General features: G+C 57.8%; 48 protein-coding genes and 6 pseudogenes (1 of these 54 running past the window's edge). 27 read left to right on the top strand and 27 right to left on the bottom strand.

Annotated features, from left to right (window positions below; genetic code table 11):
• The 9 genes from AC13DJ_RS11095 to AC13DJ_RS11055 all read left to right on the top strand — a co-directional run.
• Positions 1-570, top strand: the 3' portion of a protein-coding gene (locus tag AC13DJ_RS11095) for an NAD(P)-dependent alcohol dehydrogenase (protein WP_482933650.1). 486 nt of this gene lie to the left of the window's left edge; the window shows 570 of its 1,056 coding nt (coding positions 487-1,056); its start codon lies off the left edge, out of view; the stop codon is at positions 568-570.
• A gap of 131 nt (positions 571-701) precedes the next feature.
• A complete protein-coding gene (locus tag AC13DJ_RS11090) occupies positions 702-1,670 on the top strand; it encodes a beta-ketoacyl-ACP synthase III (RefSeq protein ID WP_058340948.1) in 969 nt (322 codons plus the stop codon).
• 109 nt (positions 1,671-1,779) lie between these two features.
• Entirely contained in the window at positions 1,780-2,781 is a 1,002-nt protein-coding gene (gene cysP, locus AC13DJ_RS11085) for a thiosulfate ABC transporter substrate-binding protein CysP (RefSeq protein ID WP_482933651.1), read from the top strand.
• 9 nt (positions 2,782-2,790) lie between these two features.
• On the top strand, positions 2,791-3,663 hold the full coding sequence (cysT, locus tag AC13DJ_RS11080; protein ID WP_474540746.1) for a sulfate ABC transporter permease subunit CysT: 873 nt from the start codon (positions 2,791-2,793) through the stop codon (positions 3,661-3,663).
• Positions 3,664-4,521, top strand: coding sequence for a sulfate ABC transporter permease subunit CysW (gene cysW, locus AC13DJ_RS11075; RefSeq protein ID WP_058340951.1), 858 nt, complete (start codon positions 3,664-3,666; stop codon positions 4,519-4,521).
• A gap of 1 nt (position 4,522) precedes the next feature.
• Complete coding sequence (locus AC13DJ_RS11070) at positions 4,523-5,644, top strand: sulfate/molybdate ABC transporter ATP-binding protein (protein ID WP_474540747.1); 1,122 nt, start codon at positions 4,523-4,525, stop codon at positions 5,642-5,644.
• A gap of 100 nt (positions 5,645-5,744) precedes the next feature.
• Entirely contained in the window at positions 5,745-7,241 is a 1,497-nt protein-coding gene (locus AC13DJ_RS11065; protein ID WP_474540748.1) for a flavin-containing monooxygenase, read from the top strand.
• Between the two features lie 87 nt (positions 7,242-7,328).
• Complete coding sequence (locus AC13DJ_RS11060; RefSeq protein ID WP_474540749.1) at positions 7,329-8,003, top strand: FadR/GntR family transcriptional regulator; 675 nt, start codon at positions 7,329-7,331, stop codon at positions 8,001-8,003.
• Between the two features lie 3 nt (positions 8,004-8,006).
• Complete coding sequence (locus tag AC13DJ_RS11055) at positions 8,007-9,008, top strand: bile acid:sodium symporter family protein (RefSeq protein ID WP_288373332.1); 1,002 nt, start codon at positions 8,007-8,009, stop codon at positions 9,006-9,008.
• Here the strand turns inward: AC13DJ_RS11055 and AC13DJ_RS11050 are convergent.
• Positions 8,982-9,647 (bottom strand): J domain-containing protein, encoded by a 666-nt coding sequence (locus AC13DJ_RS11050; protein ID WP_474540750.1) that lies wholly within the window; start codon positions 9,645-9,647, stop codon positions 8,982-8,984. The genes AC13DJ_RS11055 and AC13DJ_RS11050 overlap by 27 nt on opposite strands.
• A 123-nt stretch (positions 9,648-9,770) precedes the next feature.
• Here AC13DJ_RS11050 and AC13DJ_RS11045 point away from each other — a divergent pair, with 123 nt between their 5' ends.
• The 4 genes from AC13DJ_RS11045 to AC13DJ_RS11030 are packed head-to-tail and all read left to right on the top strand — an operon-like array spanning position 9,771 to position 14,502.
• Positions 9,771-10,910, top strand: a complete 1,140-nt coding sequence (locus AC13DJ_RS11045; RefSeq protein ID WP_482933652.1) for a TonB-dependent receptor — start codon at positions 9,771-9,773, stop codon at positions 10,908-10,910.
• A complete protein-coding gene (locus tag AC13DJ_RS11040) occupies positions 10,802-11,989 on the top strand; it encodes a TonB-dependent receptor plug domain-containing protein (RefSeq protein WP_482936978.1) in 1,188 nt (395 codons plus the stop codon). The genes AC13DJ_RS11045 and AC13DJ_RS11040 overlap by 109 nt, the downstream gene beginning before the upstream one ends.
• Positions 11,990-12,007: 18 nt before the next feature.
• The gene (locus AC13DJ_RS11035; protein WP_474539995.1) at positions 12,008-12,991 is read left to right on the top strand and encodes an ABC transporter substrate-binding protein; all 984 of its coding nucleotides are present in this window, start codon (positions 12,008-12,010) and stop codon (positions 12,989-12,991) included.
• On the top strand, positions 12,988-14,502 hold the full coding sequence (locus AC13DJ_RS11030; protein ID WP_474539994.1) for a sensor histidine kinase: 1,515 nt from the start codon (positions 12,988-12,990) through the stop codon (positions 14,500-14,502). The genes AC13DJ_RS11035 and AC13DJ_RS11030 overlap by 4 nt, the downstream gene beginning before the upstream one ends.
• Here the strand turns inward: AC13DJ_RS11030 and gorA are convergent.
• From gorA to gspE, 10 genes are read right to left on the bottom strand one after another with little or no spacing between them, the layout of a single operon-like run.
• On the bottom strand, positions 14,499-15,860 hold the full coding sequence (gene gorA, locus AC13DJ_RS11025) for a glutathione-disulfide reductase (protein ID WP_474539993.1): 1,362 nt from the start codon (positions 15,858-15,860) through the stop codon (positions 14,499-14,501). The genes AC13DJ_RS11030 and gorA overlap by 4 nt on opposite strands.
• 56 nt (positions 15,861-15,916) lie before the next feature.
• Positions 15,917-16,450: a type II secretion system protein GspM gene (gene gspM, locus AC13DJ_RS11020; RefSeq protein ID WP_474539992.1), complete on the bottom strand. Its 534-nt coding sequence runs from the start codon at positions 16,448-16,450 to the stop codon at positions 15,917-15,919.
• Between the two features lie 4 nt (positions 16,451-16,454).
• Positions 16,455-17,762, bottom strand: coding sequence for a type II secretion system protein GspL (gene gspL, locus AC13DJ_RS11015; protein WP_482933653.1), 1,308 nt, complete (start codon positions 17,760-17,762; stop codon positions 16,455-16,457).
• 2 nt (positions 17,763-17,764) lie between these two features.
• Positions 17,765-18,754 (bottom strand): type II secretion system minor pseudopilin GspK, encoded by a 990-nt coding sequence (gene gspK / locus AC13DJ_RS11010; protein ID WP_482933654.1) that lies wholly within the window; start codon positions 18,752-18,754, stop codon positions 17,765-17,767.
• Positions 18,754-19,509, bottom strand: coding sequence for a type II secretion system minor pseudopilin GspJ (gene gspJ / locus AC13DJ_RS11005; protein WP_474539990.1), 756 nt, complete (start codon positions 19,507-19,509; stop codon positions 18,754-18,756). The genes gspK and gspJ overlap by 1 nt, the downstream gene beginning before the upstream one ends.
• A complete protein-coding gene (gene gspI / locus AC13DJ_RS11000) occupies positions 19,506-19,883 on the bottom strand; it encodes a type II secretion system minor pseudopilin GspI (RefSeq protein WP_058340963.1) in 378 nt (125 codons plus the stop codon). Before gspI ends, gspJ begins: the two co-directional genes overlap by 4 nt.
• On the bottom strand, positions 19,877-20,407 hold the full coding sequence (gspH, locus tag AC13DJ_RS10995) for a type II secretion system minor pseudopilin GspH (protein ID WP_473801382.1): 531 nt from the start codon (positions 20,405-20,407) through the stop codon (positions 19,877-19,879). The genes gspI and gspH overlap by 7 nt, the downstream gene beginning before the upstream one ends.
• A 6-nt stretch (positions 20,408-20,413) precedes the next feature.
• A complete protein-coding gene (gene gspG, locus AC13DJ_RS10990; protein WP_058340998.1) occupies positions 20,414-20,866 on the bottom strand; it encodes a type II secretion system major pseudopilin GspG in 453 nt (150 codons plus the stop codon).
• A gap of 57 nt (positions 20,867-20,923) precedes the next feature.
• Positions 20,924-22,135, bottom strand: coding sequence for a type II secretion system inner membrane protein GspF (gene gspF / locus AC13DJ_RS10985; RefSeq protein WP_476130694.1), 1,212 nt, complete (start codon positions 22,133-22,135; stop codon positions 20,924-20,926).
• Between the two features lie 3 nt (positions 22,136-22,138).
• The gene (gene gspE, locus AC13DJ_RS10980) at positions 22,139-23,647 is read right to left on the bottom strand and encodes a type II secretion system ATPase GspE (RefSeq protein WP_482933655.1); all 1,509 of its coding nucleotides are present in this window, start codon (positions 23,645-23,647) and stop codon (positions 22,139-22,141) included.
• Between the two features lie 200 nt (positions 23,648-23,847).
• Between gspE and AC13DJ_RS10975 the strand changes: the two genes are divergently transcribed.
• On the top strand, positions 23,848-24,501 hold the full coding sequence (locus AC13DJ_RS10975; RefSeq protein WP_482933656.1) for a type II secretion system protein N: 654 nt from the start codon (positions 23,848-23,850) through the stop codon (positions 24,499-24,501).
• A gap of 8 nt (positions 24,502-24,509) precedes the next feature.
• Complete coding sequence (locus tag AC13DJ_RS10970) at positions 24,510-25,181, top strand: transglutaminase-like cysteine peptidase (protein WP_482933657.1); 672 nt, start codon at positions 24,510-24,512, stop codon at positions 25,179-25,181.
• Here AC13DJ_RS10970 and AC13DJ_RS10965 read toward each other — a convergent pair.
• Positions 25,171-26,253: a TolC family protein gene (locus AC13DJ_RS10965; RefSeq protein WP_482933658.1), complete on the bottom strand. Its 1,083-nt coding sequence runs from the start codon at positions 26,251-26,253 to the stop codon at positions 25,171-25,173. The genes AC13DJ_RS10970 and AC13DJ_RS10965 overlap by 11 nt on opposite strands.
• A gap of 44 nt (positions 26,254-26,297) precedes the next feature.
• A pseudogene (locus AC13DJ_RS10960) lies at positions 26,298-29,269 on the bottom strand (Tn3 family transposase).
• A gap of 232 nt (positions 29,270-29,501) precedes the next feature.
• Here AC13DJ_RS10960 and AC13DJ_RS10955 point away from each other — a divergent pair.
• Positions 29,502-29,801 (top strand): annotated as a pseudogene (locus tag AC13DJ_RS10955) (MFS transporter); the annotation flags it as partial.
• Here the strand turns inward: AC13DJ_RS10955 and merR are convergent.
• Entirely contained in the window at positions 29,785-30,249 is a 465-nt protein-coding gene (merR, locus tag AC13DJ_RS10950) for an Hg(II)-responsive transcriptional regulator (protein ID WP_063091985.1), read from the bottom strand. The pseudogene AC13DJ_RS10955 and the gene merR sit on opposite strands and share 17 nt — an antisense overlap.
• Before the next feature lie 73 nt (positions 30,250-30,322).
• On the opposite strand from merR, the pseudogene AC13DJ_RS10945 reads away from it, so the two are divergent.
• Both AC13DJ_RS10945 and AC13DJ_RS10940 read left to right on the top strand, forming a co-directional pair.
• Positions 30,323-30,486 (top strand): annotated as a pseudogene (locus AC13DJ_RS10945) (mercuric transporter MerT family protein); the annotation flags it as partial.
• Between the two features lie 7 nt (positions 30,487-30,493).
• A pseudogene (locus AC13DJ_RS10940) lies at positions 30,494-31,177 on the top strand (ISL3 family transposase); the annotation flags it as partial.
• A gap of 393 nt (positions 31,178-31,570) precedes the next feature.
• Here the strand turns inward: AC13DJ_RS10940 and AC13DJ_RS10935 are convergent.
• Genes AC13DJ_RS10935 through phnC form a run of 5 tightly spaced genes read right to left on the bottom strand, consistent with a single transcriptional unit; the run spans position 31,571 to position 35,991 of the window.
• Complete coding sequence (locus tag AC13DJ_RS10935; protein ID WP_011783503.1) at positions 31,571-32,431, bottom strand: LysR family transcriptional regulator; 861 nt, start codon at positions 32,429-32,431, stop codon at positions 31,571-31,573.
• Entirely contained in the window at positions 32,425-33,435 is a 1,011-nt protein-coding gene (locus AC13DJ_RS10930) for a phosphonate dehydrogenase (protein WP_062363463.1), read from the bottom strand. Before AC13DJ_RS10930 ends, AC13DJ_RS10935 begins: the two co-directional genes overlap by 7 nt.
• Positions 33,436-33,444: 9 nt before the next feature.
• Complete coding sequence (phnE, locus tag AC13DJ_RS10925) at positions 33,445-34,275, bottom strand: phosphonate ABC transporter, permease protein PhnE (RefSeq protein WP_011784781.1); 831 nt, start codon at positions 34,273-34,275, stop codon at positions 33,445-33,447.
• A 10-nt stretch (positions 34,276-34,285) separates the two neighbouring features.
• Positions 34,286-35,149, bottom strand: a complete 864-nt coding sequence (phnD, locus tag AC13DJ_RS10920) for a phosphate/phosphite/phosphonate ABC transporter substrate-binding protein (protein WP_062363459.1) — start codon at positions 35,147-35,149, stop codon at positions 34,286-34,288.
• Positions 35,146-35,991, bottom strand: coding sequence for a phosphonate ABC transporter ATP-binding protein (phnC, locus tag AC13DJ_RS10915; RefSeq protein WP_011784779.1), 846 nt, complete (start codon positions 35,989-35,991; stop codon positions 35,146-35,148). The genes phnD and phnC overlap by 4 nt, the downstream gene beginning before the upstream one ends.
• A gap of 433 nt (positions 35,992-36,424) precedes the next feature.
• On the opposite strand from phnC, the pseudogene AC13DJ_RS10910 reads away from it, so the two are divergent.
• Both AC13DJ_RS10910 and AC13DJ_RS10905 read left to right on the top strand, forming a co-directional pair.
• Positions 36,425-36,853: pseudogene (locus tag AC13DJ_RS10910) on the top strand (Tn3 family transposase); the annotation flags it as partial.
• 57 nt (positions 36,854-36,910) lie between these two features.
• On the top strand, positions 36,911-37,123 hold the full coding sequence (locus AC13DJ_RS10905; protein ID WP_223305241.1) for a hypothetical protein: 213 nt from the start codon (positions 36,911-36,913) through the stop codon (positions 37,121-37,123).
• A gap of 161 nt (positions 37,124-37,284) precedes the next feature.
• Here AC13DJ_RS10905 and AC13DJ_RS10900 read toward each other — a convergent pair whose 3' ends face one another.
• Entirely contained in the window at positions 37,285-38,274 is a 990-nt protein-coding gene (locus tag AC13DJ_RS10900) for a site-specific integrase (RefSeq protein ID WP_063091982.1), read from the bottom strand.
• A gap of 194 nt (positions 38,275-38,468) precedes the next feature.
• Between AC13DJ_RS10900 and AC13DJ_RS10895 the strand changes: the two genes are divergently transcribed.
• Complete coding sequence (locus tag AC13DJ_RS10895; protein ID WP_023007038.1) at positions 38,469-39,524, top strand: DNA-binding protein; 1,056 nt, start codon at positions 38,469-38,471, stop codon at positions 39,522-39,524.
• Positions 39,525-39,593: 69 nt separating this feature from the next.
• A complete protein-coding gene (locus AC13DJ_RS10890; RefSeq protein WP_023007037.1) occupies positions 39,594-39,977 on the top strand; it encodes a YkvA family protein in 384 nt (127 codons plus the stop codon).
• A gap of 53 nt (positions 39,978-40,030) precedes the next feature.
• On the opposite strand, the gene AC13DJ_RS10885 is transcribed toward AC13DJ_RS10890, so the two are convergent.
• From AC13DJ_RS10885 to AC13DJ_RS10870, 4 genes are all read right to left on the bottom strand, one after another.
• Positions 40,031-40,222 carry a TolC family protein gene (locus AC13DJ_RS10885; protein ID WP_482933659.1) on the bottom strand — a complete coding sequence of 64 codons (192 nt, stop codon included), beginning with the start codon at positions 40,220-40,222 and terminating at the stop codon, positions 40,031-40,033.
• Positions 40,223-40,299: 77 nt separating this feature from the next.
• A complete protein-coding gene (locus tag AC13DJ_RS10880; protein WP_482933660.1) occupies positions 40,300-42,246 on the bottom strand; it encodes a MacB family efflux pump subunit in 1,947 nt (648 codons plus the stop codon).
• On the bottom strand, positions 42,243-43,388 hold the full coding sequence (locus tag AC13DJ_RS10875) for an efflux RND transporter periplasmic adaptor subunit (protein WP_482933661.1): 1,146 nt from the start codon (positions 43,386-43,388) through the stop codon (positions 42,243-42,245). Before AC13DJ_RS10875 ends, AC13DJ_RS10880 begins: the two co-directional genes overlap by 4 nt.
• Positions 43,389-43,476: 88 nt before the next feature.
• A complete protein-coding gene (locus AC13DJ_RS10870) occupies positions 43,477-45,828 on the bottom strand; it encodes a sensor domain-containing phosphodiesterase (RefSeq protein ID WP_482933662.1) in 2,352 nt (783 codons plus the stop codon).
• Between the two features lie 324 nt (positions 45,829-46,152).
• Here AC13DJ_RS10870 and AC13DJ_RS10865 point away from each other — a divergent pair, with 324 nt between their 5' ends.
• From AC13DJ_RS10865 to AC13DJ_RS10855, 3 genes are all read left to right on the top strand, one after another.
• Positions 46,153-46,359, top strand: a complete 207-nt coding sequence (locus AC13DJ_RS10865; RefSeq protein ID WP_022988980.1) for a cold-shock protein — start codon at positions 46,153-46,155, stop codon at positions 46,357-46,359.
• 127 nt (positions 46,360-46,486) lie between these two features.
• Complete coding sequence (locus AC13DJ_RS10860) at positions 46,487-49,954, top strand: EAL domain-containing protein (protein WP_482933663.1); 3,468 nt, start codon at positions 46,487-46,489, stop codon at positions 49,952-49,954.
• 143 nt (positions 49,955-50,097) lie between these two features.
• Positions 50,098-50,844, top strand: coding sequence for a DUF3581 family protein (locus AC13DJ_RS10855; protein ID WP_482933664.1), 747 nt, complete (start codon positions 50,098-50,100; stop codon positions 50,842-50,844).
• On the opposite strand, the gene AC13DJ_RS10850 is transcribed toward AC13DJ_RS10855, so the two are convergent.
• On the bottom strand, positions 50,826-51,680 hold the full coding sequence (locus tag AC13DJ_RS10850) for a putative RNA methyltransferase (RefSeq protein ID WP_482933665.1): 855 nt from the start codon (positions 51,678-51,680) through the stop codon (positions 50,826-50,828). The two genes, AC13DJ_RS10855 and AC13DJ_RS10850, sit on opposite strands and share 19 nt — an antisense overlap.
• 202 nt (positions 51,681-51,882) lie before the next feature.
• Here AC13DJ_RS10850 and AC13DJ_RS10845 point away from each other — a divergent pair, with 202 nt between their 5' ends.
• Positions 51,883-54,153: a putative bifunctional diguanylate cyclase/phosphodiesterase gene (locus AC13DJ_RS10845; protein ID WP_482936976.1), complete on the top strand. Its 2,271-nt coding sequence runs from the start codon at positions 51,883-51,885 to the stop codon at positions 54,151-54,153.
• Positions 54,154-54,206: 53 nt separating this feature from the next.
• Positions 54,207-56,135 carry a sensor domain-containing diguanylate cyclase gene (locus AC13DJ_RS10840; RefSeq protein WP_482933667.1) on the top strand — a complete coding sequence of 643 codons (1,929 nt, stop codon included), beginning with the start codon at positions 54,207-54,209 and terminating at the stop codon, positions 56,133-56,135.
• On the opposite strand, the gene AC13DJ_RS10835 is transcribed toward AC13DJ_RS10840, so the two are convergent.
• Positions 56,077-56,394 carry a molybdopterin dinucleotide binding domain-containing protein gene (locus tag AC13DJ_RS10835; RefSeq protein ID WP_482936977.1) on the bottom strand — a complete coding sequence of 106 codons (318 nt, stop codon included), beginning with the start codon at positions 56,392-56,394 and terminating at the stop codon, positions 56,077-56,079. The two genes, AC13DJ_RS10840 and AC13DJ_RS10835, sit on opposite strands and share 59 nt — an antisense overlap.
• Before the next feature lie 315 nt (positions 56,395-56,709).
• Positions 56,710-57,513 (bottom strand): annotated as a pseudogene (locus AC13DJ_RS10830) (molybdopterin oxidoreductase family protein); the annotation flags it as partial.
• Positions 57,514-57,671: the final 158 nt, after the last annotated feature.

Raw genomic sequence — 57,671 nt, 5'->3', positions numbered from 1 at the left:
ACCACCTACTCGCCCCTGAAGTACTTCAACGTCGGCAAGGGCCACAAGGTCGGCGTTCTGGGCATGGGCGGCCTTGGCCACATGGGTGTGAAATTCGCCAAGGCGCTGGGCGCGGAAGTGACTATCTTCACCCGCTCCGAGGCCAAGGTAGCGGAAGCGAAGAAACAGGGCGCAGACCGTGTGATCATCTCTACCGATGAGGCGCAGATGAAGGCAGCGGCCAACTCCTTCGACTTCCTGCTCGACACCATTCCGGTGGCCCACGACCTGAACCCCTACCTGAAATGCCTGAAGCACGATGGCACCCATATTCTGGTGGGCCTGCTGACGCCGGTTGAGCCAGCGCTGCAAGCCGGGCTGCTGGTTACCAAGCGCCGGGTGATTGCCGGTTCCCTGATCGGTGGCATGCCGGAAACCCAGGAGGTGCTGGATTTCTGTGCCGAGCACGACATCACCTGTGATATCGAGATGCTGGACATCCGCAACATCAATGAAGCCTACGAGCGCATGAAAAAAGGCGACGTGAAGTACCGTTTCGTGATTGATATGAAGACGCTCAAACAGGGCTGATCAGCCCGCCGAAAGCGCCCGGGCGGGAAATATCCTGCCCGGGCGGTCTTTGACAATCCGCTAATAACCAATCCGGTTGCAAAGGGTTAGCATGGGTCTATTGTTATCGACTCTGACCCTGGACAAGCCGAATGACCTTTGCACGCATTGCCGGAACCGGCTCCTACCTGCCGGACAACATTGTGACCAACAAGGACCTGGAACAGCGGGTAGACACCTCTGACCAGTGGATCCGTGAACGCACCGGCATCGAACAACGCCATATCGCCCTGCCCGGCCAGACCACCGTAGACCTTGCCGAACAGGCTGCCCTGAGGGCCATTGAAGCCGCGGGCATCGATGCCAAAGACATCGACCTGATTGTGTTTGCCACTACCACGCCCGACAAGGTCTTCCCCAGCTGTGCCTGTATTCTGCAGGCCCGCCTTGGCATCGAGGGCTGCCCCGCGTTCGATATCCAGGCCGTGTGCAGCGGCTTTGTGTATGCCCTCGCCACTGCGGAAAAGTTCATCCGTACCGGCTCCAGCAAAAAGGCGCTGGTGATTGGAGCCGAGGTATTCTCCCGCATTCTCAACTGGGACGATCGGGGCACCTGCGTATTGTTCGGCGATGGTGCCGGCGCGGTAATTCTCGAGGCCAGCGAAGAAACCGGCATTTTGTCTACACACCTGCACGCCGATGGCCGCTATGAAGAGTTGCTGCACGTGCCCTGCGGTGTCGCCAACGACTTCGATGCGGTAAAGGCCGGCAAGGCGTTTGTAGAGATGAAGGGTAACGAAGTGTTCAAGGTGGCGGTAAACACCCTGGGCAGGATCGTCGATGAAACCCTCGAAGCCAATCAGATGGAGAAATCCGACATTGACTGGCTGGTGCCGCACCAGGCCAACCTGCGGATTATTTCCGCAACCGCCCGCAAGCTCGGTATGTCGATGGACCAGGTTGTGGTCACCGTTAACCGCCATGGCAACACCTCGGCCGCCTCTGTGCCCCTGGCGCTGGATGAAGCCGTTCGGGATGGTCGCATTCAGCGGGGCCAGGTGGTGTTGCTGGAAGCGTTTGGCGGTGGCTTTACCTGGGGTTCCGCCCTGTTGAAGTACTGACGCATATTCCCTTAAGTGCTTTTATTATTTATTTTTAGTATTTTTAGTTCTTAGAAACCTTTGCTAGATTGCTCCTCAGATTCACTGATTCCAATCTGAGGAGCTTTCCATGAAACACCTGCTAAAAGGATTTGCACTGGGCGCTGCCCTGCTCTCCGCCCAACCAGCCCTTGCCGCTGACCGGGAGCTACTCAATACCTCTTACGATATTGCCCGCGAGCTGTTCGCCGCCTACAACGTGGAATTCAAGAAGCACTGGCAGGAAAAGACCGGTGAAACCCTTGAAGTTAACCAGTCCCACGCCGGTTCGTCCAAGCAGGCCCAGGCCATCATTCAGGGCCTGAAAGCCGATGTAGCTACCTTCAATCAGGTAACAGACATCGACATCCTGCACGAACGCGGCAACCTGATCCCCGAAAACTGGGCCGAGCGCCTGCCCAACAACAGCTCCCCTTACTATTCCACCATGGCGTTCCTGGTTCGCAAGGACAACCCGAAGAACATCCAGAACTGGGATGACCTGGTTCGCGAAGACGTGGCCCTGGTAATGCCGAACCCGAAAACCTCCGGTAACGGCCGTTACACCTACCTGGCCGCGCTGGGTTATGCCCAGGACACATTCGGCGACGATCAGGACAAGGTTGACCAGTTCCTGGCGGATTTCCTGGGCCAGGTACGGGTATTCGACAGCGGCGGCCGTGGAGCCACCACCACCTTCGTTGAGCGTGGCATTGGCGATGCGCTGCTGACCTTTGAATCCGAAGTACTCAACCTGGCCGACCGTCTGGGCGATGAGTACGAAGTGGTCACCCCCAACGTGAGCTTCCTGGCCGAGTTCCCGGTCACCTGGGTTGATGACTACGTAAGGCAGAACGGCACCGAAGAACTGGCGAAGGAATACCTGACCCATCTGTATTCTGAAGAATCCCAGCGCCTGCTGGCCGGCTTTAACTACCGGGTTCACAATGAGGTTGTGAAAGCCGAGAACGCCGACCGCTTCAAGGAGCTCAAGCTCAAGTCCATCGATGAAATCGCCGGTGGCTGGGAAAACGCCATGAAGGTTCACTTCACCAGTGGCGGCAAACTCGACCAGCTGCAGCGTCGGCGGTAAGAGGCGAGCATGTCGGTATCCGCTCAAGCAGGCGCCGCCCCCGTGCGGCGCTTTGCCGGTCGAAGCAAACGGGTGTTACCGGGGTTTGGTCTGAGCCTCGGTATTTCCCTGTTCTTTGTCAGCCTCGTGTTGCTGCTGCCCCTGACCGGGCTGGTCGTGGAAACCTCCGGCATGACCTGGGATCAGTTCGTATTCACCATCACCGATCCCCGGGTGATCGAATCCTACAAGGTGACTCTCTGGACTGCGCTGGCAGCCTCGTTGTTCAACGGCCTGTTCGGGTTGCTCCTGGCCTGGGTGCTGGTGCGCTATGAATTCCCCGGCAAGCGGCTGATCGATGCGGTTGTCGACCTGCCCTTCGCCCTGCCCACGGCGGTTGCCGGCATCACCCTGGCTACCCTGTTCGCACAGAACGGCTGGTATGGCCAGGCGCTGGCAAAAGCCGGTATTGAGGTTGCCTTTACCCCGCTGGGTATCGTGGTCGCCATGGCCTTCACCAGCATTCCGTTTGTGGTGCGCACCGTTCAACCGGTTCTGGAAGAGCTATCTCCGGCCGATGAAGAGGCCGCTGTCAGCCTTGGCGCCTCGGATTCCCGGGTTTTCCGGAAAGTGATTTTCCCGCCCCTGTGGCCAGCCCTGGTGACCGGCATTGCCTTGTCCTTCACCCGCAGCCTGGGTGAGTTCGGCGCCATTATCTTTATTGCCGGCAACACCCCCTATGTCAGCGAAGTGACCAGCCTGATGATCTTCGTGCGCCTGCAGGAATACGACTACGCCTCAGCCAGTGCCATTGCCTCTATGGTCTTGTTGGTCTCCCTGGTGCTGCTGTTCGCCATCAACTTGTGGCAAGGCCGGTATCTGCGCCGGCTGGAGGGTCGATAGATGTCGGCGGAACAGCACAGAGTCGGTGACCAGCCCTGGGTTCGCCGAAGCCTGATCGGCCTCGCGGTGAGCCTGACCGTGATTCTGCTGGTCATTCCGGTGGTGGTGATCTTTACCGAAGCACTGAGTGCCGGCTGGAGCACCTTCAGCGATAACATTCTGGACGAATACAGCCTGCACGCTATCGGGCTGACGCTGCTGGTGGCCCTGCTGACGGTGCCGCTGAACCTGGTGTTCGGTACCGCACTGGCCTGGGCCGTTACCCGGTTCCGCTTTCCCGGCCGCAAACTGCTGATCACCCTGATTGATATTCCGTTTGCCGTGTCTCCGGTGGTGGCCGGTTTGCTTTACCTGCTGCTGTATGGACGCAACGGCTGGCTGGGTGGCTGGCTGAGCAGCCACGATGTTCAGCTGATGTTTGCCTGGCCCGGCATTGTCATGGTCACGGTGTTTGTGACCTGCCCGTTCGTGGCCCGGGAACTCATTCCGCTGATGCAGCAACAAGGCAGTGAAGAGGAAGAAGCCGGCGTGGTTCTGGGCGCCTCCGGCTGGCGGATTTTCCGCAAGATCACCCTGCCCAACATCAAATGGGCATTGATTTACGGCGTGGTGCTCACCAACGCCCGGGCCGTGGGCGAGTTTGGTGCGGTGTCTGTGGTGTCCGGCAATGTTCGCGGACAAACCAATACCTTACCGCTGCATGTTGAACTGCTTTATCAGGATTACAACGTGGCCGGCGCGTTTGCCGCGGCCTCGCTGCTGGCGGCTATCGCCATACTGACACTGATCGCCAAGGCCATTGTGGAATGGCGACAGTCCCGAATTGAACACCCGGCGCCGAAAACAGGAGGTGCATGATATGAGCATCACAATCGATCGCATCAAGAAATCTTTCGGCAAGTTCCAGGCCCTGAACGATGTCTCGCTGGATATACCGGAAGGCAAGCTGACCGCCCTGCTCGGGCCATCCGGTTCCGGCAAGACCACGTTGCTACGGATTATTGCCGGGCTGGAATCGTCGGATTCCGGCCGGGTGCTGTTTGGTGGTGATGATGTCAGTAACCTGCACGTTCGGGACAGAAACATCGGTTTTGTTTTCCAGCACTACGCCCTGTTCAAGCACCTGACGGTCGCCCAGAACATCGCCTTCGGCCTGGAATCCCTGCCCCGCAGGAGCCGGCCCTCGAAGCAGGAAATCAACGCACGGGTAGCGAAACTGCTGGAAATGATTCAGCTGCCACAGCTGGCAGACCGCTATCCGGCCCAGTTGTCCGGTGGCCAGAAGCAGCGGGTCGCGCTGGCGCGGGCCCTGGCTACCAAGCCACGCATCCTGCTGCTGGACGAACCGTTCGGCGCGCTGGACGCCAAGGTACGTAAGGATCTGCGCCGCTGGCTGCGTGCCTTGCACGATGAATTCCACTTCACCAGTATCTTTGTAACCCACGATCAGGAAGAAGCGCTGGAACTGTCTGACCAGGTGGTCGTAATGAGTCAGGGCAAGGTGGAGCAGGTCAACAGTCCGACTGGCCTGTATGCTCGCCCCGAAAGTCGCTTTGTGTTCGACTTCCTGGGCCACGTAAACGTGCTGTCCGGTGTGGTGAAAGGCCAGAGCCTGGTGCAGGGCAACGCACGGATAGCCCTGCCAGGAGTGGTGAATAACCAGGAGGCCCAGTTGTACCTTCGTTCCCACGAAGTGCAGCTGGCCAAGGCCCCGGTGGCCCACGCCCGCTTACCGCTGCGGATTGAAGCCATCAGCCTGATTGGTTCGGAGGTGCGTATCGAGCTGGCTCCGGAAGGCTGGGAAAGCAATGAAATCTGGGAAGTCGGCATGAGCCATGGCGAGTTTGCCCGCCATAACCCCACCCGGGGCGAGTTGTGGTACGCCATCCCTGCGGTGGGCCATCTGTTTGCCGGAGACAGCGCCCAGCCGGAAACCGTCGACTGGCACAATACTGCCCACGCCAGCGCTGCCAATATGTGAGCGTTCCGGCCATCGGATCTGATTGAAACAGTCTTTTGGTTCCGGCGTCAGCCGGTTATAGTCGTGTCATATAAAAACAAACGTCCAGGAAGCAGTCTCCATGACACGACGCCGGAAACAGCAGCACAAATCCCCTTCGGTTATTATCATCGGCACCGGTTTTGGTGGCATTGGCATGGCCATCCAGCTGCAGAAAGCGGGTATCCGCGACATTACCCTGCTGGAAAAAGCGGGGGCCGTGGGCGGAACCTGGCGGGACAACACCTACCCCGGTGCCGCCTGCGACGTGCAATCGCACCTGTATTCCTACTCGTTTGAGCCCAAACACGACTGGACCCGGAAATTCGGCACCCAGCCCGAGATTCTGGATTACATCGAATCCTGCGTTCCCAAACACAACCTCGAGCCCCTGATCCGCTTCAACCAGACGGTGGAATCCGCCGAGTTTGACGAACAGACCAACCAATGGCAGATAACCACCGGCGCCGGCGACACTTTCCGGGCCGATGTACTGATCACCGCAACCGGTCAGCTTAACCGCCCTGCCATGCCGGATATTCCCGGCCTGGAGGATTTCGGCGGTGAGAGTTTCCATTCCGCCCGCTGGAACCACGACATCAACCTGGAGGGCAAACGGGTTGCCGTCATCGGCACCGGCGCGAGCGCCATCCAGTTTGTGCCGGAAATCACCGCGAAGGCGGCCCATTTGGACCTTTACCAGCGCTCTGCCGCGTGGGTGCTGCCCAAACCGGACAAAACCTTCACCCCGCTGGAACAAACACTGTTCGCAAAGCTGCCCCTGTGGGACCGGCTGTATCGCGGGATGATTTACCTGAAGAACGAAGTGCGCGCCCTGGCGTTCACCCGTTTCTCGGGATTACTCAAGTTCTTTGCCAATCGCGCCCGCAACGAAGCGCGCCGCTGGGTAACTGACCCGGGCAAGCTCGCCGAATTGATTCCGGAATACCGGATTGGCTGCAAGCGCATCCTGATTTCCAACGACTGGTACCGGGCCGTAAACGAGCCCCACGTGAACCTGATCACCGGTGGCATCACCCGGTTTGACGAAACGGGCGTGGTGTCGGAAACCGGTGAACACCGGCCTGCGGATGTGATCATTTTCGGCACCGGCTTCCGGGCCACCGAATTCCTGTCGCCCATCCACATTACCGGTCGCAACGGCGTGTCCCTGAACGAGGCCTGGGCCAATGGCAGCAAGGCATTCAAAGGCATCACCGTAAGCGGATTTCCGAACCTGTTCATGTTGTATGGCCCCAACACCAACCTGGCCCATAACTCTATTCTGTACATGCTGGAATCCCAGTTCCGCTACGTGTTGAGCGCGCTCAGGGCGCTGTCCCGCTATCCGGGGCAGGCAATGGATGTGCGGGAAGACCGCCAGAGCCGTTACAGCCAGGTGGTACAAAGAGGGCTGGACGGCAGCGTGTGGGAGGCCGGCTGTACCTCCTGGTACCTGGATGAGCACGGTCGCAACACTGTGAACTGGCCAGGCTTTACCTTCAGTTACCGCTTTGCCACACGGTTTGTCGATACAGCCGACTATCAGTTCCTGAAACCCCGCTCCGAAAACGCCTGACTCCCGTTCAAGCCGGTGCCCTGCGTGGCTTGAACTTATCGCTAATTCATAGGATGATTGGTTCATCATATGGAGGGATGATCCACAATGCTCAAACCGATCCGAAAAGGCTCCCTGGTGGAAACGGCCATTGAAAGCCTTCGTCAGAATATTGAAAGCGGTGAATGGCCAGTAGGTACTCGCTTACCTGTAGAAGCAGAGCTTTCGGAGGCTCTGGGCATCAGCCGTAATACCATCCGGGAAGCGGTCCGGGTGCTTGTTCACGTTGGCATGCTGGAAACCCGTCAGGGCGACGGTACCTACGTAAGGGCTAATCGGGATGCCGGAGAGACTCTCCGGCGCATTGCCCGCAGCAAACTGGCGGAGCAGATAGAGGTTCGGATCATGCTGGAAACCGAAGCGGCCAGGCTCGCCGCCGGGCGGAGAACCGAGCAGGACCTGAAGGCCATGACCAGTGCCCTGGACGCACGGGCTGCCGCCGGAGAGCGGGTTTCCGAGCGCATACTGCACGACGAGCACTTTCACCACGCGCTGGTACGGGCGTCCGGCAATTCGGCACTGATTGAGCTCTACGACTACTTTTCCCATGCCGTCAGCCAGACTATTGAACAGACAGAAACCGACTCGGAGCTTCCGGAACCCACCCAGGAAGACCATGAACTGCTGCTGGCGGCTATCCGCCGTAAAGATGCAGCCAAGGCTGAAGCGCTGTCCCGCGCCCTGCTCACCCCAAGCCTGAAAGCCCTGACCGGGGAGGATTAAGCCGTGAAGTTCCGGATAGACACCTTCACATTGTTGTTGCTGGGCGCCATTGTCCTGGCGTCTTTCCTGCCGGTAACCGGAAGTGCTGCCGATGCCCTGGCGACCACCGGCACCATTGCGGTTGCGCTGCTGTTCTTTTTTCACGGTGCGGCACTGTCACGACAACAGATTATTGACGGCGCCACCCACTGGCGGCTGCACATCCTGATCACTTCCCTCACCTTTGTGTTCTTTCCGCTGGCAGTACTTCCGGTCAACGCACTTAGCGGCATAGCACCGGACTGGATGCCGAAAGACCTGGGGCTGGGATTCCTCTACCTGGGGGTGCTGCCTTCAGCGGTGTCCTCTTCCATTGCCTACACCGCCATGGCCAGGGGCAATGTGCCGGCAGCCATCTGCAGTGCGGCCGCCTCCAATGTGTTTGGCATGATGCTGACACCGTTTCTGTTGCTGTTGCTGGTTTCCACGTCTGGCACCGGCGAATTTGCGGTGCTTGAAGCACTCAAGGACATTATCCTTCAGTTGCTCTTGCCGTTTGCGGTGGGCCACGCCCTGCGGCCCTGGCTGGGCGGGTTCCTGGGCAGGAACGAGAAGTTGATGGCACGCTACGATCAGTGCGTTATCTGGATTATCGTCTATTCCGCCTTCTCCCACTCTGTGGTCAGCGGGCTCTGGCAGAACCTGCCGGTTCAGGCCATTGTGCTGGCGATTGTCCTCTGCTTCGGGTTGCTGGCGCTGTTTATGCTGATTGCACGGATGATGGTGAGAAAACTGGGCTTCAGCCTGGAAGACGAAGCCGCGGTGGTGTTCTGTGGCTCCAAGAAGAGCCTGGCGTCAGGACTGCCGATGGCCAAGGTGCTGTTCTCCGGCCACCCCGGGTTTGGCATGATCGTGCTGCCCATAATGTGCTACAACCAGATTCAGGTGATTGTAGGGGCCATCCTGGCCCAGAGGTACCGTGTAAAGATCGAGCAGGCCTCAGCCGCCGCCCATACCACCGAATAACGCGGCCAGAATTGCCAGCCCGACAATCCAGCCGATCACCGCCGGCCAGAAATTCATCATCTGCGGCGGCTGTTCGGCCTGGTTGTCAAAACCCTGGTCATCGGCCATTCCGGATTCCGGATAGTTTCTCTCATCCGGTTCCGGATTGGCTTCCTGCACGCTGAACCATTCAAACCAGTCCCCCAGAAAGCGGGCAACCGGTGCCGGGAAACTGCCGTTTTCGGCCATGGGCCGCACCTGGTGCTCCAGCTGGCTGGCAATCTCGCGCCGTAACGGCATCTGATCTGCTGGCGGTTCACACAGTATCGCCTTCCAGATATTTACATCCTGCTGTCGGTCGTTGTCGTTCAGCAGTGCACGAACCTGGATAATCACCTCACGGACGATCTGGGCGTCGTTACCATCCATTGGGGCTGTCGATTCCGGGGCATCTGCAGCAGCAACCCGAGGCTCAGGCCGTGATTCAGGCTCAGACGGTGCCTTTGCCGCCGACGGGGCATGGCCCGTTGCTTCCTGGTAGGCCTGCCTGAGGGCTTCGGCTTCGTGGTCAGAGGCGAACTTCATCTGTTGTTCGTAAGCCTGCCGTATCCGCTCCCGGTTATCGGTTGGCTCGATACCCAGAATGTCCCAACAATTCATAAATTCGCAACTCCGGTCATGGAAGATTTGTAATGTTTCTCGAGACAAATCGCCCGATCTACCCTACGATTAGGCAATAAACGCAACTAATCTGCCCGCTCGGCAAATTATAGAACGACACCCATGCCCATTACGAATTACCTGGCGGCAAACCTGCCCCGAAAACCGGCACTTTCAGCCCGATTTACGCTCGGCTTGTTGGCTGTTTCCATAACTGCTGCTGTTGCGCCACAGGCACTTGCCCAAAGCGAGCCGGAATTCAGCAATGGGTTCTACGCCGGTTTCAATGAAGACATCCCGGAAGTACTTACCACTACGCGGTTACGCCAGCCAAAAACCCGGGTTCCCGGCAGCACCACCGTGATCGATGGCGACCTGATTCGCAACCTGGGCATTGTTAACCTGTACGAAGTGTTCCGCCTGGTGCCCGGCATGGTGGTCAATTTTGTTGGCAGCCACACACCGGTAACCACCTACCACGGCACCGTTCACTACGAGCAGCGCCGCATGCAGGTCCTGGTGGATGGCCGCACGGCGCACCGGGCCACCCTGTCGGATATGGACTGGGAAACCATGCCGGTGCCGCTGGAGATGATTGAGCGTATCGAAGTAGCCAGGGGCCCAAACTCGGCCGCCTACGGCATTAATGCGTTTCTCGGCACCATCAACATCATTACCCGGGACCCGGCTGACACCGGTGGCGCCGAGTTCAAGGTTACCCGGGGCTCGCGGGGGCACCTGAGAACCTTCGGCTCCGTCGGCAATACGGGGTCTGACTATGACTGGCGCCTGACTTACGAAAAGCGCAAGTTCGACGGCTTTGACTATCAGATTGAAGGGGATGAGCAGGTGCCGTTTTCCGACGGCCATGACATCAATTCCTTCACCTACGATTCACGTCTTCAAATAAACAGCCAGGCCGACCTGGAGTTTCGCGGCGGCGTGGTCGATGGCACCAATAACCAGGATCGCTTCAAAAGTGGCGAGCTGGAGCCGCTGGAAAACCCGGATATCGAAGTCAGGGATTTCTACCTGCAAACCCGGTTTAACTACGCCACGTCAGACCGGCATTTTTCCACATCCAGGCCGCTGTCGAGAACTTTGATCGCCGGCAGGCCTACGCCGTTTCCTTCCCTGACAATACGGCCCAGTGCCTGCGCAACGGAACTCCGCTTTACGAATATACCTACTTCGACAATGGTGATGACCGTGAACGACTGTGCTTTACCAGCAGCGGCGGAGAACGGGCATTTGCTACGGTGAACGCCAACTCCGAAGACACCCGCCTGGAATTTGAGTTTCAGGACACCCTGCTGTTCAGCGACAACCTGAAGCTTGTTTCTGGCGCTGGCTTCCGCAAAGACACCTATCGCTCGGAAACCTACTTCAACGGCCATGGCAACAGCTATCAGTCCCGCTACTTCGGTAACCTGGAATACACTCCGATCTCCTTTATGACCCTGAACGCCGGCGGCAACTGGGAACACACCAGCACCACCGACGAAGGCTATTTCTCACCTCGCGTCGCTGCCAACTTCACGCTGAGCAACCGCCATGCGCTGCGACTGGTCTATTCCGAAGTCGTGCGTACACCGGATGAATTCGAACAGAACCCCGACTGGGGTTACACACTGTCGAATGTGCGGCCGGCGATCTATTCAGACCTCGAGGGTTTTCGGGTGGATACCTATGCAGCTGCGGAAGACCTGGATGTTTTAACTCTTGGCAAAGACTTGCAGGAAGAACGCATAACCTCCCGTGAAATAAGTTATTTTGGCCAGTTCCCGATGGAGTCCGCATTGTTTTCACTTGAGGTCCGCGGCTTCAAGGACGAGCTCAGGGATATGATCAGCGGCGTACTGCAACTCAAAGAATGGACCATCGACAATAACGTGGCGGTCGACCAAAAGGGCTTCGAGGTAGAGGCGTCCCTGGACTTCCCGGGCACCACCCTCCGGGCCAGCTACGGCTACCTGGACCAGGACACATGGTACTCGGGCACTCCGATTATCGGGGCGGACGGCAATGTCGACACCGATACCCAGGACAAGGCAGCAGCCCTGCTCACCCGCATGTCTGTGCGCCATTCAGGCAGCCTTGCCGCCATCCAGAATTTGCCACTGGGGTTCCGGTTCGCCTCGGCGTTTTACTGGGCAGACGAGTTCAATACCCAGTTTGAACGTATAGACACCCGGGTCAGCAAGAGCTTTTTCGGCCCGCGATACAGCGCCGAACTGGCATTCACCGTGCAGCACTACTTGAACCGGGATCCGGAGCTAAGCTCCGACAATAATATCGAAGACCATAACCAGTTCTTTGTCGAAGCCGGTCTCCGGTTCTGATGGAAACAGAACGCACCCATGATGTATGTCGACACCAGCCAGGAAGGTATGACAATAACCGTGCATAAATCTTTGCGACATTCACTTGGCATGGCCTTCTGGCTATTGCTTTGTTTTTTATGGATGGGCTCGAAAGTTCAGGCGGCCGCAATCACACACCCGGTGGCCTACATTGAAGGCTCAGGCAATGCCGCGCTGGACCAGCATATGACCAACCTGGTCAGCAAGGAGCTGGATGGCCGGGTTGACCTGGTGCCCCTTGAAGCAAAGCATTTGCCCGTAGCCTCGGGCAGACCGGTTATAGCCATAGGGCCCGCAGCCTTTTCGGGGCTCCTGGATAAGGAAGTCACGGCACCGATTATCGCCTTACTCGTGGAAAAGCAGGCGATAGAGAATTACCTGGACAAGACCGGGGAGCAGCTGACCGCAGTGTTCTACGACGTGCCGCTACTGCGCCAGGCGCTGACGGGCAAGGCGATCCTCCCCCAGGCTACCCGCGTCAGCGTGCTGGCCACCCTTGATTCAGCAGACATGTATGAGCCTTTGATCGAACAGTTGCCGGCTTACGGGCTGGAAGGCCGAATGTTTATCGTCAGCAGCGACGACCAGCTGATTCCAAGCCTTAACCGCGCCCTGACCTACGGTGACTTTGTACTGGCGGGGCTGGATGACAAGATCTACAACCCCCGTAACATCAAACATATCCTGCTGACCGCCTACCGCCGTAATCGAATCCTGATCGGCCCCAGCCAGGCCTACGTCAAGGCCGGCGCCCTGGCATCCAGCTACGCACCTTTTACAACCATGGCAAAACAGACCGCGGATTATTTGCGGGCATTCTTTGAAACCGGAAAGCTGCCGGCACCCGCCTATCCGGATGAATATCGCGTAGAGGTCAACCAGCAGGTCGCACGCTCCCTGAACATTCCCCTGCCCGACCGGGAATGGATTGCACAGGCGGTTGACCGCTTCATCCAGGAACAGCAGGGGGCCGGAGAATGAGTCGCCCGGAGCAAAAGTCCGGCATGTCGCTGTCCCGCCGGCTATTGATCGGAGTGTTGCCAGCAGCCGTGATGTTTGTGGTGCTGATGGCGTTCTTTACCTCGGCCCGGCTGGAGGATTCGCGCCGTGACCTGGCTGAAAGCAGCCAGCTGTTCGCGGACAGCCTGGCACCAGCCCTTGAATACGCCGTGGTTTCCGGTAACCGCGGGGCCCTGGAACAGGTTCTGCGGCAGTCGCTCCGGCGCAGCAAGGCGGAGTGGCTCCGGGTAACGGATGTGGTTGGCGAAGAAATCGGGTTTGTGGGCAATAGCACCGAATCTGGTGATCGCACCGCGGGCTCACCAATGATCTATTCTGCAGAGATACTGCAGGAACCGGTCGAGCTTTCCTCAGGAACGGACTGGCGGGCGGGCCAATGGAACTTCAGCACCGGCTCACTGCGTGTGGGCACCCTTGAGGTAGCTGTCAGCCCCCGTATCCTGGAAGAAAGACAGCAGGAAGTGCTGTGGTCATCGTTATCGGTGGGCATTGCCATGCTGTTATTCACCATGCTGTTGGTGAATCATTTTCTCAGCGCTATTTTCCGTGCTATCAGCCAGTTATCCGGCCGGGTAAACCTGTTGATGCAGGGGGATTATGAAGAACAGCCCATCGAAACTCACGGAGGAGGCCGCGAAATTGCCAGTATCCAGCAGCAGCTGAACCAACTGGCCCTGCATCTGGGGCAAGCCCGGGAATCCCGGGAAAAGACCCTCGCCCTCTCGGAAACGGCCAGGGAAAAGGCTGAATATGCCAGCCAGGCCAAGTCCGAGTTTCTGGCCGGCATGAGCCAGGAACTGCGAACACCCCTGAAAGGTGTGCTGGGTATGATTGACCTGGTACACGAGGAGCCGTTAAGCAAACAGCAGATGGATTATCTGGAAACTGCCCGCAAGTCTACCCAGGATTTGATGACGGTTATTTCCGACATGCTGGACTTGGCGCAGATGGAAAACGGTCACTTTGAACTGGCGCACCAGGAGTTCGACCTGCGCAACCTGATCAGTAACTGTGCGGCTTCGTACCGCCTTGCGGCCGAGCAACAAGGGCTGATGCTGGAGCTGCACTTTCAGGGAAGCTGGCCGGAAAAGGCCCTGGTTCTTGGGGATTCTGCCCGGGTTCGGCAGGTTCTGGCGGGCTTGCTGGGGAACTCACTCAAATACACCACAGACGGCTATATCAGCGTCAGGGCGAGCTGGTCATCCGCTGATGGCAAGCAAGCGGTGCTCAACTGCACAGTCAGTGGTTTCGGCTCGAACAATGCGGGCCAGAGGCTCGACAACCTGTTGCCGCACTATGAACAGTCGCTGGCAGGAACCGCAACCCGCATGCACATCAGCAGCGGGCTGGGTTTATCCATGGTGCAGCGGCTGGTAGAGCTGATGGGAGGCCACGTCCAGGTCGATACCGACCTTGGACAGGGAGCCTATTTCCGCTTTGACCTGCCCTTCCAGCTATCCGGTGAGGATTAAGCCACCGGCTCCCGCATGGTGACAAACTCCTCCGCAGAGGTAGGGTGAATGCCGATGGTGGAATCGAACTGGGCCTTGGTGGCTCCGGCCTTGATGGCCACCGCCAGGCCCTGGGTGATTTCACCGGCATCCGGGCCGACCATGTGGGCGCCCAGCACCTTATCAGTCTCTTTATCGACCACGAGCTTCATCAGGCAGCGCTCTTCACGGCCACTCAGGGTGTATTTCATAGGCCGGAATTCTGACCGGAAAACACTCACCTGATGGCCCGCTTCCCTCGCCTCTTCTTCAGTCAGGCCCACGGTACCGATATTCGGCTGGCAGAACACTGCCGTCGGGATAGCGCTGTAATCCATGTCGCCCTGTCCATCGCCAAACAAACGGCGTGACAGCACCATGGCCTGCGCCAGGGCGACCGGGGTCAGCTGCGGCGTTCCGATCACATCACCCAGCGCATACACGGACGGTACAGCAGTCTGAAAGTGGTCATCGACTTTCACATGGCCCGACGCCGTCAGCTCCACACCGAGACCGGTCAGACCAAGCCCGTCCACCAGCGCACGACGGCCCGTTGCCGCCATAACCAGCCCGGTTTCAAGGGTGTCGCCATTACTGAGGTTGACCTGGTAATGGTCGTCTCTGGATTCCACCGAGTTGATGGTTACGCCAAAGCGCAGATCCACGCCTTTCTTGCGCATTTCCGTTTCGGTAAAGCGGCGAACGTCGCCATCGAAACCGCGCAGGAACAGGTCACCCCGGTACAGCAAGGTGGTTTCCACACCCAGGCCCGCCAGAATGCCGGCGAATTCAACGGCAATGTAGCCGCCACCCCAGATCACCGCGTGCCGTGGCAACTGAGGCAGGTAGAACATGTCATTGGAGGTAAGCAGGCATTCCTTGCCGGGGATATCCGGCACTACCGGCCAGCTGCCGGTGGCTACGGTAATGTGTTTTGCGCTGTAGGTCTTGTCACCGACGGCAACGGTGTTGGGGCCCTGAAGGCTGGCCGTGCCGTTGATAATTTCAACACCGGCGTTTTCCAGCAGTCGGCCATAGATGCCGTTCAGGCGCTCGATTTCGGCATTCTTGTTGGCCACCAGGGTTGGCCAGTCGAAGCTTACGTCGTCTGTGGGGATGTTCCAGCCATAGCCGGCGGCGTCTTCCAGCTCTTCCCTGACGTGCGCCCCGTAAACAAACAGTTTTTTCGGAACACAACCAATATTCACACAGGTACCGCCCAGGTGGCGGGATTCCACAACCGCTACCCGCGCGCCCCGCTGGGCAGACATTCTTGCCAGCCGCACTCCACCGGAGCCGGCGCCAATCACTATCAGGTCAAAATCGTGGCTGTCAGACACTGTATCTCCCGCTCTACATGATGAATCTGTATCGGATACTATCAGTTACCAGCCAATCATATCGCAAGAGTCAGTCGTACGGACACCGTTCCCGGTTCATTACCACGATCCATGGAAGCCTGGTCAATAATCACGCCATGATTTCCGTTCATTGTCTCGAGCCAGGCAGCGACTTCGGCAAACGGTACGCCTTCCAGCCACACGCGGATTGCACTATCGCCGCTGGGCTCAAAGCGCTGAAGCGCCAGCCCCGCTTCACCGGCAGACCGGGTAACCAGGGCCATCAGCTCACGGCCGCTTTCAGGCTTGTCTGCGTTAGCCGAGCCACTCGCCGGTGCCCCGCTGGAGCCCAGCCGTTTGATTGTGGCTTCATTCGCCTGCATCCAGGCCAACAATTCGCCGGCATTCTCACGGCTGGCCCGGGCTTTTTCGTTGAACGCAGACGCCGGCGCCCAAACTGCGAAATACAGCACGGCCAGCAGCAAAGCCACCACTAGCACGACCAGTGCCTGGCGGTCCCGGGAAGGCAGCTGGTCGTACTTTGCAATCAGTTTACCGACCGCCGGCTGATCCTTGATTCTTGCCCACATGCTCTTAACCTCCGGAAACAGTCAGCCGGCCACGGGCGCCTGTTGCTTCATTCACCACCGAGCCAATCTGGGCCTGCAGCCCCTGATTGGCCAGGCCGTTACGTAAACGGCTCAGGCGGTCGTAGTTGTCGGCCCGCACATCCACCACCAACTCGCCACGGGTTCGGCTGTAGTTGATGGAGTTAAAGGTGATGGCGCTGGCATTCGGTACACGGCTGTACTGGTCACCGGTAAATTTCATCAGCGTGATGAAATCAACATCCTGGCTACCCGACCCCGCAACCCGCAGCTGGCCTTCGATCACCCGGCGCACATTGCCGGCATGGGTTCGACGGTCGCCAGGAAAGGCTTCCCGGTAGACCGCCATGGCCTGGCCCTGCAGTTCCTCAGCCTTTTGCTGGTGATAGAAGCCCATACCCACCTCCAGTGCGACCTGAACCACAAACCAGACGGCGGCAACCGCAATCAGCGGCTTCCAGGGCTTGAGCGGGCTGGCACCGGATGTCTCTACAGAAAACGCACCCTGGCAAAGGTTGACCGGCTGGGACAGGTGTTGATGGTGAGCCCAGGCCAGCAGTTCCAGCACCGAGAATTCCAATGGCCTGGTTTGTACCTGCAACCGGCCACTGCTGCCGGAGAATTCACTGATTGCGCCCTGCCAGCTGTCCAGGTCTGTTTCAGTACCAAACGCCTGTACCGGAATTTCCGCCACTACCTCGTCTTCCGACGGCGTCGCCATGGTCATGGCAAACAGTGGCAGGTTGTCGGCCTGCATGCGCAGCCATTCGCCACGCTGGCTCAGCAGCATCACAGACTCGCCATCCAGGCACAGGCTCCAGCCTCCGTCGGTGGCTGGCAGCAGTGCCGCATCCGGATAGATGGCATCGAGGCGGACGTGTTGCCAACCGCTGAACAGTTGCTGCCAGCGCGCCATTTGCAGGTTGTCGATAGCCGCTACCTGATAGCCGTCCGGCGTGTGGCGGCCAAGGGCCAGGTGCACCGTTTCGATGTCCTGCGCCACCTGTTCTTCTACCGCAAACGGCAAGGCCTGCTGGATAAAACGGCTCTGCCTGGCGGGGATATCGGCCACACAGAAGGTGGTTTCATCACCGGGAATCAGCCCGATGAGAATGACTTTTTCCAGCGCGTTCTGCGCCAGGGTCTGCTCGATGTGTTCGCGGGTGCTGACCTCGCCATGGGCCTGGGTATCACCACTGGCATCCTGCAGAACCCAGTCAAACAGCTGGGCGTCCGGATTCTGCTCCGGATCCGCAAACGGCGGCAACGGCCGTGCATACAGGCGGTAAGACATGGTTATCCTTCTGAGAACGTAAAGGGTTCTTTTGTGATCCGGTTTTTCTGTCCGGTATCCCTGTGAACTGTCCGGACTTCACCCTCGGGATTGCGAAACACCGTACTGACCATATTAACGACACGATTATCGTAGGTAATCCGTGATACAACTTCAAAAAACCGCGTTTGCAGCGTAAGGCCGGCTGGCTTCAGGCCAAGGCCGGAAAACTCGGACAATGCGAGAAAATCCTGGAGATCCTCGAAACGCTCCTCTTCGCGCTGGGCCACGATAGACTGGGCCTGGGCCTCGTTCAGCTCATTGTGCAGCGACATCAGCACCGGCACCGTAGCCGAGTTTACATTGATACCAATTCCACTGACCGGAACCGCTGTCACATGGGGCCTTAATGCCACATAGATTTCTTCGGTCATGCCCTCGATCAGCCGCAATTCGGTGATAGAGACATAGGGCTGGTTCGCAGTTCGGAACGGTTGATCGGCCATCAGGTACTGGCCATCTTCGGCACCGTACGCGCTCACGGTCTGGTCGTCCGAATCGATCCAGTCAATCAGCGCATCCACGTTCAGCCCGGTAATCCCCAGGGCTACGAATAGCCGGGTCAGGCGGTCTTTGGTGAGTGTATCCACCTGCCCGTTGGTGGTCACCAGGTCGTTCAGGTTTATGCGCCCACCCAGGTCGTCAATCTGAACTTCGGCCACACCGTTTTCATCCAGCGGCAGTATGGCAGCGTTCATGGCCCAGAACTCGTCGGGGCTGTCGACCATCAGGCTGTTTTCCCGGTCTTCCTCGAAATCCCTCACCAGGATCCGGCGGGCGAATTCCTCGGCGCCAAGGGCAATGTTGTAACCTTGCTGCTGGGCCAGGTAGTGGCCGGCCTTGAAGACCCGAAGGCTCTGCTGACGGGTCATACCGGAGGCCAGCATGACCACCAGGGCCATGGCCAGCAGCACCATGATCAGCGCCACGCCTTTCTGGTTCCGGAAAAGCATCAGCTACCCCCTCCGTCTTGGGTAGCGGCCTGTTCTTCCGCTTCTTCTTCATCCGTGTCGGACTCTGCGGCTTCAAGTTGCTGGTTGATCACGCCCTGGGCTTGCTGGGGATCAAAATCCGGCAGGGTAAAAGTTCTCACCAGTTCACCAAAGCGCTCGTGCTCCAGGGTAACTTCCATGCCCCGGGGCAAGGCGATATCGGGCCGGGCACCCGGAGACAAACCCGCCAGGGCTTCGTCATCCGGCCATTGTTCATGGCGGTTACCGTCGGCATCGATAAAACGGACTTCGAATTCGGTCACGTTCTCAAGCAGCAGCAGGTCCCGGCTGGAATCCTCCTGGCCTTCATCCACCACCGGCCAGTAACGCCGGCGCAGTTCGCTACCGGTAAACTCCCAGGCAGACCGCTGCAGACCACTGCGCCGCAGCCCCAGGGGATTGCGCCAGCCCTGCCGGGTAATCATCAGTGCAAAGGCGTCGTCCCGGGTGGTCAGTGCAGGTGAAAAGTCGCCGTACACATCCCGTACCGGCCGGTTAACAACCTGGGTGATATCCCGTTCCAGCAGCAACATGGCCTTCTGCAAGCCATCGAACTGCTCGGCAAGCTCGTTCACCCGGTCCCGGGAATTGACTACGCCGTTAACCACCTGCCACACGCCCAGGCCGATAACCGCCGTAATGGTGACGGCAATCAGAACTTCCATCAGGGTGAAGCCCTGCTGGTGCGGCAGAACCGGTTCTTTAAGAGGCGTCATTTCTCCCCCAGAAAGGCAGAGAGTGTATGCACAGAAAACGGCTCGCTCTGGCCATCCGGGTACTTGGCCACGGTCACTTCCACCCGGCGCATGGTCGGCTCGGCGGTACCCAGCACCACGGTCGTTACCCGCCAGCGGTAGTTGCCGTAGTCGGTATCCTCAGAGTTATCCGAGATATCCGGTAGCTGTTCCTGCAGGCGCAGTTCGTTCACGCGGTTTTCAGCCAGCCAGCCGGCCAGGGTTTTGTCCCGCACCCGCTCGAAACTGGAAATATAATTGCTGCCCACCTCCGCTGCCGCCGTGGCAATCAGGCCGAACACCAGCAGTGCCACAAGAACTTCCAGCAAGGTAAAGCCACGATTCCGGTTTACCATTCGTCTTCCCCGGCACCCGGCTGTCGCCATTCCATAGGCGAAATGCCGTCTGAGGCAAGCACGTGCATGCTCTCGGTCTCACGGCCCATGGTAAATTCGATTTCGAACGGCGTGGTTTCGCCACTGGAGAAGAACACAAGGTCTGGCCGGAGTTCATCTTCGGCACTGGTCAGGCGCGGGGCGTCGTTCTCGACGTATTGGGTAACCGTCAGCCATTCCGGCAGGGTTCGTTTGCGGTACATGCGCTCGGCAGGTGGTTTCCATTCCCCGGATTCGTCCTGGAAGGCGACAAAGCGGTAGCCGTCTTCCTCAAACAACAAACCCAGCTCCAGGTTGTTCAGAACCGCCTGCTCCGAGGCGGTCTGCATCAACAGGTAAAGGTCCCTTACCTGGCTTTCCAGTTCGCGCTGCTGGGAGCTGCCGGCCATATTGAACACGGCAAGGGCTGCCAGCAGCCCGACAATAATCAGGACAACCAGTATTTCGATCAGCGTAAAGCCGGCTTGGTTCGCCCTGTTGCGCACAATCGCTTACTTCCCGGTGTTCCAGGCGCTGATATCGGCTGCATCGCCCTCACCGCCTTCGTTGCCGTCAGAACCGTAGGAGTACAGATCATAGGGGCCTTCCCGGCCCGGGCTCACGTACTGGTACTGGTTGCCCCAGGGATCTTCCGGCACGCCCTTCAGGTAACCGTCGGCATTCCAGTTTTTCGGTTCCGGGCTGCCACTGGGCTTGCTCACCAGCGCTTCCAGGCCCTGCTGGGTAGACGGGTAATGGCTGTTATCCAGGCGGTACAGGTCGAGTGCGTTGGCAATGTTGCTCAACTGGGTTTCGGCAACGGTTACCTTGGCCTGGTCACTGCGGCCCATGATGTTCGGCGCCACGATGGCCACCAGCAAGCCCAGGATGACCATAACCACCATGATTTCAATCAGGGTGAAGCCCCGGCTGCGTGCAATGTTGGCGTTGTCGATGTTTTTCATAGTTTCACTCATGTCAGACCTGTGTTTTCCCTGTTTTACTTCTGTGCGGTGGGGCTGTCAGCCCACCAGGTTACTCATGTTCAGAATCGGCAGCATGATGGCCAGTACGATAATCAGCACCACTACGCCCATCACCAGCAGCATCAGTGGCTCGAATAAGCCGACAATCGCGGCAATCTTGGACTGCAGCGTGTTCTCCTGCATCCGCGCGGTGCGCTCGAGCATGCTGTCGAGCTCACCACTGGCCTCGCCACTGGCAATCATGTGCAACATCATGGGCGGGAAATAGCCGGTCTGGTCCAGGGAACGGTGTAACGAGCCACCTTCACTGACCTTTCGTGCCGCTTCCCGCAGTTCCCGGCGCAGGTAATCGTTGGATAACACCTCGCCGGCGATTTTCATGGCTTCGACCAGGGGCACGCCACTGGTCGTCAGAATGCTGAGTGTGCTGGCATAGCGCGCCGTGTTAACGCCCCGAACCATGCCGGCAAACAGCGGCAAGTGCAGCAGCTGCTTGTGGAATTTCATCCGGAATGCCGGTTTGGTGATCGCCACCCGGAAGCCGATGATGGCAATCACCAGCAGTATCAGAAGATAGACACCGTAAGAGCCGAGAAATTCCGAAACCGACAGCATCGCTACCGTCAGCCCCGGCAGGTCCTGGCCCTGCTTGAGGAATACTTCGATGATATCCGGCACCACGTAGGTAAGCAGAAACACCACAATGGCGATGGCCACCACGCTCAGTATGATCGGATAGATGGCTGCGAGCTGGATTTTCTGTCGCGCTTCCTGGCGGCTTTCGGTGTAGTCCGCAAGCCGGTTCAGTACCAGGTCCAGGTGCCCGGCGTGTTCACCGGCGGCTACTGTTGAACGGTACAAACGGGGAAAGGCTTTGGGGAACTCCCCGAAACTGTCCGCCAGTGTGTAGCCTTCCATGACCTTGGCCCGGATGGCGATGAGCATACTGCGAATGCGAGGCTTGTTGGACTGCTGGGCGGCAGCACTCAAGGCCTGTTCGATGGGGATACCCGACTGAATCAGCGTTGCCAGCTGCCGGGTTACCAGGGCAAGGTCTGCCGCGCTCAGGGAACCACGACTGCTCAGCGGGTTGTTGCGGGCCTGTTTTTCGACCGCCGGCGTTACCGCCAGTGGCGTAAAGCCCTTTTCGCGAAGTTGCTGGCGTACCGCCCGGGGCGCGTCCGCTTCCAATACCCCTTGCTTCTGCTTGCCCCGAGGGTCCAGTGCCTTGTATTCGTACGCTGGCATGGATTACTGGCTCCGGTGGGTTACGCGCAGAACTTCTTCCACGGTGGTTACGCCATTCAGGATTTTCTGAACGCCGTCGGAATGAATGCTCGGGCTGTGCAGCCGTGCTTCCCGCTCCAGGTCGAGCTCCCCTGCCCGTTTATGGATCAGGCTGCTGATCTCTTCCGTTATTTCCACCACTTCATAGATGCCTATACGCCCTCGGTAGCCCAGTTGGTTGCAATGCTCGCAACCCTTGGCGCGGAAAATCGTTGGCGGATTGGCCGGGTCCTGCTGCAGGAACTGGCAATGTTCTTCGGTCGGGATATAGGGCTCCCGGCAGTGGGTACAAAGCACCCGCACCAGCCGCTGGGCGACAATGCCCACCAGGCTGGAGGAAATCAGGAACGGCTCGATGCCCATGTCCATCAAACGGGTAATGGCGCCTACAGCGGTGTTGGTGTGCAGGGTGGACAGCACCAGGTGGCCGGTCAAACTCGCCTGCACGGCGATCTCGGCGGTTTCCAGGTCCCGGATTTCACCAATCATCACCACATCCGGATCTTGCCGGAGAATGGCACGCAGGCCACGGGCAAAGGTCATATCAACCTTGGGGTTTACCTGAGTCTGGCCAATGCCCGGCAAATTGTATTCGATGGGGTCTTCAACGGTCAGAATATTGCGGGTGCGGTCGTTAATTTCCTGCAGCGAGGCGTACAGCGTAGTGGATTTACCGGAACCCGTCGGGCCGGTGACCAGCATGATGCCGTAGGGGCGGTGTATCAGCTTGCGCAGAACCTTGAGGTCTTGCCCGGCCATGCCGAGGGATTTCAGGCGAATGGTGCCTGCCTGCTTGTCGAGCAGACGCAGCACAACCCGCTCGCCACTGGACGACGGCATGGTAGATACCCGGATATCCACTTCTCGGCCCGCTACCCGAAGGGCAATACGGCCATCCTGGGGCACCCGCTTTTCGGCAATATCCAGCTTCGCCATAACCTTGATACGAGACACCAGCAACGGCGCCAGGGCCCGCTTGGGCTGCACCACTTCCCGCAACACGCCATCGATACGGAACCGCACAACCAGCTGCTTTTCGTAGGTTTCGATGTGCACGTCCGAGGCATTGGTTTTCACCGCCTCGGTGAGGATGGCGTTGATCAGCCGGATAATCGGCGCGTCGTCTTCCTGCTCCAGCAGGTCTTCGGTTTCCGGCACGGAATCGGCCAGCGAGGCCAGGTCCATATCATCGCCGATGCCTTCGACCATCTGCATGGCTTCGGCGGAATCATTCTGGTAGGCCGCGTTCAGCGCCTGGTCAAAGCGGTCGGCTTCAATGGTGGTAAAGCGGGCCCGGCCACCACTGATCCGGTTGGCCTCGGCCAGCGCAGTGTGGGAAGCCCCCGGTTTTACCAGAATGACCGCCTCGCCATCGTCGTTACGGGTAAGGATTACCCCGTTACGCTTGGCAAAGGTAAAGGGAAGTCGGCCCAGCGGAGCATCCTGCGGCTGAATTTCGGTCTCGGTGGTCAAGCTCTTCCTCGTTTAAATCCGTCAGGTCACGATTGTTGTTATAGGCCAGGTTCCTGGCGCTGGCAGCAATGCCCGAAAAGGTACCACAGGAATGGGAACCACTGAACAACTCTGTACACTATACTGCCACTAATTCATTGCAGTCTGATAACCTGTGAGCTTTTTAGGATTTTCGACTTTTATCGCAATCAGGAACGCCGATGTTTGCACTTGACCGAAGGATTCCACTGTTACTTGCGCTGGCAGCCGCACTGGCCATGGTCGGCCTCACCGGCTGGCAAGGCTACCGGTTCTGGCAGTCTGAAACCCGCCAGGGTGCGCCGGTAGCAACGGCTGCAAATGGCCCCGAAAGCAGTGGTCCGGAAGTGCCAGCCGTTGACCTGGCAAGCCTTTCGCTGTTTGGCACCCGCACCAGTGGCGATGGCCCGGCGGTAACCGATACTGAAAACCTGCCGGAAACCAACCTGCGGCTGTCTCTGCGCGGTGTGCTGGCCGCAGATGGCGATTTCCCGGGCAGCGCCCTGATTGAAGACGACAAAAACGACACCGAAGCCTACCTGGTGGGTGACGAGTTACCCGGCAACGCCAGGCTCCGTACCGTATTCGCCAACCGGGTTGTTATCGAACGGGCCGGCAAGCTGGAGAACCTCTACTTCCCGGAAAACGAAGACCGCACCCGCTTTGAAGTTGCCAGTTCCAACCAACCGGAGCCCGCCATGGAGACCCAGCCGGTTCGCCAGGCCGCTCCCCGCCCCGCCGCCAATAACAGCAGCTCCGCCAGTGACCAGCAGCGCCGTGAGGAAATCCGCCAGCGGCTGGAGCAATTACGACAACGCCTGCAGAACAACAACTGAGGCCGGCCATGGCAGCGGTAATCGTTCACCGTGTTCGCCGCTCACTTCTGATCCCGTTGCTGTTGCCGGTGATTCTGGGCATTTCCCTCGCAAGCGCCATTAATCTGAGCGATCGCCTGATGGACTACGTGCTTCAGGAATTCGGCCTGGAAGCGCAGCAACGGTTACAAAACTGGCAACGGCTGCATGGCCTGGCTATCAACGCCCCCATCGATCGCAAGCTGCACCTGGTCAACTCCTTTTTCAACCGGGCGGAGTTTGTCAGTGACCAAAGCCACTGGGGCGAGGAAGACTACTGGGCGACCCCGGTGGAACTGCTGACCACTAACGGCGGCGACTGCGAGGATTTCTCCATCGCCAAGTACCTGACCCTGCGTGCCATGGGGGTGCCCGACGAACAGCTGCGCATTGTCTATGTTAAAGCGCTGGAACTTAACCAGGCCCACATGGTGCTGGCCTGGTACAAGACGCCGGATGCCGAGCCGCTGGTTCTCGACAACCTGATAAATCACATTAAACCTGCGTCACAACGCACTGACCTGGAACCGGTTTACAGTTTTAACGGTGAAGGCTTATGGCTGAACCAGCAGTCTGGGGTGCGCAAACGGGTCGGTGATGCGGAAAAGCTTGAACACTGGCGCAAACTGAACGAAAGGCTCGAACAGCAGCTCAGGCCTTAGGGCCGGATGCCTCAGGCTCCCAACCGCCACCCAGCGCCTTGTAAAGATCCACTGCGGCAATCAGCCGGTTCAGCCGAACCTGGCTCAGTTGCTGGCGGGCATCGAATACGCTGCGCTGGCTCTCGAGCAGGGTGAGTAAGTCATCCGCCCCTTCCCGGTAGCGGATTTCCGTTAACCGCAACGTTTCTTCCGCCTGCTCCAGAATGCTTTGCAGCCGTGTTTCCTGCACTTTGTACAGTGCCTCCCGATCCAGGGCATCGCCCACTTCCTGGAAAGCCGTCAATAAACTGGCCCGGTAGGTTTCCAGCAAGGCAACCCGGCGGGATTCGGAAATCTCCACGGTATTGCGGCGCTGTCCGCCATCAAACAGGGTCTGGCTTAACCCCAGCACGGCGCTTGCCGTTCGCAGCGGGTCCGACAGGCTGAAAAAGCTGTCGGTAGACGCACGCACTGCACCACTCAGGGATAGTGAGGGTAGCAGTGCGGCCCTGGCCTGCTCGATGTTGGCACTGGCGGCGGCTAAACGCGCTTCCCCGGCAGCCAGGTCCGGCCGGCGGGTAACGATGCTGGCGGGGGTTTGAGGGTCGATCGCCGGCACAGACACATTCAGAAGTGCGGCCCGGGGCTCAGCCTCGGTGAATGGATAGTCACCGGTCAACAAGCGGAGTGCCGCCAGGCGCTGCCGGGCCAGGTATTCCAGCGGAGGCACGGCATTTTTGAGGTTCAGCACGGCCGTTTGCTGCCGTGACAGCTCGGAACGGTCCGCCACACCGTTTCGGTAGCGTGCCTCAACCAGTTTCAGCGTCCGCTCGCCCAGTTCCAGGTTCTTCCGGGCTACCTCAACCCGCTGCTGTAACTCCTGCCATTCGAACCAGGTGCTGGCCACAGACGCGGCGAGGGTTATCCTGGCAGCATCGTAGTCGTAACGGGTAGCCTCAAAATCGGCCAGGGCCGCGGATTCTGCGGCCGACAAGCGGCCCCAAAGATCCACCTCATAATCTACAGACACACCCAGGCTGGTTGAGCCCCCGGTTACCCTGTCCTGCCCCGACACCTGACTGAGGGTCGGCAACGATTCTGACGCAATCCTCCAAAATTTGCCTTAACCTATTGTATTTAAATTATTTTGGCGTTGTAGCTCATGGGTGAAACCTGCCGATCAAAATCAAGCGTATAATCGCCAAATCGGTTGATATGGTCCGTGCGGTATGGGGCCAGCCCTTTGAGAATATCGTGATCAATATGATGACCGCGCTCTTTGAGATCTTTAAGGGTTAACGTCATCGACTCCACATTGTGAAGAATGACCAGGTTGGCCACCAAGTGGTTATATTTGATCACCTTCCGTTGCTCGTGACGGATATTCTCGGCGATCACCCCTCGCCGCCGAAGAACAGCCATTTCACGAACTGGTTGAACTCTTCCGTTTTGTTCGTCTCCGCATGAATGGTTCGCCGCAACTCCACGCTGCCAATGTAGTCCAGAAGAAAGGTTGTCCGAACGACCCTCCCCAGTTCCCGGAAAGCAAAGTAGAGTTTGTTCTTGAGGCTTGCGGTACCTAAACGTCGCAGTACCGTAGACGGTGCGATTTTTCCAGCCTTAATCGATAGCGCCACCCGGAGCATGTCCGGCACATGGGTTTCAATCAGTTTCCAGTTGATAGTCTCGCTGAACAAAGCATTGATGTGCTCATACCGTTGGCGTTTGTCAGACTTGTAGAACACCAGCTGCTTCAGATTCCGGATGCGGGGCATCAGGTTGATACCCAGCAGGTAAGCCAACCCGAAGACGGGCGCACTTTGCGCCTGAGTATCGCCATGCAAGGTGTCAGGCTGGATATCGGAGTCGTTTTTGATCAGTCCATCAAGGATGTAAATGGCCTCATAAACGCCGCAAGGAATGAAGTGGCTGAACAGCGCGATGTATTTGTCCGAGACGTGGTAGTAGCCCACCCCGCCATAGCCACCGTACCGTATGTGGTATTCCGATAGCAGATTCTGTTCGTACAGGTTCCATTTTGTGCCATCGGCGGCGGCCCGCTGGCCAGTTCCCCAGTGTCGCGGCAGCCGGTAGCGGTTGTAGGCATTGATAACCTGTACAATCGCCTGCTCCAGGCGCTCTTCGGTGACGTGCCGCAGGTTGAGCCAGGACACCTGCCGGCGATTAAGCGTCGTGATGGATCGCGCGGTCTGAGTTGGCCCGAGATTGCAGCCATAGCAAAATAAGGTCGAAACAAAGCGGGTACGGGGGTCGTCCAGCTTGCCCTCAAATCCGGAAAGTGGCCCAAAGCGTTTGTGGAGGCCCAGCCATTTTTCGGCTTCCACCAGGATGTCGAGAATGTTCTTTTCGGGCATATTTTGGGATAACTGCTTATCAATCTCAGCTAACCCATCCGGAGGCGCTCTACGGCGGTGCTTCCGGATCACCAGATCTTCACCATGGAAGACGGCGTATTCATTCTCCGGGAAGCCACGGTCAATGCGGTCGGCCGTTTCGCTCAACCGGGAGTGGGCTTGTACCACAAAAGCGGCTGGGTCGGATTCGATATCAATCATCGCACTGTAGTCCGCTATCTGGGCATCATAGACACTCCAATCCACCAGCTGATCGCGGTAGTCACTGTACTGGTCGCTATTCGCGACCGCGAGATCGCCGGAAATCAGTTCACGCTTCACCTGTGTCAGTACGCCCAGCTCGAAATACTTCCGGTAGACCATCCCGGGGGGCAGCTGGCTTGGCCCGGTCCCCAATACCAAACGGCGCCAACGCTCCGGTAGCCAGGACACGTCGACGGGTTGACTACTGAGGACAAGGCATTCCTTACGGCTGTGCCGGTGCTTTTTCAGAGTCGCAATCGCCTCAATCAAAGATTGATCGTGGCTGGTTGCCGCCAGATCCAGTAGTTCAAGGCAATTGAATAACAGGGGGCGTAACGGGCGGTAGGGTTGCAGCATGAACGGGATGAAGTTATTGCCAGCATAGGCCATGTGTTCCTCACACTCTGCCAGTAATTCATCAGGATCGCTCTGGATGGCAGCCGCCACTCGGGCACCTCGCTCGGAGTCCGTTGGCGCTTCCTGGACGGCGGTCAGTACGTCACGCAGTTGAGCCACCAGCCTGTCCATGCGTTTCATGTGATCCAGGTGATACTGGTTCAGGTTGGCTTCTGCCTTGGTTTTGATGTTGCGCATCTTGCGAACAAAGATGTCGACCGCATCGTCCATCGCGCGACGCAATTGGGCATGGACCAGCAGAACCATCAAAGCGTAGCGTTTGGTGCTTTGCATGGCCTTGATGTTGGCCGCGCCCAGCGCTCGTGCTTCCAGTATGAAGTGGTGATATTTGGCGGCGGGAATGTGATCAACAGCGGGCAATTGTTGACACCAACCCTGAAGCCATTCCAGGTGCTGAAGATACTTCTTCACTTCCGTATTGGTCGGCTTTTTGGGTTCCTGTTTCAACTTATGCCAACTGGTATGAGGGGAATCATCCGGCACTTGCAGCAACTGGTCAAATTCGTTTTTTTGATGCGCTGTCAAACCCACATTGAGCGTCCGAAAGTAACCGGTATTGACCGTGCTGCGAGCCTGACGCGCGGTCCGTTGCAACGTTGAAAAACCCGGTAACTCAAAACGCTGGCGCACCAGCTCTTCAATCACCACATTGATGATGTCCGCCAGGTCCTGCTTGGTGGTGGCCGCTTCACGCGCTAGTTCCCGTACAATTGCCTTGCCTTCAACGGTGAACGCCTTGATGCCCACCTGTTGACGAACCGTCTCCAGCATCCGCTGACGGGCGCCGCCATTGCGGTCGTAGACCCTGAGCTGGCTCAATGCGAGATGTGAAAGGTCGTCGCACGCCAGAATGTGCGTTGTAATGGATTGGGGAACGGCTTTGAGATGGACAAAGTAGCCCAGACGCTGCACTGTTTTCAGGAGAATGAGTAGGGCGCCACGAGCAGCCGGAGTTCGACCGTGCTTTCGGGCAAAGGATCGTTCCTGGGTAGAGGGTGTATAAATTTCTGCCAGTTCTTGATCCGAGACCACCGCCTTCAATCGCGGATAGGCGGTTTCATGGAGGCTACTCATACGCAGTTCTTCGCTATGGGGTTCCAGTGAAAGGCATTAGCCCACAGTACTTTCGCTCTTGAGGGGGGCATTGCTTATAGTAGGCAGCAATTCGTCAAGACCAAAGGAACCGCCCGTTATTTTGTGAACGCCACGCTCGCTTTACGTTACGGGATTATTCGGTCATCGATCGCCGGTTCCCCGATTTATTGAATCGTTACACCACACCGCAGACTGATTCGAGCTATGGCCATTGAGCATCTTTCCCCCCCCACTGATCATTCACACCTACCAACGCCTTTCTAGTGCCCAGCTAATCGCTCTGGCAGGGACCGGGCTAACGACGGTGGCGCTGGCGCCGCTGGCCCATGACTGACGGGCGGCAGTGCGGGCCAGGTGCTCGGCATTGCGCTGGCCCTGAAGATGATTGCCTACGCCCTAATAGCACCTCTGTTTGGGGCTGTTGCCCAAAAACTTCCCCGCCGTACTCTGCTGGTCACACTGGACATTCTGAGGGCCTGCGGGGTTGCCCTTTGTCACTGAGGTTTGGCAGGGGGCCCACTCTGGCTAGGGTAGGTACAAAATTTTCGCCCAACCCCTTCATGTAATGACGCAATTAAGGGGCACGAGATATTGCCCTCTTGGGCGCAGCACCGATCAACCATGGCGCTCAGTAAAACCTCAATTTGCTGTAGCTTTTCGATCTTCCCACGTACGTCGTGCAACTTGCGCTCCGCGAGAGTGCTGGCTTCCTGGCAGTGGGTGCCGTCTTCGAGTCGGAGCAGGTCGCTGACCTCATCGAGACTGAAGCCTAACTGCTGCGATGTTTTCACAAAGCTCAACCTGCCGATATCGCTGGGACCGTAGCGTCGAATACCCCCGAGAGGACGCTGGGGCTCAGGTATTAACCCACGTCGCTGGTAGTAGCGGATGGTCTCAACTGAGACGTTCGCCGCCTTAGCCAGCCCCCCGATGGTCAATGAGTTCATTTCATCCGGCATTTGCCTTGACTCCGTAGTTGACTACGGCCTCAAGCTTAACCTATCGAACAAGGCCGTAGAAGGTGTAATTGCAATATCAGAGTTGAATTCCGAGTCACAATCCGGTCGCGAGTCGTTAATCGCAGGCGGGGTTGCAGCCTGCTCGCGTCGGCCTGCTGTCTGGGCACCTTGGCCCTGATCGCCCTGGGGGGTTCCGGTGCCTGGATCGGCAACCTGGCGAAGTCTGCGAGGTACCGCAAGTGCGCACCGCTTCGAGACACCCCGCTACCTAGGTATCGACGAGCTGTACCTGAACCGCCGCTACCTCTGCATCCTGACCAACCTGGAGGAGCGTACCTTGTTAGACCTGCTGCCCGGTCGTCAGCAGGAGGCAGTGACGAAGCGGCTCATGAGCATGACCGAGCGCGACAAGATCGAGATCGTCAGCATGGACATGTGGAAGCCATATCGCCGTGCCGTCCAGGCGGCGCTGCCACAGGCCCGCATCGTGGTCGATAAGTTCCATGTTGTGCGTATGGCCAACGAAGCCCTGGAGAAGGTCCGCAAGGGGCTCAGGAAGGAGCTGAAGGCCAACCAACGCCGAACCCTCAAGGGTGACCGGAAGACCTTGCTGAAGCGGGCTCACGACGTCTCCGACCGCGAACGTCTCATCATGGAAACCTGAATGGGGGCCTTCCCCCAGCTCCTGGCAGCCTACGAGCACAAGGAGCGGTTCTACCACATCTGGGACTGTGCCAGCCGGCGAGATGCTGAGCAGGCGCTGGCTGCCTGGATTGACGACATCCCAGTCACCAATGCCTTCACGGAGTCGATCAACCGGCTGGCCAAGGACAAGAACCGCGATGGCCGGGGCTACTCATTCGAGGTGATGCGGGCCCGGATGCTCTACACCACCAAGCAGGGGTCAGTTCACGAAACGGAAAAAATTGTACGCTAAGCCTTTGGCATCAATGATATCGACACCATTTTTTCCACAATTCATAAAGTTGCGCAGTAATTAGTCGACGACTGGCCCTTGCTAAATAATTTTCATTTCAGCATGAGTTGTGCTTTAAAAATTCAATTCTGCAACTACACTCATTGGGCGAACAGAGCGAGAAATCCGCCGTTAATTCCAATAGCGGGTACGCGAATGAATATCAGTTATCGCCAGTTCTGGCAAACCTGTTTCTGCATTATGCATTGGATCGTTGGCTGACCGTTCGTCATCCGGATATCCCATTCTGCCGATATGCAGATGACGGAATACTGCGTTGTCGAAGTGAGCGTGAGGCTCAGTATCTGCATTCCCAGCTAGATATGCGTGAGGTGGACCCAATAGCTATTCACAGAGATGCCCAACAAACGAGTATACTGGCCTGTGTTTGTCCAGGCTGCTCGGATAAATCACCATCAGCTCCTTGCTAAGGCCAGGCTCACTCACGGGAATAGCCACCAGACTTCCATTTTGGACCTCCTCCCGTACAGAACTTTCAAGCACCAACGATGCGCCAAGTCCGACCTTAACCGCTTGCTTGACGGCTTCGGTGCTACCCAGCTGCATAGATACCGTCGGAAATGGCCCATGCTCACCGAAGTAGGTCGCCAAAAGCCGGCCAGTGCCGGTGCCGGGTTCGCCGCCGATCAGAGCCATGTTAGACAGCGTATCGCGGTCGATATCGGTTCGACGGGCTAACGGGTGACCAGGCGGAACGATTAGAACAACGGGCTCGTTACGCCACGCCTGAGCATGGAATCCGGGTAGATCATGCCACCACTCCATAATCGCCACGTCCAGCTCACCGTCCGATAAATGCCGTGCAATAGTCGGATTGGAATCTATTACCACATCCACCTCGGGCCCTACGCCCAGCTCCTTGTAACGACGGATGTAGGGCTGGAGCATATAAATCCCAATATTGGAGCTCGCCCCAACGCGAAGTCGAGCCTCCATAATGGAAGATCTCGCCTGCTCCTCCAGCCGGAGCAGACTTCGGGCAAAAGGCAACAAGGTTAAGGCAGCCCGGGTTGGCTCACAGCCAGAGCGCCCCCTGTGGACCAATAAAACGCCAAGTTGGTTTTCGAGTTTTTGAAGGTGCTGGGACAGTGTGGGTTGTGCGATGTCCAACTGGCGGGCTGCGGCCTGAAACCCGTTGTGGTCCAGCACCGCCACGAAACTCTTCAGCCAGACAAGATTCAGCATGGGCCGCTCTCGCGGCCACTGGGATCATTGATCGCATCATCCGGCCGCTCACCCCGAAGCACTTGCAGAATGTTCCGAGCAGCGCGTTGCTCGATAGCCAGACGCACCTGGCTGACTGCCGATCCGATGTGAGCAGTAAACAGCGTGTTGGGGTGGGCCCTGAGCCCCTGGGCGATCTCCCTCGGACGATCTTCTCTCGCCCAATCTTCCATCTCAAACACATCAGCGGCGTACCCCCCCAACTGACCGGATTGAAGCGCTTGCAGAACACTACCCTCATCCACCACAGATCCACGGCAGGGATTGATAAGGAATGCGCCCGGTTTCATTCCTGTTAGCGTTTCGCGATTAATGGTGTGGAGGGTTTGCTCATTGAGCGCCAGTGCCAGGATCACAATATCTGACTGGGCCAGCAGCATCTTGAGGGGAGTATGGGACAAACCCAGTGCCTGCTCATGCTGCACGGGTAAACGTTCCGGCTGGGAATAGATTAAATCCGCTCCCCATCCGTTCAGGCGCTGCGCCACCGCTTGGCCGATGGCCCCCATACCCACAATACCAATCCGTGAGCCTTCGATCCCCTGCCCATAGAAGCGTGGTGTCCAGCCAGTAAATTCACCGGATCGAACGAAGTGGTCCGCCGCCTTGACTTGTCGGGTGAGACTGATCGTCAGCCCGACCGTTAGCTCTGCAGTAGGCACGGTTAGCAAATCCGGTACAAATGTCAGCCAAACCCCATGACGCGTGCAGGCATCCACATCAAAGTTGTCATAGCCTTTCAGGGCTGCACCAATCACCTTCAAGCGCGGACACCCCTGTAGGAACTCCACTCCAACTCGGTCTGGCATGAACGCCATCATCGCATCAGCGTCTGCAACGCGCGCAGCCACTTCCTCCTGGGGCAACGTGGCGCCGGATTGGTTGGTGACCAGCTCGCAATCTTGGGCAAGTTCATCCAGAACACTGTCATGGATCTTATGGGTTATCACAACCTTGGGTTTCATCGACGTTCCTTATTTGAATTTCTTACGAAGGCGGCCACTGAGACTGTCCACGACGGTGACCATCAACAAGATGACAATGAGAATGGCGCTGACTTCCTGATACTGCATGATTCTCAGCGAGCCCATCAATTCGAAGCCAATACCACCGGCACCCACCATGCCCATTACGGTCGAGGCACGGAAATTGTATTCCCAGCGATAAATGGACACGTCCGCGAATTGAGGAAGTGCTTGTGGCAGCACGGCGTGATAGAGCACCTGCAAGCGAGTAGCGCCGGCAGCATCGGCCGCTTCCACTGGCGCCTCATCTACATGCTCAATCGCTTCGGCAAAAAACTTTCCAACCATGCCAATGGAGTGAAGACCGAGCGCCAGTACGCCAGGCAACGCCCCAAAACCAACAGCAGCCACGAAGATGATGCCCATGATCAGTTCCGGGACTGAACGCAAACCGTTTAAAAGGGTTCGAGTTACTTGGAACACCACCGGATGTGGAGAGGTGTTGCGCGCAGCCAGGAATGCCAGTGGCACAGACAAGGTTACTGCAATGGCAGTACCGGCAATGCTCATCGCAAGCGTGTCGATTAACGGCGACACCCAGCTGGCCACATTGGTGAAGTCAGGTGGAAGAGATTCGCCAATGAGTGTGCCTATGGCTGGCACGCCATTGGCAAGTGTATTGAAATTGAGCAGCCCTACGTACCAACTTGCGACAAAAATGATGAGCAGCACTAACAGCGACTGTCCGAGTTTTTTCCGCCAGCCTTTCGCGTGCTCATCCAGCACGGAGGCCGACGGGGCCGGCGACAGAGTCGCCGGTTCCGTCGTTGTATAGTTCATGGGGCACTCCTCACATTTTTGCGAAATCAAGATTGAGCAGGCCACCCATAGCGCGGATGACATCGTAATCTTCGTCGGTAATTGCCGCGAATCCCTCAGCCTTCAGGTTGTCGAGAATCTCCGGGTCATCGATCTGCAGAAAGGCTTTCTGAATGTTGCTCTTCAGCTCAGGGGCCAGGTTCGAACGCATGGCCCAGGGGTATTGAGGAAAGTCACCGCTGTAGCCCAGCACTTTGACCTTGCTCCGATCAATCAAACCGCGGTCCATCACATGCTCGAAGATAACTTCGGACAACCCTCCGGCGTCGGCATTGCCATTGGCGACGTTAACCGCAACAGCGTCATGGCTACCGACGAAATGAGCCTCATAGTCCTTTCCGGCTTCGAGCCCTGCCTTCTCAAGGAGTACGGCCTTGGGGATCAGGTGGCTGGAAGTGGATGCGCGGTCACCGTAGGCCATTTTCTTGCCTTTGATATCCGCGAAGGAGCCAACGCCAGAGTCCGCATTGGCAATAATGATGGAGCGATAAGTCGGCTTCCCGTCTACCACCATGGCGGCAAAGGGTTCAATGTCACTCTTACTCTTGGCCATCACATAGGACAACGGACCAAAGTAAGCCAGGTCAATTCGGCCAAAACGCATGGCTTCGATCATGGAGGAGTAATCGGTGGTAACAATCAGTTCTACTTCCTTACCAAGAGTGGTTTCCAGGTAATCCTTCAAAGGTTGGTTTCGCTTGATCAGTTCTGACGCGTTCTCATCCGGCAGCAAGGCAACTTTCAAAAGATCAGGGTCTGTATCTGCGGCATGGGCTGACCAATGGATGCCGAGCATCATTATCAGAGCCAGCAAAGAGTGAATCATTGTCTTCATTGTGCTATCTCCAGTACGTCTGTCGTTATCGGGGTGGTCTTAGGTTTATGGATGGCTGGTTTGCCTTCCGCAGCTACCACGCTGGGTGAACGGTGGTAAATCTCGTCCAGGTGTTTCGATTTCAGGTTTTCAGGAGCATCGTCAAAAACGATATGAGCGTTCGAAAGGCCGATGATCCGGTCTGCAAAACGCTGGGCGTATTCCAATTGGTGCAAGGAAATAACCGCGGTGATTCCATCTTCCTGACAAATATCGCGCAGTAGGCCGAGTACCTTTTCAGAAGTGGCCGGATCCAGGCTGGCAACGGGCTCATCGGCAAGAATCATGGATGGTTGCTGCACCAATGCTCTGGCGATTCCAACCCGCTGCTGCTGGCCGCCGGACAACTGATCTACTCGGGAAAGCGCTTTGTCAGCCAGACCTACGCGGTCGAGGCATTGCAGAGCCAACTCCAGGTCCTGCCGGGGCAGGGGAAGCAGGCTTCGCCAAGTACCGTGATACGCAAGTCTGCCTGTCAGCACATTCTGTAACGCGGTGTATCGTTCGATCAGCTGGTGATGCTGGAACACCATGGCGGTGCGGCTGCGGTGCTGTCGCAGGATTCTACGGTTGGTCAGTTCACCAAACTCGCCAGACACAACCTTCCCGGTTGTGGGCTTAACCAGGTGATTCAGTGAACGAAGCAGAGTGGATTTACCCGCGCCTGAAAGTCCCAGTAGCACGGTGAATTCGCCCTTGTGAAAGTGAACGTTGGTGGGTTTGAGCGCGAGGACGTTTCCCGGGTAGGTTACGCCCATACTCTCGACTCGAAGCATCACATTGGTTGATTGAGTTGGCGCCACAGGATCACCTTTTGCAATAAATAAGCTCGCCGTATTGCGAGTTACAATTGAACGGTAAAGCTGAGAGATGACACTGTCGTGTCACTGACGTGACAGGTTGATGAAGTGCTTTTGGTTCGCAAGGATTTTCCGAAGGGCTCTGTGAAATACATGGAGCTCAGCCAAAGTGGAACGAGCCACCCAGGAGCTTAAGCAACAAAAATTGCGTTCCACCGTCAGTCGGCGAATCTCACGGTACAGTTCGTCCGTGCTGAGTTCATCGAATTGCTTACCGACTATACTCTTGCCTTCGAGGAGGTCGGACGCGCTCTCCAATAGGTCGCGCTTCCAGGTGCTGACTATGGTGGGGTGGATCTGGAAACGGGCAGCAATTCAAGGTGTGGCCTTAAGGGTGGGCAAGGACAGCCTTGCACTTACTAATTCGAAATAAAGTAAGCAGGGCACTGTCACCGCATCACTGATGCTGCGCAAGCTCGGGAGCTATCCGCGTCAGAATGGCCTCGCGATCGCATTGCGCGAGCTGGGCCGCATTGAGCGAACATTATTCGCACTCGACTGGATGCAAAACGTCGAACTGCGTCGCCGCGTGCAGGTTGGTTTGAATAAGGGCGAGGCTAAGAACGCGCTGGCTCGTGCCGTCTTCCTGAACCGGCTCGGTGAACTCCGCGATCGCAGTTACGAGAATCAACGCTACCGTGCAAGCGGACTCAATCTCGTCGTCAGCGCTATTATCCTTTGGAATACGGTTTATATGGAGCGGGCGGTTCAAGCACTGCGCGAAGACGGCCGGGATATCGACGAGACGCTTCTGCGGCATCTTTCTCCCTTGGGCTGGGAGCACATCAACCTGACCGGCGACTATAAAGGATGTCAAACAACTATCCTGCTGCGCGGGATAAGGCAAGGCCCCGTGAATGATATGCGAGAAATCGTGAATCGGCTGGGCCTGACCGGAGAAGCGGAGGCCACGCTTCATGTGGCGCTATTGCGTGAGCTGGTCCAGGGTCGTCCTGTCACTCTTAAGCGGCTTGCAGCGTCGCTCAACTGGACGACGGACCAGGTGGTGCAGGTGCGGGAACAGCTGCCTTGCGGAACCGTCGAGTATGACGGTCAGGGGTTGGTCGGTTCGTAGCTAATCTGGGCCCAACCGGGCGCCCTTTCTCACCCAATGTGGTCCCACTGCTCAGGATAATTGCGGGCCCAACAGATTAGCTTTGTGAGCCACTACAGATACCTGTTCATCGTATTCTGAGTGCTTCCGGGCAGCGTAGCCAGCCGCGACCACACTCACCATTAGTCGGTGTCCCGGATCAACCTGGCGACTTTGGTCAGTAAGGTGTTTGCGGCGTTGTCCGTAAATTGCTGTCCTTCCTCGATGTAGCCCCGCACCGTCCCGTCATGCTTCCAGCCACCCTGGCGCTTGATCTGCGCAAAGTCGACCTTTTCCCGCGCGGCGGCGGTGGATAGACCGCGCCGGAAGCTGTGACTGCTCAGGGTCGGCACGAAGTCCAGGCCGCAGGTTTCCCCAAGCGCTTTCAGGATTCGGTTCACCGACCCGCCTGAAAGGGCCTGGGATTGCAACCGATCCCAGCGGTTGACGGCGCGGAAGACGGGGCCTTCGTGAATGCCGGCATGCTCTAGCCAGGTTTCGAGGGCGCTGACCGGGCAGACCAGCTCGTTGCCCCGAGGCAGGGCCCGCTTCAGGCCTTCACCGTGAGGGTCTGTTTTAGAGCGCGGCAGGGTCACCACCAGCCCTTCCGGCTCCCACGACAAGTGCTTCACCTCAATCGCTACCAATTCACTGCGGCGAAACGCCCCAAAAAAACCGACCTGCAGCAGGGCCCAGTCACGATGCTTCTTGAGCGAGTCAGGCTGTTGCTGGAGTGTTTCCAGGAAGGCCGCAATGTGTTCGAGGCGCAGCGCCCGGGCTTGCCGTTTCGGCCGACCATGGGCGCGACGAATCCCTTCCAACGTTTTGCGCACGCCGGGGTCTCGAGCGGGATCACGCAATCCCTGAGTCTGGTGCCAGCGCCCCAGGGCCGTCAGGTAAACATCCAGCGTGCGAGGATTAAGCGCGTCTGCCTGATCGGACAGATAGGCCGCAAGGGTCGCCGGCTGTGTCGGGAGACGTCCACCCCAGCGCTCAAAGCTGCGAATGGCCGCACGGTAGGTCCGCCGCGTGTTGTCGGTGGTGGCCATGTGGATGTACCGATTAGCCGTATCGGCTAATACGGTCTTTTCCGCGTTACGTAATGTGGACTTGACGGTGGGTTTTGGATCCATGACCGCTCCAATTCGAGGCGTGCTTTCAAGAGCCGCTGATGTACCGGCGTTACAGGAGCAGGATAGAACAGACCACACACTAACGCACGTTAACGCGCTTTAACGTGCGTTAGGCATCTTAAATAAATTTTGTTAATTATCGAATAAATAATGTAATATTACATATCACGTTATATGATAAAATGAGGCATGTCATGGCCCGCGCCGGAATTACTTACCAGGATGTCGCCAACGCTGCGCAACGCGTCCGCCAACGCGGTGACGAGCCCACTGTCGACCGGGTGCGATCGGAACTCGGTACCGGCAGTCGCAGCACTCTCGGGCCAATGCTGAAACGTTGGAAATCAGGCAGCGAAGCCGCAGCGGATCTGAACGGACTCCCGGCTGACTTGGTGGCCGCCGTGAAAGCCCTGCATGAGCGAGCTCAATACGCGGCCGATGAACGTATTACGCAGGAGCGCGAAGCGCACCAGACGCTGGAACAGCAATGGCGCACCGAGCTGGAAGAGGTGCGGCAGCGGTGCGAGTCACTGGAAGAGCAACGCTGCGGGCTGGAGAAGGCCAATGAAGCGCTTCGCAACGAAAGCGATGCCCAGGCCCACGCTCTTCAACAGGAACAGCTCCGGGCGGCCTCACTCACGTCCAAACTGGAGGCAAGTCAGGAGAAACTCAGTGAGACCACTGCAACCGTCCAAGAGATGAAGCAGGAAAACCGCGATATCCGCAGCCATTTCGAGCACTACCAGCAGGAGATTGCCGAGGATCGCCGTCATGAACGGGACCAGTTCCACAGGACCCAGTCAGGGCTGGAGGGTCAGGTGGATCAGCTGACGCAGCAGCTCCGTTCCAGCGAACAGGACCGCGACACGCTGAGACAACATCGCGACCAAATAAACCAGCGCTATGAGGCCAGTCAGGATCACGCTGAAAACTTGAAAGAAAAATTGCACGCGAGCCAGGCCGTCATAACACAATGGGCAACGCGAACAGAAACGCTGGAAGCGACAGTCGACCGCCTCCAGCTGGAGCGAGATAGCGACGCCGAACACAGGGAGAAGCTTGGTGCGGCCCTAACGGATTCTGAAAAACATCTCGCGGCCTGCCAGCAGCGGATCTCCGACCTCAGAGAGCGCGTGGCAGCGGCTGACGACCGAAACCAGTTCCTCAACGATCAGAATCGCGAATTACTGCAGGAAAAAGCTGTCCTCCAGGGTCAGTTGAAACAACTACAAACAAGCCTGGCTAAATAGCCCGCTATTGTCTCGGCCTGATCATCCCTGAGAGTTGCGAGTGATGCCAATCGCGCAAGGAGTAGTTAGATGTCTACCGTGATCTTTGGCAGGCTGCGAGCTGCGGCAAAACGCATTCAGCATGATGCGCTGACGGTTATTTTGTGGCGCGAGACCCGAATACCCCCCATAGTCGTTCGGCTGCTCGCAATCGCAGCGTACGCCATGAGTCCAATTGATCTCATTCCGGACTTCATGCCGATCCTGGGCTATCTTGACGACATTATCTTGGTCCCGCTGGGCATCGTCCTTGTCATCAAGCTGACGCCATCGAATGTGATAGAAGCAAGTCGCTCGAAAGCAGCTAAAGTGGCAATCAAGCCGATCAGCCACGTTGCGGCCGCAGTCGTTATTGGCACATGGCTTTTATGTGCCACGGCTTTTGGCTACTGGGTGTGGGAATACAGCAGGTAACGCATCGTCTGCACGTGATGAAATAGTTAATTTAAGGCTTGTAAAACAGATGGTTAATGCGCTTTTTGGAGGATTTCGTCAGAATCGTTGCCGACCCTCTGACTGGCCTGCTTACCGGCGCTGCCGGATGCGCCGACTGTTGGCAACAGTGCTGCCCCGGCATTACGCAGCTGAAGGTCGGCCTGGATAACGGCCTGTGCCGTTGCGGCAAGGCCCGGATTGTTGGCATAGGCACGGTTGACCAACCGGTTCAGCTGTTCGTCACCAAAGGCCTGCCAGCAATAAAACGGACCACAAGGGGCTAGTACGAAAGATCATGGCATTACTCCGAAGCCAGCGCATGAACAGGGTCGAGCCGCGCAGCCTTTCTGGCCGGCAGAAAACCGAAAATCAGGCCGGTGGCGAAGGCACAACTGAAAGCCAGCACCATGGGCAGAACCATCATGTGCACCGGCGTACCGAATGAGCCGATCAGCTGGGTAGCGGCAATGCCCAGCCCCACGCCGATCAGCCCGCCAATGGCTGACACCAGCCAGGCTTCCGTCAGAAACTGTTGCAGGATGTTCCAGGCCCGGGCACCGGTGGCCATGCGGATCCCGATTTCCCGGGTGCGTTCGGTCACGCTTACCAGCATGATGTTCATCACGCCAATGCCGCCCACCAGCAACGAGATAGCGGCAATGGAGCCCAGCAGCCAGGTCAGCGTATTCTGGGTTTCGGAAATGGTGTCAATCAGCGACGCCATGTTGCGGATGGTGAAGTCTTCAACACCTCCATGGCGGGCCAGCAAGGTATCGTGGATGATGGCCTCGATTTCCGCCATGCGGTCGATATCCGCCACCGCCACCGCCACCGTGACGTTGCGGAGGTGGGTTTGCCCGAAAATACGCAAGCTGCCGGTGGTATAGGGCACAAACACCACTTCGTCCTGGTCCTGGCCCATGGGGGATGCTCCTTTCTCCTCCATCACGCCAATCACCTGGAACAACACGTTGTTTACCATCAGGTGCTTGCCCAACGGACTTTCATCCGGAAACAACACCTGTGCGGTGGATGTCCCCAGCACCGCAACGGCGGCATAGTTGGCTTCATCCTGCGCGCTGAAAAAGGTGCCTTCCGCCACCGGCCACTGCCGTGCCACCGGGAACTGGAACGAGGTGGCGTTGATTTCCGCCTGGTGATCCCGGTTTGAGTAGCGCAAAGTCTGGCCACCCGTCAGTTCAGGTATTGCGGCAAGAACACCTTCTATCTCGTTGATTGCACGATAGTCATCTGCCACCAGTGTGGTAACAGACCAGCGCCCTCCCCGCTGGTCCGGGCCGCCGGGGCGAACCAGCAACAGATCGCTGCCCATGGTACTGATTCGATCGACCACATCTTTCTTGGCACCTTCACCGATGGCCAGCATGGTGATGACCGACGCCACGCCAATAACAATGCCAAGCAAGGTAAGCGCAGTACGGAACAGGTTGCTGCGAAGCGACCGCAGGGCGCTTTTCAGGGCTTCCTGCCAATCGCTCAGCACGGCGCCATTGCGAATATCGGCCGCCTTAACCGGTGCCGTTCTGGTTGTGGTTTCCACGCCGGTATCCCGCACCACCTCGCCGTCGGCAATGTGGATCTGGCGCCGGGCCACATCCGCTACGTCCTGGTCATGGGTAATCAGGATAACCGTGTGCCCCTGGGCGGATAGGTCAGTCAGCAACCGGATCACTTCCTGGCTGCTTTTGCTGTCCAGGGCGCCGGTGGGCTCATCGGCAAAGATAATCTGGCCGCCGTTCATCAATGCCCGGGCAATGGATACCCGCTGCTGCTGGCCCCCGGACAACTCAGACGGCCGGTGGGTCAGCCGTTCACCCAGCCCCAACCCGGTCAGCAGCTCATCTGCCCGCTGGTGGCGCCTTACGGGAGCCATGCCCGCATAGATTGCCGGAATTTCCACGTTCTCCCGTGCCGTCATACCCGGCAACAGGTTGTAACTCTGGAACACGAAGCCGAAGGCTTCCCGTCGCAGCAACGCCAGCTCATCCCGGCTGAGGGCCGAGACATCCCGGCCGTCAAACCAGTATTCACCGGAACTTGGCTGGTCCAGGCATCCGAGAATGTTCATCAGGGTCGACTTGCCGGAACCGGACGGGCCCATGATCGCCACGAATTCGCCCGGATAGATCTTCAGGTCGATCCCCTTCAGCACAGGTACCGCCAGGTCCCCTTGCCCGAACGAGCGGGTGATGCCTTTCAGTTCAATCAGCGGGGTATTGCCGGTCATCTCAACATGCCCCGGAAAGACGGGTTACCGCTGGCACCGCTGCGGGGATCGCGGGATACCATGACCACTTCCTGCCCCTCTTCCAGTCCGCTCAGAATTTCCGTCTGCACCCGGTTAGAGATGCCGGTGGTGACTGTCTGTGCTCGCGGATTGCCGGCAGCATCAAGAACCTGCACCGTGTTGCCCTGCACCGCACTGGCAGGCACCCGCAATACATTCAGGGCCTCTTTCTGGATAAAGAACACCTGGGCAGTCATGTTGGGTAATAACTTGCCCTGCGGGTTCTCTGCCTCAAACAGGGCGTTGTAAAGCACCACGTTATTGGTCACTTCCGGTGTCGGTTCGATGTAGTCGAGTTCGCCGTATAACCTGGAATCCGGATCCCCCAGGGTGGTGAAGTACACCCGCATGCCCGGCTCCAGTTTGCTGATATCCGCTTCCGAAACCTGGGCCCGCACACGCATAGTGGCCAGGTTGGCGATGCGCATGAGCAGGGGTGCTGTCTGGCTGGCATTGAGGGTCTGGCCCTGGCGGGCTTCGATGGATACCACGGTGCCGTCCATGGGAGCATAGATTCGGGCGTAGCCAAGGTTGGCTTCTTCTGCACGCAGGGTTGAGGAGGTCTGCTCAATCTGGGCTTCCAGCATCGCCAGCTGGGCCTTTGCGGAGGCCAGTGTTGCCTCGGCGGTTTGCAGGGATTCCCGGGTGGTTGCCTCCTCCCGGTAGAGGTTCTGCTGGCGCTGGAACTGGATTTCGGCAAGCCGTAACTGGGCCTTGCGGTCGGCAATCTGGGCCTGCTGATTCTTCAGCTGTGCCCGGGTGGCGTCTACCTTGGCGGTGTAGACCGTAGGGTCAATCTCCGCCAGCAAGTCCCCTTCCTTAACGTTCTGGCCGACACGAACATGGATGGTTTCCAGCTGGCCCGAGACCTGTGCACCCACATCCACATAGTTACTGGGCTCCAGCACCCCGGTGGCGCTGACCAGCAGCTGGATGTCACCGCGGGTGACTTCAACCGTATTCAGGGGCTCGGGGGCTTTACGGGCATCGCCGGTAAACCACCAGGCAGCAAACCCGGCAGCGGCAACCACCAGCAATACTGCAAACCATTTGACTCCGCGCTTAGGGGAACCAGACGCCATTGACCTTCTCCGTGGATGAACAACCAGAGGCAACCATAGAGAAGCCGCGCATCGAAAAAAAGAGCGAAGTCAGGCTTTTGCCAAACCTTTACATTGCTGGCCAGCTGAAATTCCGGGCCCATTCCAACGCGTTGTCAAAAGGCATAGGCTCGGCATAGAAATAGCCCTGCCCGAGATCGCAGCCGAGCCGCACCAGCCGTTCGTGAACTTCGCGGGATTCCACCCCTTCAGCAATCACCCGGCGGCCGAAGCTTTTCGACAGGCCAAGAATGGCTTTAACCACCATTTCGTCGTCCCGATCGCTCACCATATCGCCAACAAAGGTGCGGTCTATCTTGATTTCCTGCACCGGCAGCCGGCGGAAATAGTCCAGCGACGAGTATCCGGTGCCAAAATCGTCCATAGATACCTCAACGCCCATGCCCTGGCAGACTTTCAGGATATCGATCACTTTGCGGGTATCATCCAGCGCCGTGGTTTCCAGCACTTCCAGTATGAGCCGGTGCCGGATGCCGTCCGGCAATTGCCCCAGCCCCGCTTTCAGGTCAGGCAGGAAGGCTTGCCCCAGAAAATAGGACGGGCTCAGGTTGACGCTGATTGAATACGGCAAACCCTGCTCATCAAAATACAACAACCGCTTGATGGCCTCTCCGAGTACAAACCGACCAACCTGGCTGGCATACTCTGTGTACTCGATGTGGTCCAGAAAGCGACATGGCAACAGCAGGCCGTCGTCCGGATGGTTCCAGCGGATCAATGCCTCGAATCCCTCAACCGTGCAGCGGTTGAAGTCCACCTTGGGCTGGAAATAGAGCTCCAGCTCGTCCCGGGCCAGCGCTGGCCCGATCTGTTCGAGCACCCTCACCCGCTCCTTGCGGGTAAAGTGTGACTCAAGGTCAAACATCTTGAAGGCATTCTTACCGGCCTCCTTGGCAGCATACATAGCCTGGTCTGCGTGCCGGAGCAGCATGTCCGGTTCCACATCGTCATCCGGGTATACGGTAATGCCCATACTGCAGGACAACTGCAGCACGTAATGGCGGTAATTCACCGGCTGGCGGATGGCTTCCAGAATCCGGGAATAGACGCGGCTGTCATTCACATCCCGCAAAATGGCCACAAACTCGTCGCCACCGAGCCGGGCAATCACATCGTGGCTGCGAACAATGGTTTTCAGGCGTTCGGCTACCGCCCGCAGCACGGCATCGCCCACAGAGTGGCCGTGCTCGTCGTTGATTTCCTTGAACCCGTCCAGGTCCAGGAAACAAACCGACACCGTGCCTTTACGCTGGTCCGCCTCGTACAGTTCCTGGGTAAACAGCTCTGTCAGCCTGCGGCGGTTCGGCAGCCCGGTCAGTGCGTCGTAGTTGGCGGCTTTCTCAAGGCTGGTCTGATGTTCCTGGCGCTCGCGGTACAGGCGCTTGCGCTCCAGCAAGGTGCCCACGGTCTGCAACAAGGGTGCAAGCCGGTCAGACATTTCTTCGGTATAACCGGCATCGCGGTTGGCCAGGCCCACCAGGCCAATCATCTCACTCTTGGAATACACCGGCATGCCAATGTAGCAACGGATCGGGGGGTGCCCCGGAGGCAGGCCGCCTTTGCGGGGATCGCTGCTGTAATCGTGAGCCACCACCACGGCACCGGACACCATGGGCGCACCCAACAGGTTGTCGAGCCGCTCAAACAACATGCCTCTGCGCTCCACCTGCTGGAATAGCCCCTGGGTTTCCGGGCTCCAGGCAATATTGGTGATGGCTTCAACCTTCAGGTAGGGCGTGTCGTCTTCCTTTCGCAACACCTCACCAATAAAGCCGAACTGGCTGCCGGTGATGGCCAGCAAATCCGACAGCATCAATTCAAAGGCAGCCCGGTCGCTGTCATTGGTCAGGAAGGCATTCTGCGCCCGCTGGATAGCCCGGGTAATGTGGGTAAAACGCACCTCGTCGTCACCACTAACTGCCGCATAGGCCCGTTCCAGTTCATCTTCAATCAGGCTGGCCAGTGTTCGAAGCACATCCAGGTCAACTTCCCGGATGTCCCTGGGTTTGTCGTCAGTAATGCAGACAGTGCCAAGCTTGTAGCCCCCGGGCTCCCTGACCGGAATACCGGCATAGAAGCGGATTTGCGGCCCTCCTGTTACCAGCGGGTTATTGCGAAAACGCGGATCTTTGCTGGCATCTTCAACAATAAAGGGCTTTTCCTGCCTGATGGCGTGGTCACAAAAGGCAAAGGAACGGTGGGTTTCCCGGGGTTCCAGCCCGTCTTTCGCCTTAAACCACTGGCGCTCCTCGTCCACAATCGAGAACAGGGCAATTTTTACGTTGTATACCTTCCGGGCAATACGCACCAGGCGGTCAAACCGCTCCTCGGGTGGCGTATCCAGGATGCCCAGCCTGGTCAGGGCGGCAAGGCGGCGTTCTTCGTTTGGGTCCATCGGCATCAGCGTTGGGCTCCGTATTGAAAGGCTTACAGTATTGTACGTGTTCCTGGCCTTGGCGATGAGTACAATTCCCGAAACCGTTACTTTTTCTAATGAGTGCTACTGCTTATAAAAAATAGCTTTGCATTCCGGGCTGGCAAGAGTAAAGTGGCGGTCGTTGGAAAGATTTAGCAAAGCATTCATCAATAAGACGTACCGCTGTTGTAGCAAGTAGTTCTCGTCCTGTTTTTGATCACGCCAGTTTTTTGTTTCCGCACACCGCTGATCCCGCCTCACAACGATGTTGGACAGCACATAAAATGATTGAATTCAGGATAGTTAAATATGTCTACTGTTACCGGTACTGTTAAGTTCTTCAACGAAGCTAAAGGTTTTGGTTTTATCACTCGTGAAGGCGGCCCGGACGTTTTTGTTCACTACAGCTCCATTCAGGGCGGCGGCTTCAAGACTCTGGCAGAAGGCCAGCAGGTTGAATTTACCGTATCTCAGGGCCAGAAAGGTCCTCAGGCGGAAAACGTAGTTGGTCTGTAAATAACAGCCCAATACGATATGAAAAAGGCAGCTTCGGCTGCCTTTTTTGCGTTCTGGCCCCTACTCACAAAGCATTCAGGCAGGCTATGATTACCGGTTGCATCGACAACCAATAGCAGGAACCTGAATGCCCTCACCGCGCCTTCTATCCAGGATACCGGCCACTGGTTGGGTTATTCTGGTTATCACGCTCGCCGCCACGACTCTCAGCGGGCTCTGGATGCGGGATTTCCTGATCCAGCGCGACCAGCCACAGCTGGAATTTGCCGCCTCCCAGCTCACCGAAAAAATCAATGAACGACTGAAAGCCTATGCCCTGGTGCTGCGTGCCGGTGTAGGCCTGTTCGCCGGTACAAACCGAGTTAACCGGGAAGACTGGTACAGCTTTGTCGACAAACTGGGTGTTGCCGAGTCAATAACCGGTGTACGCGGATTTGGCTTCGCTATTGTTGTTTCACCAGAGTCGCGCCTGCAGCACGAACAACGCCTTAGAGAAGAAGGCTTTCCTGATTACCGGATCTATCCTGACGGACCCCGCGACCTCTATACCGGCATTGTTTTCCTTGAGCCCATGGATCCACAGAACCGACTGGTACTGGGCTACGATATGTTTTCCGAACCGACCAGGCAGGCCGCTATGGTACAGGCCAGGGATAGCGGACAGGCCACGCTCACCGGAAAACTGATCCTGGTTCAGGAAACCGGAAATCAGGGGGCACCCGGCATTATTGTCTATGTGCCGGTATACAAGAATGATATGCACATTGATTCCTTGGAGCAGCGACGCGAGGCGATTGCAGGCTGGGTTTACGGAGCATTCCGGGTAACCGAGCTGCTTGAAGGCATCCTGGAAGACTGGGCAGCGCCGGCCGGCGTACGGCGAGCCATCGGCGTGAGCATCTACGACGAACAGAGCAGCCCGGACAACCTGCTGTTCAGCAACCTCCCAGCCGCGATTGAAACCAACAAATCCTTACAACACGAGATCAGATTCAACGACAGAACCTGGGTTTTGCAGTTTGCGCCGATCGATTACCTGGCTGCACCCTACCTTCTGACCGTCATACTCGTAGCTTTGGGCGTACTTGCCCTGGGCCTTCTGGTGTTCTTCCTGTATCTCAGCCTGGTTCGTACCCAGCATAAAGCCAACACTATTGCCGAACGGCTGACCAAAGACCTCCGGGAGCTGGCAAGCCAGTTCGATACCATTGCCGGCCGGGTGCCGGGGATGGTGTACACCTATCAGCTGTTTCCGGATGGCCGCTCCTGCTTCCCCTACGCCAGCCGCGCCATGCAGGACGTTTACGGGCTGGATCCGGCAACAGTCAAGCACGATGGTGAGCCGGTTTTAAGAACCCTGCGTGACAGCATCATGGAGTCGGCAACCAATCTGACCGTATGGCAAGACGAATACCGGGTTATCCACCCCGATGGATCCGTGCACTGGGTACTGGGTAACGCCCTGCCTCATAAAGCCGAGGACGGCTCGGTGATCTGGTACGGCAGCCTGACCCGCATCACTGAAAGAAAGGAAGCCGAGCTGAGGCTCAGGCAAGCGCTCACTGAAGCCAGCCGCTTCCGGGATGCGCTGGACCGGATGGACACCCTTGTATTCATGAAGGATATGGACCTTCGCTACACCTACGCCAACAGCGCAACTTTAACGCGCTTCGGGTTGTCCCGTAACGAGCTTTTGGGCACCCACGGCGAGCCAGTGTTCGACAACATGAGCATCGAACGCATCAGGGCACTCGATGAAAGGGTGTTAAGAGGCGCCAAGGTTACCGAAGAAGTTGAAATCAACATCCGGGGAGAGCGCGCTGTACTCCTGCAGATCAAAACCCCGATCTACGAAGACGGCGGCAGCGAACACATTGTCGGCCTGATTGGCATCAGCACCGATATCACCAAGGCCAAGCAGCAGGCGCAGGAAATCGAACGCCTTGCCCATTACGATGCGCTGACCGGGTTGCCCAACCGCACCCTGTTGGCCGGCCGGCTAAACCAGGCTATGGCCATGGTGGATAGACGGCAAAGCTCCCTGGCAGTGGTGTACCTCGACCTGGACGGCTTCAAGGCCGTGAATGACAGCCATGGCCACTCCGCCGGCGACCAGGTGCTGATCACCGTGGCCAGCCGGATGCGTCACGAACTCCGGGAGGAAGACACTCTGTCACGGCTGGGTGGCGACGAGTTCGTGGCCGTATTGATGGATATGTCTGCGGAATCGGATTTCGAAACACACCTGGAACGACTCCTGAAAGCCGTTTCCAGACCAATCCTGCTTAAAGACAAGGCGGTTACGGTCGGCGCCAGCCTGGGGGTCACGTTCTATCCCCAACCCGATATCTCCGGTGGCGACCAGCTGATCCGCCAGGCTGACCAGGCCATGTACCAGGCCAAGTTGTCCAGCAAAAGCCGGTTCCACCTGTTCGATACCGAGCAGGACCGGAGCCTGCGCAGCCAGCACGAAACCATCGAGCGCATGCACCAGGCCCTCAAAAACAATGAGCTATGCCTGTATTACCAGCCCAAGGTGAACATGCGTACCAGCGAAGTGATTGGTGCTGAAGCACTGCTTCGCTGGCAGCATCCGGAGCGCGGGTTACTGGCACCGGGAGCCTTTATCGGGCTGGTCGAAAATACCCCGCTGATGCTCGACATTGGCCGATGGGTAATGGACAGCGCCCTGGCGAAAATGAACGAATGGCTTGAGCAAGGGGTGCGGGTACCCCTGAGCATTAACATCAGCGCCATCGAACTGCGTGACCCGAACTTCCCGGAGCACCTCGCTGCTGCGCTGAAATCATGGCCGGACCTGGACCCGGCCATGCTGGAGCTGGAGGTTCTGGAAACGGCAGCACTGGGTGACCTGGGCCAGATTGCCCGGGTTCTGGACAGCTGCCGCCAACTGGGTGTGAGTATCGCCATCGATGATTTCGGCACCGGCTACTCTTCCCTGACCTACTTCAAACGCCTTCCCGCCAAAGTGGTCAAGATCGACCAGAGCTTTGTCATGGGCATACTGCGCGACCCTGCAGACCTGGCCATTCTGGACGGCATCGTGCGCCTGGCCGACGCCCTGGACCGCCAGTTGATCGCCGAAGGCGTGGAAACCTTCGAACACGCAGAGATGCTGCTTCGCATAGGCTGTGACCTGGCCCAGGGTCACGGCGTGGCCCGCCCAATGCCTGCAGATGACTTCCTGCCCTGGCGCGCGCAATGGCGTGCACCAGCCAACTGGCGTAACCTGCGCACGGTTTCACGCCGGGCCTTGCCGAGCCTGTATGCCGGGGTCGACCATCGAGCCTGGGTCGAGCGTTTCCGCAGCTATCTTGAAGGCAACGACAAAAGTGTGGAGCTCGATCATAATCATTGCGGCTTTGCCGGCTGGCTGGACAAGCAGTCCGCCGAACTTCCCGGGCTGAAGGGCATCCGGAAACTGCATCAGGAAGTTCACGAGATTGCCGTGGAAATCGACAAACTGCACCGGGCCAACCAGCGCGACCAGACCCCTACCCTGATGAACGCACTGGATGTACTGAGCGACCAGCTGTCCCATGAAATGGAAACACTGATGGAGCACATTGCCTGATGCCGATTCCCGGTGTTCGTGCCCTCGGTTCCTGCGTAGTACCATGGTCGGGCTACCGGTCTGGCCATGCTAGGCATAGAATGGCCGCGGATTGTACTATCGGCCAGATTCCCCCGGCTGCTGCAAATCAGAAAAGGCAAAGCATGTTTTCAGAACAGTTCTTTTCCGTCCAGGACGGACGCATCGTTATTACTGCACCCCAGGCCAGTTTCTTTGCCAAGGAAGTGGCCGGCGACTTCAACCCCATCCACGATCCGGATGCCCGGCGTTTCTGTGTACCCGGAGACCTCCTGTTCGCGGTTGTGGTGTCCCGCTTCGGGCTGTCTGAAAACATGACCTTCCGGTTTCGCAACCTCCTGGGCGCCGAGGTTCCGCTGGAATTCCGAGAGAGCGACAACGGCGGCACCATCGAAGTGGTCGATGAGGGCGGCAAGGTGTACCTGGAGGTAACCCGCAGTGGTGAGATTACCCGCGATGAACAGGTCATCGAGGAATTCACCCGCTGCTACGTGGCGGCTTCCGGCAAAAACTTTCCTCACACCCTCAAGCCGTTGATGGAATCCCACGGGGTGATGTTTAACCCGGATCGCCCGATGGTGATGTACGAAAGCATGAGCCTGGCCCTGAACCAGCTGGAACTCCAGCAACCGGACCTGGAATTAAGCAAGGCCGACCTGGAAGTGGCGGGCAAACGGGGCAACGTAACCCTGGACTATCAGCTGATGTCATCCGGCAAAACCGCCGGCGAAGTATCCAAGCGCCTGATGCTGGGCGGCCTGCGGGAATACTGCCCGGAAGCCATGGCCGGCATTGTTGAAGAGTTTTACCGGCTGAAAGCCCGTGGCACTCGTGTGGGAATGGACGGCGCCGATCAGCCTGCCGGGGCGTAACGCTCGAAGGTTTGCAGGCACACATCGACCGTCAGGGAGATGCTGTCCAGTTGTGCCGCCCGCGCCCTGCCCTCGGCACTGGCGCGGTACAGGTGGGGAGTCATGGCCAGCAGGTCAGCAATCGGCTCCGCACCTTCCAGATGAAGGGTGAAGCGCAAATCCTGCGTTTCCACTCGACGGAAACCGTCCGGCACCTCATCCACCTTTTTCGACTCTGCACGCACCTGCGGATAAATAATCTCCCGCAGCTCCCGCAAATGATCCTGCCCGGCATCCACCTGAATCAGCTTGCCGCCCGGTTTCAGCACCCGCGCAAACTCGGCATACACCGGAAAGCCGAACATGCAAAGCACCCGGTCCAGGGACGCAGGCTGCACCGGCAGATTGGCATTGCTGCCAACCACCCAGCTCGGAACGCGATCCTTCCTGGCCGCCGCCAGAACCGCCCACTTGGAAATATCCAGCCCAAGCACCGCCAGTGACACCAGGCCACCCGCTGCAGACGCCAGCTGGCGCAGGTAATAACCTTCACCGCAGCCGGCATCCAGGCAATCAAGGTGACTGCCTTCCGATACATCCTTCAAAACCGCTGCTGAAACCGCCCCGGCTATCGGCTGGTAATAACCGGCCCCAAGAAAACGCTGGCGGGCCGCAACCATCTCCTTGCTGTCACCGGGGTCTTTCGAGCGCTTCTTCTGCACCGGTAACAGATGCACATACCCCTGCCGCGCTACATCAAAGTTATGGCCGTTGGCGCAACGCCAGGAAGAAGATTCTCGATATAGCGGCTCGCCGTCTAACGGGCAGGCCAGGGCTTCGAAGGCTTTGGTTGTCATGGGGTTACACTCTGATGATGCGGTTCCGGTGGCGCCAATACTAACAGTTAGAGGCCTGGATTGCCTTGTTGGAACCTGCCTCTCTATCCTGATTACAAATCGACATATCCCTTTTGCAAGTTTTCACAAGAACGACACACGACACCTATTGATGAAAACCATGATCGTCTACAGAATGTGAGTCACATCACACCCCGAGCTTGTGGTGGCGACACTGCCCTTTCTAGTTCCCAGAGTAACCCTCGGTATGCAGTCTCACGATTTTTCTCTGCTGGAAATGCAGCAAAACATCCATGAATTGATCGCTCAGCAGCACCCGCTTGAGGAAACACTGGCAGCGATCACAGACTGGGTCTCGCTGATGATGCCCGGCGCCCTGGTTTCTATTATGCGGTGTGACCCCGACACGCAAACCCTGAGCATGGTGCCGAGTAATCAGTTCTCTCCGGACTACGTGGATCAAATGCAGAACATCCCAATTGGGCCAGATCAGGGAACCTGTGGTTCGGCGGCTTATTTACGGGATCCCGTGGTTACGGATAATATCCAGAATGATCCGAAATGGGATGGGTACCACCATCTTGCAGAAGCTGAAGGGCTCCGCGCCTGCTGGTCCGTGCCCATTCTGACTGCCGACGGCGCGCTGTTGGGCACCTTTGCATCCTACTATCGCTCGGCGGTCTCCCCCACTAACGGTGCACAAAGGAACCTGAGCCGTGGTGCAGCACTGGCAGCGCTGACTATTCTCCGGCACCGGGATCTCACGGCTCGCAAAGCACAAGAAGCAGAACTGCACCAGTTGCAGCGAGGCATTGAAGCCAGCCCCCACGGGATTTTGATGGCGGATGCCCAACAACCAGATCATCCCGTGGTTTACGTGAATCCAGCGTTCTGTGAGATCACCGGTTACCCCCGAGAAGAGGTTTTAGGCCAGAACTCCCGTTTTCTTCAAGGCTCAGACACGGATCCGAAGGCCATCAAGGCTGTTCGTCTCGGCCTGGAGCAGAAGACGGATGTTGATGTCACCCTGCTCAACTATCGGAAAGATGGAACTCCATTCTGGAACCACCTGATCATCCGGCCAGTCCTGGATACGACTGGAGAATGCACACATTTTATAGGCATCCAGCAGGACATCTCGCAGCAAAAAGAGCAGGAAGCCAAGATACGGTTCCAGGCCACCCACGACCTCCTGACCGGCCTGCCCAATCAGGCGGCTTTTACCGAAACCCTTGAAGAACTTCTCGGGCATACATCCGGGACAGACATGCTCGCTATGTTCTATCTGGACCTGGATGGATTCAAACCAATCAATGAGGGGCTGGGACACCGGATCGGCAACCGGATTTTGCAGGCTGTAGCCCAACGCCTTAAGGCCGTGATGCCCGAACGGGCCACGATTGCCCGATTGGTTGGGGACGAATTTGGTATTGTTCTTCCTGACTGCCCTGGCCGCAACGCTATCATTCAACTGGCAGAGAAGGTTTTGCAATCCCTTGGCGAACCTATTGAAGTGGATCAGCAAATGATTCACATCAGTGCCAGTATCGGCATTGCAAGCAACAGTGATAAGGCCGTACAGCCCCACCAACTGCTGCAGTTTGCCGACCTGGCACTGGACCGGGCCAAGCGACAGGGCCGCAATACCTGGCAATGGTATGGCGCGGATAAAGCCGAACACTCCCGACACAGCGTCACCCTGCGACATGAACTACACACAGCTTTGAAAGAAAACCAGTTCGAGCTGTATTACCAACCCTTAGTAGATGCTGTGACCGGCCGCATGCGAAGTGTCGAAGCCCTGGTGCGCTGGCACCATCCAGTCCGGGGCATGGTGTCGCCTGCCGAATTTATCCCGCTGGCAGAGCAGACCGGGCAGATTGTACCGCTAGGGCTCTGGGTTCTTCGGCAAGCCTGTCAGGAAATGGCCGAGTTTAATGGGCGGCGGGAGCGCAGCCTGCGTGTGGCCGTCAACATTTCATCGTTGCAGTTTATTCGCGATGGATTTCTGGACGACGTCTTCCGGATTCTGGAAGAGACCGGCCTTTCGCCCCAGTTACTGGAACTGGAAGTCACTGAAAGTGTATTGATCGACGGTGTCGAGCACGTCATCAAGTTGATGGAAGCTCTTAAAGACCGGGGCATCCGCGTGGCTTTGGATGACTTCGGAACCGGGTTTTCCAGCCTGAGCTATTTGCGGGACCTGCCGACACACAAAGTGAAACTGGATCGAAGCTTCGTACAGAATACGGCTACAGACCGACGCATTGCTGCGATTGTTCAAGGGGTGATCACTATGGCTCACCACATGGATATGATGGTTGTGGCTGAAGGCATCGAAACGCGGGAGCAGCAAGAAGACCTGGCCCGACGGCACTGTGACATTCTGCAGGGTTACCTGTTTGCCCGACCAATGCCCCTTGCCGAATTATGCTTACTACCTGAAATTTTGCCGGCCAACTCCAGCGAATGAGGATACCTAGGTCCCTCACCCACCGCCTTGTAATAGCAAGTGTTCTAGCCATTGTGCTGGTCACCCTTGTGCTCATCCCGATTACCTGGTCGAACACCACAACCCGGTTTGAGAGCTCGCGCCTCACGGCTAAGACACTGCTTGAAGCCGAATACGATGCCTTGCTTCAAGGCATGAATGAAAGCCTCAACCATGCCCTTGCGATTGCAGAGTTCCCCAGTGTCCGGCAGCACCTCGATCGGATACGGCAGACACAGAACCCTTATCAGGATGTTTGGTCTGACCAGAACGAAGACCAGATACGGGGCATGCTCAGTACCCTGCTGACTCACTTTGGCCGCTACACCCGTCTGGTGGTCATTGATACGGACGGGCACCAACGGCTGTCTACCGAAGACCCTCCGGAATCTGAGACCCTACATCGGAATCACTTGTATTTCCGTGAGGCCATGGCGATGAACCCACGCAGCCTCTATCTCTCGGCGCCCTATCCGGATCCTTCCCGGAGCGGGCAGGAGGTTTACGTTATAGATATTTCGACGCCGATTGTAAGCTCAGAGGGCGAGCAACTGGGAGTGTTGTTGCTAACCCTGAACTGGAACTACCTGCTGAGCACCCTTCCCCATGCAATGGGCGCACATACAAACGCGTCTGCCCTTCTTGTTGATAGAAAAGGGCATTCCCTGCTACCCGGCAACCATGGCCCAATCGCCTTTGGAGACTCTCTGAAGGACCATACGCCCGGAATCTGGCGCGAAATGGAGCCCCGTAACCGGGGTGAATTACTACTGGATGACCAACTTGTGGTTTTCCAGACCCATGACCTTCGTACCCATCATTTCCGCACTGCGGCCATGCAGGTTCTCAGTGTACCGGACAGCCAGCCCTGGCGCATCGCGATAAGCGTACCCCGCCCCGACGCGGCGTTCCTGATAGCAGAAAGTCCATGGAAAACGAGCCTGGTGGTTCTGACCTACGGATTAGCCATCGGGTTCAGTGTGTTCTGGGTACTGAGCAACCACCACCAGCGCTCTTTGAAAGAAAAGGCGCAGAACCTGTCTCAAAACGCGAGATCCTACGCCCGTGAACTGACGGACCTCTACGAGAACGCACCCTGTGGCTACCACTCCCTGGATGAACAGGGCGTCATACAGAAGATCAACCGCAAGGAACTTCAGTGGCTGGGTTATTCCCGGGACGAGTTGGTTGGAAAGCGCTACTACCGGGACCTGGTCAGCCCGGAAACCCGGGACGCTTTCGATGAGGCCTTCAAGGCGGTGCTGGCTGACGGCCATGAAGGCTCCGCCGAGATTGAACTGATGTGCAAAAACGGCGAGAAACTCCCCGTCGCCATCGAAGCCACAGCCCAGACAAACGCCAACGGTTTCCAGTACAGCAGGGCCATGGTGTTCGATCTTACCGATCGTAAACAACTGGAAGACCTGCTGACCACGCAGGCTATGACAGATCCCCTGACAGGTCTGGGGAACCGGAGATTCCTGGAAACCCAGGCGGAACTGGAAATACCCCGGGCCCGCAGAAATGGCGAGCCTCTTACCCTGATTGCCGTAGACCTGGACCGGTTCAAGCGAATCAACGATGACTATGGCCACGATGTGGGTGACCGGGTACTCCAGGAGTTCGCAAAGACGGCTCAAACCGAATTACGTGATGGCGATATCCTTTGCCGTATGGGCGGTGAGGAATTCACCGTTCTACTGCCCAACACCGGTAAAGAACATGCATTGATGGTAGCAGAGCGGCTTCGGTCGGCCGTCGAGACGAACCCGGCAGAGGTTGGCACTGCCACGACGGAGGATGGCTATTTATCCTATACGGCATCGTTGGGGGTGACCCTGGTGCTGCAAGATGAGGGTTCACTGAAACCGGCCATCAAGCGCGCGGATGAGGCGCTTTATGCCGCTAAAGAGGCTGGCCGGAATCGGGTGAAATGGTGCTCAGCCGACATACAGCATACTTGAACTCCGGAATCTTGCCGTCCGGGTCCAGGGCCGGGTTGGTGAGCAGGTTGGCGGCCGCCTCAACAAACGCGAAGGGCACAAACACCATGCCCTCGGGCATAGTCTGATCAGCCCGCGCCTTCAGGGTGATGCTGCCACGCCGGGTGGCAATCTTGATTGCATCACCCGGTGTTACGCCCAGGCGATCCAATTCCGCTGATGCCAGAAAAGCGGCCGCTTCAGGCTCCCGCTCATCCAGTACCCGGCTGCGACGGGTCATGGCGCCGGTATGCCAGTGTTCAAGCAATCGCCCGGTGGTCAACACGATGGGATAGGCTTTATCCACCGGCTCGTCCGGCGGCAGTGGCCAGGCCGGCGAAAATCTGCCCCGGCCCCCGGCCCGCGGGAAGGCATCCGAGAAGACAACGTCCTGCCCTGGCGCATCATCGGCGGAGCAGGGATAGGTCACAGAACCTTCGCGTTCCAGTCGGGACCAGGAGATGTGATCCAATGAATGCATGCCCTGCTTCGTCTCAGCGAACACTTGCTCCGGGCCGTGATAGTCCCAACCCAGTCCGAAACGCCGGGCCATTTCCTGAATAATCCACCAGTCAGGTCTTGCCTCCCCTGGCGGCGACAGCGCAGCACGGCCCATTTGCACCTGCCGGTTGGTGTTGGTGACGGTACCTGATTTTTCCGACCAGGCGGCCGCAGGCAGAATAACGTCGGCGAACTGGGCGGTCTCGGTGACGAACAGATCCTGTACCACCAGATGCTCAAGCGCAGCCAGCGCGGCCCTGGCGTGGGTCAGATCCGGATCTGACATGGCGGGGTTCTCGCCGAGGATGTACATGCCTTTTATGGTGCCTGCCGTGATGGCATCCATGATCTCTACCACCGTGAGCCCGGGCTCCGGGTCAAGTTCAGTGCCCCAGAGTTCTTCGAAAGCGGCCCGTAGCTGGGCATCTCCTACCGGTTGGTAGTCGGGCAATACCATGGGGATCAGCCCGGCATCGGAGGCACCCTGCACGTTGTTCTGGCCACGCAACGGATGCAGGCCCGTACCCGGCCGGCCCGTATGGCCGCAAGCCAGGGCCATTGAGATCAGGCAGCGAGCGTTATCGGTGCCGTGCACGTGTTGGGAAATGCCCATGCCCCAGAAGATCATCGCTCTGTCGGCCCCCGCGTAGGCGCGGGCCACTTCGCGAATAACCTCTGGTGCAACACCGCAAAGCGGGCTCATCACCTCCGGTGTCATATCGGCAACACTTGACGCCAGTGCCCCGAAGCCCTCGGTGTGGGCATCAATGTAGGCCTGGTCAAAGAGTGCCTCGTGGATGATCACGTGGAGCATGGCGTTGAACAGTGCCACATCGCCTCCGGGTGAAAACCGCACGCTGCGCCAGGCATAGGCATCTAGTTGCGGTAGGAATGCCTCTCACGAGGCACCCCCCGCACAGATCCGTACGTGCGGTATTACCGCATACGGCTCCTGCCTCGGGTGACGACGGCGAAACCGCTCGCTGGGCCAGGGGTGGAGGATACGCGGTAGCGGGA

The organism is Marinobacter sp. L-46 (assembly GCF_056859535.1).
The sequence above is the reverse complement of the archived record's forward strand: the minus strand, read 5'-3'. Positions and strand labels throughout refer to the sequence as shown.

What these genes read in the sequence shown, in the direction of transcription:
- AC13DJ_RS11090 (WP_058340948.1), top strand. Translation starts at nt 702, where the DNA reads ATGACCTTTGCACGCATTGCCGGAACCGGCTCCTACCTGCCGGACAAC.
- cysP (WP_482933651.1), top strand. Translation starts at nt 1,780, where the DNA reads ATGAAACACCTGCTAAAAGGATTTGCACTGGGCGCTGCCCTGCTCTCC.
- cysT (WP_474540746.1), top strand. Translation starts at nt 2,791, where the DNA reads ATGTCGGTATCCGCTCAAGCAGGCGCCGCCCCCGTGCGGCGCTTTGCC.
- cysW (WP_058340951.1), top strand. Translation starts at nt 3,664, where the DNA reads ATGTCGGCGGAACAGCACAGAGTCGGTGACCAGCCCTGGGTTCGCCGA.
- AC13DJ_RS11070 (WP_474540747.1), top strand. Translation starts at nt 4,523, where the DNA reads ATGAGCATCACAATCGATCGCATCAAGAAATCTTTCGGCAAGTTCCAG.
- AC13DJ_RS11065 (WP_474540748.1), top strand. Translation starts at nt 5,745, where the DNA reads ATGACACGACGCCGGAAACAGCAGCACAAATCCCCTTCGGTTATTATC.
- AC13DJ_RS11060 (WP_474540749.1), top strand. Translation starts at nt 7,329, where the DNA reads ATGCTCAAACCGATCCGAAAAGGCTCCCTGGTGGAAACGGCCATTGAA.
- AC13DJ_RS11050 (WP_474540750.1), bottom strand. Translation starts at nt 9,647, where the DNA reads ATGAATTGTTGGGACATTCTGGGTATCGAGCCAACCGATAACCGGGAG.
- AC13DJ_RS11045 (WP_482933652.1), top strand. Translation starts at nt 9,771, where the DNA reads ATGCCCATTACGAATTACCTGGCGGCAAACCTGCCCCGAAAACCGGCA.
- AC13DJ_RS11035 (WP_474539995.1), top strand. Translation starts at nt 12,008, where the DNA reads ATGATGTATGTCGACACCAGCCAGGAAGGTATGACAATAACCGTGCAT.
- AC13DJ_RS11030 (WP_474539994.1), top strand. Translation starts at nt 12,988, where the DNA reads ATGAGTCGCCCGGAGCAAAAGTCCGGCATGTCGCTGTCCCGCCGGCTA.
- gspM (WP_474539992.1), bottom strand. Translation starts at nt 16,450, where the DNA reads ATGTGGGCAAGAATCAAGGATCAGCCGGCGGTCGGTAAACTGATTGCA.
- gspL (WP_482933653.1), bottom strand. Translation starts at nt 17,762, where the DNA reads ATGTCTTACCGCCTGTATGCACGGCCGTTGCCGCCGTTTGCGGATCCG.
- gspK (WP_482933654.1), bottom strand. Translation starts at nt 18,754, where the DNA reads ATGCTTTTCCGGAACCAGAAAGGCGTGGCGCTGATCATGGTGCTGCTG.
- gspJ (WP_474539990.1), bottom strand. Translation starts at nt 19,509, where the DNA reads ATGACGCCTCTTAAAGAACCGGTTCTGCCGCACCAGCAGGGCTTCACC.
- gspI (WP_058340963.1), bottom strand. Translation starts at nt 19,883, where the DNA reads ATGGTAAACCGGAATCGTGGCTTTACCTTGCTGGAAGTTCTTGTGGCA.
- gspG (WP_058340998.1), bottom strand. Translation starts at nt 20,866, where the DNA reads ATGAAAAACATCGACAACGCCAACATTGCACGCAGCCGGGGCTTCACC.
- gspF (WP_476130694.1), bottom strand. Translation starts at nt 22,135, where the DNA reads ATGCCAGCGTACGAATACAAGGCACTGGACCCTCGGGGCAAGCAGAAG.
- AC13DJ_RS10975 (WP_482933656.1), top strand. Translation starts at nt 23,848, where the DNA reads ATGTTTGCACTTGACCGAAGGATTCCACTGTTACTTGCGCTGGCAGCC.
- AC13DJ_RS10970 (WP_482933657.1), top strand. Translation starts at nt 24,510, where the DNA reads ATGGCAGCGGTAATCGTTCACCGTGTTCGCCGCTCACTTCTGATCCCG.
- merR (WP_063091985.1), bottom strand. Translation starts at nt 30,249, where the DNA reads ATGCCGGATGAAATGAACTCATTGACCATCGGGGGGCTGGCTAAGGCG.
- AC13DJ_RS10935 (WP_011783503.1), bottom strand. Translation starts at nt 32,431, where the DNA reads ATGCTGAATCTTGTCTGGCTGAAGAGTTTCGTGGCGGTGCTGGACCAC.
- AC13DJ_RS10930 (WP_062363463.1), bottom strand. Translation starts at nt 33,435, where the DNA reads ATGAAACCCAAGGTTGTGATAACCCATAAGATCCATGACAGTGTTCTG.
- phnE (WP_011784781.1), bottom strand. Translation starts at nt 34,275, where the DNA reads ATGAACTATACAACGACGGAACCGGCGACTCTGTCGCCGGCCCCGTCG.
- phnD (WP_062363459.1), bottom strand. Translation starts at nt 35,149, where the DNA reads ATGAAGACAATGATTCACTCTTTGCTGGCTCTGATAATGATGCTCGGC.
- AC13DJ_RS10905 (WP_223305241.1), top strand. Translation starts at nt 36,911, where the DNA reads ATGCGAGAAATCGTGAATCGGCTGGGCCTGACCGGAGAAGCGGAGGCC.
- AC13DJ_RS10900 (WP_063091982.1), bottom strand. Translation starts at nt 38,274, where the DNA reads ATGGATCCAAAACCCACCGTCAAGTCCACATTACGTAACGCGGAAAAG.
- AC13DJ_RS10895 (WP_023007038.1), top strand. Translation starts at nt 38,469, where the DNA reads ATGGCCCGCGCCGGAATTACTTACCAGGATGTCGCCAACGCTGCGCAA.
- AC13DJ_RS10890 (WP_023007037.1), top strand. Translation starts at nt 39,594, where the DNA reads ATGTCTACCGTGATCTTTGGCAGGCTGCGAGCTGCGGCAAAACGCATT.
- AC13DJ_RS10880 (WP_482933660.1), bottom strand. Translation starts at nt 42,246, where the DNA reads ATGACCGGCAATACCCCGCTGATTGAACTGAAAGGCATCACCCGCTCG.
- AC13DJ_RS10875 (WP_482933661.1), bottom strand. Translation starts at nt 43,388, where the DNA reads ATGGCGTCTGGTTCCCCTAAGCGCGGAGTCAAATGGTTTGCAGTATTG.
- AC13DJ_RS10870 (WP_482933662.1), bottom strand. Translation starts at nt 45,828, where the DNA reads ATGCCGATGGACCCAAACGAAGAACGCCGCCTTGCCGCCCTGACCAGG.
- AC13DJ_RS10865 (WP_022988980.1), top strand. Translation starts at nt 46,153, where the DNA reads ATGTCTACTGTTACCGGTACTGTTAAGTTCTTCAACGAAGCTAAAGGT.
- AC13DJ_RS10860 (WP_482933663.1), top strand. Translation starts at nt 46,487, where the DNA reads ATGCCCTCACCGCGCCTTCTATCCAGGATACCGGCCACTGGTTGGGTT.
- AC13DJ_RS10855 (WP_482933664.1), top strand. Translation starts at nt 50,098, where the DNA reads ATGTTTTCAGAACAGTTCTTTTCCGTCCAGGACGGACGCATCGTTATT.
- AC13DJ_RS10850 (WP_482933665.1), bottom strand. Translation starts at nt 51,680, where the DNA reads ATGACAACCAAAGCCTTCGAAGCCCTGGCCTGCCCGTTAGACGGCGAG.
- AC13DJ_RS10835 (WP_482936977.1), bottom strand. Translation starts at nt 56,394, where the DNA reads ATGACCCGTCGCAGCCGGGTACTGGATGAGCGGGAGCCTGAAGCGGCC.